The organism is Brevundimonas diminuta (genome assembly GCF_022654015.1).
Lineage (GTDB): Bacteria > Pseudomonadota > Alphaproteobacteria > Caulobacterales > Caulobacteraceae > Brevundimonas > Brevundimonas diminuta_C.
The window spans coordinates 2,013,410-2,069,923 of record NZ_CP073063.1 but is presented as its reverse complement, the minus strand read 5'-3'; the positions used below and the strand labels follow the sequence as shown (position 1 = coordinate 2,069,923).

Below are 56,514 nucleotides of genomic sequence, written 5' to 3'. Positions count from 1 at the left end.
TGGCCCACCTCTGGAACGAGGCCGGGGATAGTCAGGCGCGCGGCTTGGCGCGCCTTATCCAGAACGGATGTGCGAGCGACAGACAGCGCGCTGAAACGCGCTGCTGCGGTCTTCATGCGTTATTGTTTTGCTTTCAATGAGAGGGCTTTTCCGGCCAGCCCAAGCGTGCCGGGGAGGCGGCTCAACGACTGTCCAAGCTGGACATCGCGAGAGGTGGTCGATGCTCCGCCTGCGGGCGGATTGACCGGCGCGAGGGGATCGGTCGGGGTGACGTTCGCAGTCCCGGCGCCGCGACGGATCGTCAGCGATTTCACGCCGCCCTGACGGGCGCGGATGATCGGGTCGAGGCCATCAAGCCACGGGTTGCGAAGGATCGCTGGGTCTTTGTCGGTCGCAGCGGTTGGCTGAACGACCTTGGGTTTACTGACGATACAGATAGCGCGTCTCCTCAGATGGAGTCGGGGCGCTGGACTGACCGTTCAAACTCTCGACGCAGTTGATGCACGAGGTCGCGGCGTCCGGCCTCGAACATGATTTTTTCGATGGGTTGGTCGGGGCGAACTGACGGCTCAGGACACAGTGTGTCGAGGTGCTTCAGAAGGTCCGGGACGTTGGTGGGAAAGCGGTCCCTCGCGCCGTGCGCGACTGGCTGATGGCGGCTCATGCGCGCCTCAACTCATTCACGGCGTAATCGCGGATCGCCTGCACATGGACTGTGTGGGGGGCCTCAGCGTCAGCCATCATTCGTTTCGAACGGGAGACTTCCTCATAGGGGTCTAGGCCTACGGCTTCAGCCATAACGGTGGCAGCGAGAAAGACCGCGCTGATCTGGTCAGCGGGGTCCACGTCTTGAAGACGTGCGAGTTGAGCGAAAGCCGGTTCGCGAAGGACGCTGACCCGACTGCGCTGGCGGACGGAGCCGCGAATGAGAGAGATAGGAAACATATTCAATAGGTGCGTAACGGGAATATTGGGCTTGATGCAGCGATCTAGGCGAAGAGATATTGGGAGGAGAGGACGCGGTTGATGTCGAAGCTTCCCAGCGCGGGGACCGGGGGCAGGGTCACGGCGATCTCCGGGGGAAGTTGTTCGGCGATCTCGTCACGAAGCACCTCAAGCCAGTTCGTCTGATAGAGATCGACGAAGGTCTCCCGCAGGATTGTGCCGAGTTCGAAGGCACGGGCGGCATGGACCGCGAAACTGTCATGGACGACGGCGAGCGCCCTGATGCCGTTATCGTGGCAGCGGTTCGCCACACTCATGAGGTGGCTGGCGTCCATCGCGTGGATGAAGTTTGGGCTGATGCCGTTGGCCTGACGGCGGCTGTCGAGGCGTTTAGTCTCGTTCTTCACCTGAAGTCTGAAGACCTTGCCCTTGTGGGTGACATTCACCGACCCGGATTTGCGGCTGTAGTAGCTCTGAAGGACGGGCAGGCCGGTGGGTGTGGTCCAACGCAGAGGAAGGCCAGCGGAGGTGACGATCCGCGACACGCTGCGGAGCCAGTCCATTGCGCTCGACGCGGCTACTACGGTGTTTTGCAGGCCTTCCCACATCGCGCCGCTGAGAAAGAGTGAGGCGGCGTAGTTGTCGCCGTCGAGATAAGGGCCTTCAGCGTCCAGTTCGCGAAGCGTCTGGAAGATCATGTCGTGGAAGCCGTAGCGCGTCGCGCTGTAGACGTAGGTCATGACCGGACGTTTGGCCGTCTTGCGGTTGACCTTGCCGCGCCAGATGGCCGCGATTGGATCAGAGGACTGGTCAACCTGCGCCTGCACAAGGGCGGCGACATCCGCGTAGATATCTCTGGGCCGGTCGGAAGGTTCGAGGTTTACGGCTGCGGCGCCGATGGGGTCGCGGAGCAGGGCGCTGAAATGCTGAAGGCCGGAGTTCGATCCATCCAGTGCGACCGGCAGATGGCTGATGAAGTCGGCGCCTTCACGGACGTATCCCGCCCATTCCATGCACGCGGCAAGCGCCATGAACGGGCTGTCGGCCGTGGCCCAGAAACGCTGACCGTCGAGCGGATCGGCGGCGCTATCTAGGATCGCCGCCTCATTGGCGAACACCCAATCGACGCGCTCTTCGAAGCTGATCTTGTCGTGGCCGAACAGACCGGCGAGGTGGACGGCCAGCCAGTGGGCGCCCGCGTCGGTGATCGGATGGCCCTCTGCGAATGTCAGAAGAGCTTTGGCGACATCATCGCCCTGCGGATGCGGCCCGCCTGTTGCGAGGGGATAGACGCGGCCCCGGAAGTCGAGGCTGTGAGGGAAGTAGATCGCCTCTTCTGATGCGAACTTCGCTCCAACCCATAACCTTTGGCTCATCGCCAGACGGGCGCTCACCAGCTTTGAGTTTCGGTCGTGAACATCAGCGGCGTCACGCTTCCAGCGCTTTTTCGCTTCCTCGTTGATATCGTAATCGTCAGGACGACCGGGCAGGGTCTCCGGTTCACGAGCGGGAAGACCGCCCAGCACCCCTCCGCCATCCCAGATTTCGCGGATGATGTTCAGGATTGGGGTGTTGATCCGCCACGCCGTCTCTTGGATCGAGTTCACCGCGTCATAGACGGCGTTCATCATCTGGTGACGGAGGTCTTCGTGGTATGCGGCGTTGGACTGTTTCACGAGCCTAGTGCCGGGCGTGCGCGTCACGTATCCGCCTTTGAACGGACTGGTCCAACGGCGCGGCGGCATGATCATCGGAAGGTTGATCGGTTCGAGCAGTTCGCACCGGGCGTGCTGCTGCTCTAGCCATTGGTGGACCGCCTCAGTCGGGCGGACATATTTGGTTTGAAGGCCCCGGCTCTCGATGACGAACAGGCCGGTGGCGTCACAGAAGAGTTCGATGGCTTTGACGCCGGTGCGAATGCGGGTGGCGAGCGGGAAGGTCCGATCCACGCCCAATCTTTCGAAGATGTGCTGGATCGCGCGGCGCTTCTTGCTGCTGCGAACGCCGGTCTGCTGATTGCGCAGCACACCTTTTGCGGCATGACGGTTCACCTTCGTGAGCCGCGCCATCTGAATATGTTCGATGAGCGCGTCCGCTACTGCGATGGCGGTAGCGGTGAGCTTCTTCTGTTCGACGGTCGCACTGAGGACCACACGGCCGATCAGGTAGGCGGCTTCTTCAGCGCCCAGTTCGTTGAGGATGTGGGAGGACTCCGGAGTTCGGGCGCCGCCGCCATGATTCACGCGGTCGGTGAATTCTCGGATCGCGTCCGCCGTTGGTTTGAGAGCGAGGCGTAGAAGCTGACGGCCGGGCGGCAGATCGGCCTCCTCATCGGCGGCGCTGGGATCATTGCGCCACGGCATAGGGCGGCTGCTGCGGTAGCGTTCGGCGCCGAGGGCGCGGCTTTCCTGTTCCAACGCGATCTGACGTTGGAGGCGGTCTCTGAATGTCTCACTCTTCATCCATTATTTAGCAGGATGAGGAGGGGACGACTGGCTTGTCACGCGCCGACGCTAAATAGCTCTATGCCTTATGATCCCAAGAAAGACCCCTACGCGGGGCAGTTCGCCAAGCTCAACACGCCCGCTGGACGCGCCATCAACATCACCCCGGCCAACGCCGATCTGCCCGAGTATGTTAAGGCGGTGCGCTGCAATGGCGCGGGCAACCTCGTCTTTCTTCCTGCGAAGAATGAAGACGGTCAGACCATCACCCTCGCGGTGCTGGCCGGGGAGACTGTCCCAGTCCTGACACGCCGTGTTCTACCCGCATCGACCGCCAGCGGGATCGTCGGTTTTCTAGACTGATGTTGGAGATCGAGTTCGGCTTTGGGTTCGGCTGGGGCGTGAAGCCACGTGCTGATTTTGCGGAACAACCGCACCCGCCTGCTGGCAAGCAATGGGTGACTACGAACGGCGGAGCCGACTACGTCACCTACATGGGTGAGATGGTCTACGTGACGGCTTAAACACCGTTGGTTGATGGGCTTTCCCGTGCCATGAGACGGCGGGGAGTTCAGCCATGCCAGACGTTACCACCATCACCAATGTGCCGCCGACGCCGGACATGCCCGACCCGTCGCTACTGACCGAGGTAACTGCGCTGATCGTCGCGATCACCGCTTTGCTGGCCGTGATCGTTTGGCCGGTGTTGATTGGTTATGGCCTGAAGAAATTTCACGCGCCGATCAGCGACCTTTTGAAACGTGTCCGTGCGGCTGAAGGCATGGGCGTGAAGGTCAACATGGATGACCTCGAAAAGAAGGCTATCGCCGCAGGCATAGAGGGCGATGGCGTCCCCCAACTTGATCCGCAGGATGTGCCACCCACTGACAACGCATCTTCGGATAATGCGCAAAGCGAACCCGCTGAGCCTAACGTCGTCGAGAGGTCGATCCCAGTCGACCGAGATTCCAGCGCTAGGGAAGCGAGGAGGCGCCAGCGGGAGATATCGAGGCTCAATCAGGACTTTGGCATAGGGCACGACGAACTGGAAACGCTGGCGAAAATCCATCCACCATCCGCAGTGCTTTGGGCGTGGACCGACCTCGAAAAGAGCCTCAGCCTGCTTGCTGAATCGTGCGCGGTATCATCGCCGATAGTGCTCGTCTCCGTTACCCAGCTTTACAAGTTAGGCGTGATCCCACCGATCTTGAAAAGCCTGCTGTACGATCTCTGGAACGTTCGTCAGCAAATGGCGGCGGGCAGCAACTTCAGCTTCGATGATGCGCTCAAGTTTGGACGCAGTGCACAGCAAGCGAAGCGCGAGTTAGACGACCTTCGCTTTATGCAGGTAATGGGGATAGCCGATCCACCGGATAGGTCTGACCGGCATTGAGTGGCCGGGAACTGCTTGCGCACCCCATCAAAACCGCTACAAGGTCACTACAAACTTCGTCTCTCAACTTCGGTTCGGGCGTTGTTTTTAAAGGTGTTTCGGGCAAAATCTGGAAATCCTAGTTCCCCAGCCATCCGCCGACAAAGGTCGGCGCCGTCGAACCACTTCACAGCTTCAGCATTATCATCTGCGCCAGGGCTTCCGTCCGGATGCCCGACTACCTAGCTTGACCGCAGACTGCTGCTGAGGAGAACGATGATGGTTACCGCCAAAGAAAAGCGCCTGGCGCCCCTGAAGACGCCGACGAGCCTGTCGGAGGAGGCGACCCAGAGCATTTCCGCCGCTCTGACCGGCCTGCTGGCCGATACGTTCGCTCTCTACATCAAGACAAAGAATTTCCACTGGCACGTCTCGGGTCCGCACTTCCGGGACTACCATCTGATGCTGGACGAGCAGTCGGCGGAAATCCTGGCCATGACCGATCCGATGGCCGAGCGGGCGCGCAAGATCGGCGGGACCACCCTGCGCTCCATCGGTCAGATCGCCAAGGAATCACGCATCGCCGATAACGACGCCGACTATGTCGATCCTCTCGATATGCTGGCGGAGCTTCGCGACGACAACGGTGAACTGATCGGCCGGATGCGCGAGGTGCATGACCTTTGCGACGAGCATAACGACGTCGCGACCGCCAGCCTGCTCGAGAACTGGATCGACGAGAGCGAGAAACGCGTCTGGTTCCTGTTCGAATCGGGTCGTCGCGGTAACGGCTGAGGAACCGCAGCACTTGCGCCGTCTTATGTATCGTCGATAGTCGATGACGGATGGCGCAGGAGGGGCGCGTGAAGCAGGTTTCGGTGATCTGCGTTTTGGCGATCGTGGGGGTGCTGGTGGCCTCGCCCGCCTCAGCTGATATGTCCAAGGCGTTCGGCAACACGATCGTGTCCCATTATCCGAATGGACAGTGGGTCCGGCATTATTTCGAGCCGGATGGACGCTACACCTCGCAGTTTTCCGACGGGCGACGTGTGGCGGCGCGCTGGTCGGCCGAGGGTGACAAGATCTGTCTGTCCGGCTTCATTCCGCGCCAGATCCTGCCGCGCTTCTGCAGCCGCATGGTCGAGGCCGATGTCGGCGACAGTTGGCGCGCCCGCGATCCCTTGGGACGCTCCATCCGCAACGAACTGGTCGCTGGGCGTCGCTGAGGCCTTGCCCTGAGCGGCGTCACCCTCTAGACGCGACCGCCTACCCGATGCGGATGTGGCGGAACTGGTAGACGCACTGGATTTAGGTTCCAGCGCCGAGAGGCGTGGAGGTTCGAGTCCTCTCATCCGCACCAAGACAAAAAAGGCCCCGGATTGCTCCGGGGCCTTTCTTTATTCCTGGCCTATCGCCCGTGCGGGCTATTTGAGGCCGATCGATGGGCCTGCCGCGATTGGTGCGACAGGCCCGGTTTGGTCTTAGCTGATCGGCGGCACGGGCGGCGGCGGAACGTCACCATCCGTTTCGTGAACCTCGACCACGCCGCGACCCAGGTGGCTCTTGCGGTAGCCGTAGGCGAAGTAGATCACCAGGCCAATGCCGCCCCAGATCGGCAGCACCATCTTGGCGTCATGCGGCAGGTTCCAGAACAGGAAGGCGCAGCCGAACGCCGACAGGGGCGCGAACACCCAGATCAGCGGCGTACGGAACGGACGGCGGCGGTTCGGATCCTTGACTCGCAGCACCAGCACCGCGATCGACACCATGAAGAAGGCGAACAGAGTGCCCGAGTTCGAAATGTCGGCCAGCTGACCGACCGGGAACAGGGCGCCGGCGATGGCGACCGCGATGCCGGTGGCGGCGGTCACGATGTAGGGCGTCTTCCACTTGGGGTGGATTTTGGTCAGGCCTTCCGGCAGCAGACCGTCGCGCGCCATCACGAAGAAGATGCGGGTCTGACCAAAGATCATCATCAGGATGACCGAGGGCAGGGCCAGGAGGGCGGCGGTGCCCAGGGCGTTGCCGATCTGGGGGTGCCCGACGACACGCAGAACGTGGGCCAGGGCCTCGTTGGAGCAGACCAGCATTTCGGCGTTGGCGGGCAGGGCGCAGGCGGCGACGAAGGCGGGCGAGCCCGGCTGGACCGCTTCACCGGCGGCGCCCAGAACCGGCTGAGCGCCGATGGCGCCGGCGGCGCCGAGCGCGACCAGCAGATAGAAGATCGTACAGATGGCCAGCGAGCCGATCAGGCCGATGGGCACGTTGCGCTGCGGATTCTTGGTTTCCTCGGCCGCCGTCGAAACGGCGTCAAACCCGACATAGGCGAAGAAGATCGAGGCTGCTGCGCCGACGATGCCCATCCCCGAATATTGGCCGAACAGGCCGTTGGGGGCGAACGGCGACAGGTTGGCCGATTGGACGACAGGCAGGGTGATGACGATGAAGACCGTCAGGGCGACGACCTTGATCGCGACCAGGATCGCATTGACCCGGGCCGATTCCGTGGTGCCGACCATCAGCAGGGCGGTCACAAGCAGGGCCACGACGATGGCGGGGATGTTGACGATCCCGGCCGAGAAGTCAGGCGTGGGGATGAAGCCGTTCATCGACCAGGTCGGCCCGGCGGATAGGAGGTCGGGGAAATCGAATCCGAGCCCCTGTTCTATTAGCCCGAGCACGTAGCCCGACCAACCGACCGACACGGCCGAGGCCGCCACGGCGTATTCCAGGATCAGCGCCCAGCCGACCGTCCAGGCCAGCAGTTCGCCCATCACGGCGTAGGTGTAGGTGTAGGCCGAGCCAGACACCGGGGCCATCGACGCCAGTTCGGAGTAGCAGAGCGCCGCGACCGCGCAGACCGCGCCGGCGATGACGAAGCTGATCATCATGCCCGGTCCGGCCTTTTGGGCGGCCGAGGCGGTCAGGACGAAGATTCCGGTGCCGATGATGGCCCCGATCCCCAGAAGCGTCAGTTGAATAGGACCAAGCGACCGGTGAAGCGACTTCTTCTCGGCCGTGGCAAGGATCGCGTCGAGCGACTTAACGCGCCACATAAAATACCCCCACGTTTTGATGCAGCCCCTCGGCTGCTTGGGGCGGACGCTAGCGACGGATGAGGCGGCGCGCAACGCGCATGACGGGGTGGTTAAGGCGCGACGACGCTTTCGTGATCGCCTGTCGGCAGGCTAGAGGCGACACATGCTGCCCATCCACGCCGTTCTTGAACCGCTGAAAGCCGCGCTGAGCGCGGGCAATACGGCCGTGCTGGCGGCGCCGCCGGGGGCGGGCAAGACGACGGTCGTGCCACTGGCCCTGCTGGATCAGCCGTGGCTGGAGGGCAAGGTGCTGGTGCTGGAGCCGCGACGCCTGGCCGCACGGGCGGCCGCCGACCGGATGGCTGCGAGCCTGGGCGAACAGCCGGGCGGGACGGTGGGCTATCGCACCCGGCTGCAGAGCAGGATCGGGCCGAACACGCGGATCGAGGTGATCACCGAGGGCGTCTTCACGCGCATGATTCTGGACGATCCGGGACTGGAGGACGTGGGCGCGGTTTTGTTCGACGAGTTTCACGAGCGCAGCCTGGACGCCGATCTTGGACTCGCGTTGGCGAGAGACACGCAAAAGCTGCTGCGTGAGGACCTGCGGCTGCTGGTCATGTCGGCGACGCTGGATGTGGTCGGGGTCTCGCGCCTGCTCGACGGCGCGCCAGTGATCGAGGCCGAGGGACGGGCCTGGCCGGTCGAGACCCGGTATCTGGGCCGCAACCCATCCGAACGGTTCGAAGAGGCTGTGGCGCGGGCCTGTCTGACCGCCTTGGGCGAGGAGACGGGATCGGTGCTGGTCTTCCTGCCAGGGCAGGGCGAAATCCATCGGGTGGCCAGGCTGGTGAATGAGCGACTGCGGCTGCCGAACGTCGATGTCGTGCCCCTCTATGGCGGGCTGGATCGCGGCGAGCAGGACCGAGCCATCGCACCGGCGGCGCCGGGGCGGCGCAAGCTGGTGCTGGCGACCTCGGTTGCCGAAACCAGTCTGACCATCGAAGGCGTGCAGGTGGTGATCGACGGCGGCCTGTCGCGCGTGCCGCGGTTCGAATCCTCCAGCGGCCTGACCCGGTTGGCGACGGTCAAGGTCAGCCGATCTTCCGCAGAACAGAGACGCGGCCGGGCCGGGCGCACCGAGCCGGGCGTCTGCTACCGCTTGTGGGACGAGGAACAGACGCGCGGGCTGGTCCCGCATCAGCGGCCGGAAATCCAGGAGGCGGACCTGACCGGACTGGCCCTGGACCTGGCGCGTTGGGGCGCCCGCTCGGTCGAGGGACTGGCCCTGCTCGACCCGCCGCCGGCCGGCGCCTTGGCCGAGGCGCGCAAGGTGCTGACACGCTTGGGGGCGCTGGATGCCGATGGCGGACTGTCGAATCACGGGCTGAGGCTGACGAAGATCCCGCTGTCGCCTCGGCTGGCGCATATGGTCGCCGTGGCGTCCGACGCCGGCGACGCGATGACGGGCGCACGGATCGCGGCGGTGTTGAGCGAGCCGGGTCTGGGCGGATCGAGCGTCGATCTGGCGGATCGCCTGATCGGGCTGGAGCGCGATCGGACGCAGAGAGCGCGCGATTCGATCAAACTGGCGGAGCGCTGGGCGCGCGCGGCGGGTGGTGGATCGGGTCGGACGATCGATCCGGGACTGCTGCTGGCCGAGGCCTTTCCCGAGCGGATCGCAAAGGCGCGGGGCAAGGCGGGTGAATACCTTTTGGCTAGTGGGCGAGGGGTCGTGCTGGACGCGACCGACCATCTGGCGCGTGAGCCTTGGGTGGCGATCGCCGAACTCGGCGGCGGCGACACGCGCGACCGGGTGCGACTGGCGGCGGCGCTGGAGGCGGACCGGATCGAAAGCGATCTGGCGCGCCTGATCTCGACGGAGGACCGGCTGGTGCGCGAACCGGCGGGGCGGTCGGTGATCCGGCGCTCGCGGCGCATCGGGGCCATCGCGCTGGACGAAAAGGTCGTCGGCGCGCCGGATGCGAAGACCCTGACCGCCGCCCTTCGGGCCGAGATCGAGGCGGATGGTATAGGCGCACTGAGATGGGGCGAGCAGGCATCGGAACTGCGCGCGCGTCTGGCGTTCCTGCATGCGCGAGACCCAGCCTGGCCCGATGTGTCGGACAACGCCCTGCTGGCGGCGCGTCAGGACTGGCTGTGGCCTCTGCTGGAAGGGGCGAAGTCGCTGGAGGGGATAGCTGACGGTAATCTGGCCGAGGCTTTGCGTGGACTGATCCCTTGGGACCTACAGCGCCGTCTGGACGAGCTGGCGCCCCCGCGCCTGATCACGCCGTTGGGCTCGGCGGCCATCGACTATGCCGCTGACGGCGGGCCGCGCGTGGATATTCGGGTGCAGGAGTTGTTCGGCGTGACGACGCATCCGACCGTCGGCGGCGTGCCGTTGACCCTGGCGCTGTTATCGCCGGCGCGACGGCCGGTGCAGGTCACCAAGGACTTGCCGCGTTTCTGGACCGGCTCATGGGCGGCGGTGCGCGCGGAGATGCGCGGCCGCTATCCCCGTCATCCGTGGCCGGAAAACCCGGCCGAGGCGCAGGCGACGAACCGGGTCAAACCGCGCGGGACTTGATCGCCTTGACGCGACGGGCGGGAAACGGGCATCGCTGGGACAACCGGGAGAAGAAGATGTCCGACGTCCTGCCGAAGAACTCCACCGGCCGCGTGCTGTTCGCCAGCCTGATCGGCACGACGATCGAGTTCTTCGACTTCTATATCTACGCCACGGCGGCCGTCCTGGTGTTCCCGACGCTGTTCTTCCCCGGAGAGGATCCGGGGACGGCGCTGCTGTCCTCGTTCGCGACCTTTTCCATCGCCTTCTTCGCGCGGCCCGTCGGCGCCCTGGCTTTCGGGCATTTTGGGGATCGGGTGGGGCGCAAGGCGACGCTGGTCGCGGCGCTGATGACCATGGGCCTGTCGACCGTGGCCATCGGCCTGTTGCCGACGCACCAGCAGGTCGGCCTGCTGGCGCCCCTGCTGTTGGCCCTTTGCCGGTTCGGTCAGGGGCTGGGCCTGGGCGGCGAATGGGGCGGGGCGGTGTTGCTGGCGACCGAGAATGCGCCGGCTGGAAAGAAGGCCTGGTTCGGCATGTTCCCTCAGCTGGGCGCGCCCATCGGCTTCATCCTGTCCACCACATCCTTCATCGTCCTGACCTCGACGATGAGCGAGACCGCGTTCGAGGGCTGGGGCTGGCGCATTCCGTTTCTGGCCAGCGCCGTGCTGGTGTTCGTCGGCCTGTGGGTGCGACTGAAGATCACCGAGACGCCCGAGTTTCAGAAGGCGGTCGACCGCGACGAGCGGGTCAAGGCGCCGGCCGTCACCTTGTTCGCCCACCACAAGGCGGCGCTAGTTCTGGGCACCTTCTGCGGCGTGACGACCTTCACCCTGTTCTATTTGATGACCGTCTTCGCCCTGGGCTGGGCGACGACGGGCATGGGGCTGGCGCGGGCCGATGTGCTGCCCATCCAGTTGATCGGCGTGCTGTTCTTCGCCGCCTTCATACCGGTGACAGCCTTGCTGGCGGATCGATACGGGCAGGTCAGGGTGCTGATCGCCTCTTCGGTCGGGATCGGCCTGTTCGGCTTTCTGTTCGCACCGCTGTTCGGGGGCGGTCTCAGCGGCCTGCTGATCTTCTTTGCGCTGGGGTTCGCCCTGATGGGCTGCACCTATGGCCCCATCGGCGCGGCCATGGCGCGGCCGTTCCCGACAGCGGTGCGCTACACCGGCGCGTCGATGGCCTTCAATCTGGCGGGCATCCTGGGCGCATCGCTTGCGCCCTACATCGCGCTGAAGCTGGCAGATCGGTTCGGGCCGGGGGCCGTCGGCGGCTATCTGGCGATTTCGGCTCTGGTCACCATCGCCGCCCTGTGGGGCATGGGGCGGGTTGCGCCGGAGGAGCAGCGCTAGGCTTCGTCCGTCGCGGCATAGACCATGATGCCGGTGGCGATGGCCAGGTTCAGGCTGTCGGCGCGGCCGCGCATCGGGATCTTGACGTTGACGTCGCAGGCGGCGGCCAGGGCGTCGGTCAGGCCAGCCTGTTCATTGCCCATCAGGATCAGCGACGGCTGTTGCATGACGGCCGAGCGGTGACTGACCTTGGCGTCCAGGCGGGTGCCGACGACGCTGCCGGGCCAGGTCTTGCGCCAGGCAAGGAAAGCCTCGGGCGTCGTCTTGGAGATCGAGACGGCGAAGACCGAGCCCATGGTCGCGCGCACGGCCTCGACCGAATAGGGATCGACGCAGTCGCCGATCAGGATCACCCCGCCGCAACCGGCCGCGTCCGCCGTGCGAATGATGGTGCCCAGATTACCGGGATCGCGCACCTGCTCCAGCGCCACCCAGCAGGGGGCCGAGGCGGGGTTCAGGCTGTCGAGAGGCGCATATGCCTGTTCGAACACGCCGAGCACGGTCTGCGGATTGTCGCGGCGGCTGATTTTTTCGAGGATGGCGTGGGTGACGACGATGATGTCGCCGCCAGCCTTGAGCGTGGCGGCCTTGGCGCGATCCAGCAGAGGGTGAGGACGGGCGTCCTCGCCGACCAGCAACATCCGGGGCGCACGGCCCTGGTCCAGCGCCTCGCCAATGAACTTCAGCCCCTCGGCCAGGAAGGTCCCGGTCAGGTCGCGTTCCTTGCGCATATGCAGGGCCCGGACGCCCTTGACCGTGTCGTTGGTCAGGGAGGTGATGACGCGTTCGCTCATCGGCTCCACCGCGCGAAGAAGGACAGGCCGATGGCGCGGGCGTCCGGGCCGTCTTCGGACAGGGCCAGTTCGCCCCAGTCGATCCGGCCGCCGCGATCCTGGGTCGCCTCGACCATCAGGTGCGCCAGGGACAGGCCGGACACACGGGCCGCATAGGCGTTCAGCAACAGGAAGTCGGCATCGTCCGCCAGCAAAGCGGCGCAGTCCTTGAGCAGACCCGGCATGTCCTCGAACAGGCGCCAGACTTCGCCCGTCGGGCCGCGTCCGTATTTGGGCGGGTCCAGAATGACGCCATCGTATTTCGAGCCGCGCCGAACTTCGCGCGCGACGTATTTGCGGGCGTCCTCGACAATCCACCGGATCGGATGCTGGGCGAGGCCCGACTGTTTGGCGTTCTCGCGCGCGTAGGCGACCGACTTCTTGGACGCGTCGACGTGAGTAACCTCTGCACCCGCGGCTGCTGCAGCCAAGCTAGCGACGCCGGTATAGCCGAACAGGTTCAGGATCTTCGGCGCACGGCCGGCCGAGCGTGTGAAGTCCCGCACGCGCCCGTCCAGCCATTCCCAGTTGGCCGCCTGTTCAGGGAAGAAGGCGAGGTGGCGAAAGGGGGTGAAACGACCGGTGAACCTCACGTCGCGCCACTTCAGCGGGAAGGCGTCGATGGGGCCGTGCTTGTCGAACCGCCAGCGACCGCTGTCTTCCTCCTCCTGCTGCGGATCGAACGTCGCTGTCGCGTTTTCGAAGGCTTTTGGATCGCGGGGCGACCAGAAACACTGCGGCTCGGGTCGGACGACGGTGTAGCGGCCATAGCGTTCCAGCTTCTTGCCGTCGCCGCTGTCCAGCAGGGCATAGTCGGACCAGCCGGAGGTCACGAGGGTTTCGGGAGTTTTGGAAAGGACGGGCGCCATCGTCGGGCTGATAGGCGCTCAGGCCGCCTCGCGTCCAGCGTCCGGTGCCACGACGGTCAATTCTGGCATCTGATCGTCGCGATCGTGCGGGGTCTTGTCCCAGACGTGCGGTTCGACCGCCAGCCGCCAGGCCGCATGGACGAAGGCCAGGCTGAGGAGCGCCCAATAGGCCGGCGCAGCCAGCACATCGCCCAGCCGGTAATCGAGCCCGGCGCGTCGCGCCCCGGCCGCACAGCTCATCCAGGCGGCGATGACTCCCAGCGCCAGCACGCCAAGCGAGCCACCTGGCAGGGGCGGCAAGACGCCGGAAAGCGCCCAGACGGCGACGGCTAGAACCAGCCAGGCCAGCGTCGGGGCATGGGCGGCCGCCGACAGGATCGCCGCGCCCAAGGTCATGATCAGCGCCAAGCTTCCGCGTCGGCCCAAGGCGTTGGGCCGCCGCGTATGCACGCCCCAGGTCTGCATATAGCCCTTCAGCCAGCGGGTGCGCTGCGGCAGCCATCTGTCCATCGCGCCCGGCGGCGTCTCCCACGTCGGACTGTCGATGACGCCGAGCTTCCAGCCCATCGACCACAGGCGGAAGCCCAGGTCCGCGTCCTCGGTGACATTGTGCGCATCCCAACCGCCGGCGCCACGCAGCGCCGTCATGCGGATGTGATTGCTGGTGCCGCCAAGCGGAAAAGGCAGGCCCAATCGCGCCATGCCCGGCAGGGTCACTTCGAACAGGGCCGCATATTCGAAGGCGAACTGCCGATCCAGAAACCAAGAGCCAGCCTTGCCGGACGGTCGGATGCGCAGCGGAGCCTGAAGACAACCCAGCCGCGGCTGGGCGACGAAACGCGCCGCCGCCTGGCGGAGCTGTTGCGGATGCGGTCGGTCCTCTGCGTCATAGATGGTGACCAGATCGCCCCGCGCTTGACCCAGGGCGTAATTCAAAGCGCGCGGCTTGGTCTGGGGACTGCCCGGCGGCGCGATCAGGATTTTCAGCCAAGGCGGTTTCGGCGTCGCCTGGGCTGCGGCCAGGGTGGCCTCGTCATGCGCCTCCAGCACGATAAAGGCCTCCAGCCTGTGCGCCGGATAGTCGATCCGGCTGAGGTTGGCGATCAGTTGCGGCGCCACGGCCGCCTCATCATAAAGCGCCGCCAGAATGGTGTAGCGCGGCCATTCGATCGGACGCGGAACAGGCGCGGGGCGGCGCAGGCTGGCGATGCCGATGAAGGCCTTCCACAACGCGCACACCACGAAGGCGGCTTGGAACAGCACCAAGCCGACGTCGATCGCGGCGGCGGGCCAGCGGATCAGCGCCACGACGGATGTCAGGGTGAGCAGGATCAAGGTCGTGACTTGGAAACCGCTCGGCGAGCGTCGTGAGGCGCCGTTTCGGCGGGGCCTGATCCCCGGATGCGCCCAATCCTTCACCGCACCCGCCCCCAAAGCGCCACAACCCGTAATGGCTATTTGAAACAACTGCGTTCGGCAAGTCGGTTGGCGTCCGGGACGGATTGTCGCTATTCAGTGCGCCTCACCCGGAGCAGCGGCTTGTCTGAATTTTCGAACGCCTCGCGCACGACCCGAAAGCCCAAGGGCGAAGGCCATTCGCGGCGGGGCGAAATCCTGGCGGCGGCCGAGCGGATCTTCGTCGAGCACGGCTATGAGGGCGCGACGATTCGCAAGATCGCGGACGAGGTCGGGCTGTCGTCGACGGCGCTCTACATGCATTTCCCGGACAAGGGCGCGATCCTGCAGGAAATCTGCCGTGACGCCTTTGCGCGGCTTATCGCGTCGAACGCCGCCGTCGCCGATGAGGAAGCGCCGCCCGAACAGCGCCTGCGGCGGATGATCGAGGGCTATATCGACTTCGGTTTCGCCCATCCCAACGCCTATCGCCTGATCTATCTGACACGGCCGGTCGAAGCGCGAGATGGCGCCCAGGACGCGGCGCGAGAACTGGGCGCCAGCCTGTTCACGACACTGGAGGCCACGGTCGGCGATGCCGTGACGGCCGGACGCATGAAAGGCGATCCCGCCACGATCGCCCAGGCGATCTGGGCTGCGGCGCATGGGATCGTGTCTCTCATGATCACCAAGCCCTATTTCCCGTGGTCCGATCGACAGGCGCTGGTTCGCACCACCCTGGACGCCCTGTTCGCCGGTCTGATCGAAAGATGAAGCATATCTGTGTCGCCTTGGCGGCTCTGGCGTTCAGCAGCAGCGCGGCTCAGGCCAGGCCCTTGCGGATCATGGCGCTGGATCAGTGCGCGGATCAATATGTATTGGCCTTGGCGCCGGATGCGGACATCGCGTTGTCGCCGCGCGCCGACGATCCGGACGCCCGGCTGCGTCAGCAGGCGATTGGTCACAGGCGTTTGCGTCCGACGCTCGAAGCCGCCGTAGGTTTTCAGCCTGACGTCGTAGTGCGTTACTGGGGCGGCGAGCCACGCCTGCTGACGGCGCTGGCGCAGCGCGGGGTCAAGGTGGCCACGATCGAGGACGCGGTGAACCTGAATGGGGTGCGCCGGAATATCCAAACCGTGGCGCGCGATCTGGATCAAATGCAGCGCGGGCAGGCGTTAGAGCAACGGATGGACAGGCAGTTGGCCAAAGCGGCGCCGGTGAAGCGCACGGCTGAGGCGCCGGGGGCCGTGTATCTGACATCGGGGGGCTTCACCGCGGGGCCAGGCACGCTGATCGATGCGATGATGCGGGCGGCCGGATTTCGCAATCTGACGGCCACTCCCGGTTTTCGCGCACTCAGCGTCGAGCGAATCGCGATGAATCCTCCGGTGCGATTTGTGCTCGGCTTCTTCGATCAGCTGCGCGCCGACCTGCGCGGACCGGGGCGGCATCCGGTTGTCGCGCGAGCGGCCGAGGGTCGAACGGCGGCGCGCCTGCCCGCCGCGACCTTGACCTGCCCAGCCTGGTTCGCCGCCGACGCGGTGGAGATGATGGCCAAGGGGCGGCCGTGAACAGAACGGTTCGGCTGGGCTTGGTTCTGATCGGCTTGATCGTCGCGGCGCTGGCTCTGGCGGTGCTGGCCGGCGAGACGGCGTTCAGCGTCGATCAGTATGCGGCTGCATTCAGTGATCCGACATCCGGTCCGGCCGAGGTGCTGTGGCAGGTGCGGGCGCCGCGCGCGGTCTGCGCCCTGGTCGTCGGCGCGGCCCTGGGTTTGGCGGGCGCGGTAATGCAGGGGCTGTTGCGCAATCCGCTTGCCGATCCCGGCGTGCTGGGCGTGTCGGCGACGGCGGCCTTGGGCGCGGCGCTGGCCATCGTGCTTGGCGCTGCGGCCGTGCCGGGACTGGTCGAGGTGTCGGCCCTGGCGGGCGCGGCCTTGGCGGGCGGACTGTTGATCGTGGCGTCCAGAGCAATGCGGGCACCCGAGGCCCTGATCCTGTTCGGGGTGGCGCTGTCCAGTTTCGCTGGCGCGGCGACGGCCTTGATCTTCAACCTGTCGCCATCGCCGATCGCCTCGGCCGAGGTCATGTCCTGGCTGCTGGGATCGGTGCAGAACCGAAGCTGGGTCGATGTGGCCTGGGTGACCCCGGCCGTCATCGTCTCGGGCGTCTTCGCTGCCTTGTCGGGCGCTGGTCTTCGGATGCTGACTCTGGGCGAAGAGGGGGCGGCGACGTCCGGACTGAATATGGGACGGTTAAGGGCCTTCGCCCTGATCGCGGCGGCCTTGGCTACGGGGGCCGCGGTGGCGGTGGCGGGCGTTATTGGATTTGTGGGCCTGGCGGCGCCGCATCTGGTGCGAGCGGCGGTACGCAGTGATGCAAAACGAATCCTGGCGCCCTCGGCGCTGGCTGGCGGGCTGATGCTGATCGTGGCGGATTTGTTGGCGCGACTGACGCCGACGGATCAGGAACTGAAGCTGGGTGTGTTTACCGCCCTGATCGGCGCGCCTCTCTTCGCCCTGATCGCGTGGCGAGCGGCGCGGGAGTGGCGGCTGTGAGCTTGTTGTCGCTGGAGACGGTTCAGGCGCGGCTCGGCAAGGCCGTAGTGCTGGACGGGGTTAGCCTGTCGGTCGCGGCGGGCCAGGTCGTCGCTCTGTGCGGACCGAACGGCGCGGGCAAGAGCAGCGCCATCCGCGCCGCCGTGGGACTGCTGGAGACGACTGGCGGCCAAATCAGACTGGGCGACGCAAACATCGTCGATCTGTCCCATCGTCAGCGTGCGCAGCGCGTCGCCTATCTGCCGCAGGAACGTCGCATCGCCTGGAATCTGCCGGCGGTAGAGCTGGCGGCGCTTGGCGCGCCGTTTCTGTCAGGCGCGGATGCGCTGGCGCGCGCGCGAGCCGCTTTGGACGAGGTCGGCGTTGGCCATCTGGCGGACCGCGGCGTCGCCGAGATGTCAGGCGGAGAGCGCGCGCGGGTGCTGTTGGCGCGAGCCCTTGTCGTCGATGCGCCGCTGCTGTTGGCCGACGAGCCGATCGCGGGGCTGGACCCGGATGCGCAGCGTCTGGTGCTGGAGCGCCTGAGAGCGCGCGCTGACCGTGGGGCAGGGGTGATGGTCAGCCTTCACGACCTGACCCTGGCTGCGACCGTGGCGGATCACATCGTCGTGCTGGACCGGGGGCGAGTCGTCGCCGACGCCCCACCGATCCAGGCCCTGTCGCCCGCCGTCCTGCGCGAAGTCTTCGGGTTGGACGGTGAGTGGATCGAGGGGCCGAACGGGCCGCTTTTGGCGGCCCGCCGGGCTCAATAGGCGATATAGGGCCGCGCGCCCGCCGCCGATCCGCGCGAGATGTCGGCCGACGGCGTCAGCGGGGCCGTGCCGCCGTTCAGGCGGGCCTTGTAGACCGCCATGTTCTCCATCACCCGCATCATATAGTTGCGCGTCTCGGTGAAGGGCGCGCACTCGATGAAGTCGATGGTCTTGATCGCATCGCCGCGCGGGTCGCCGCAACGGGCGATCCACTGGCTTGGGCGCGCCGGCCCGGCGTTGTAACCGACGGTCGCCAGCAGCATGGAGCCGTTGTTCGCGGCCATCAGCTCGCCCAGGTGATAGCTGCCCAAGGTCATGTTGTAGTCAGGGTCCCACAACTGCTCGGCGGAATAGCTCATGCCCAGGCGGCGGGCGACGCCGGAGGCGGTGGACGGCAGGAACTGCATCATGCCGCGCGCATCGGCGCCGGAGCGGGCGCGGGGATCGAAGCTGGATTCCTGGCGTGTGATCGCCTGGGTGAATTCCAGCGGCGCGGCGCCGCCGACCTGGGGCGGGATGCGGACCGGATACATGCGCTCAGGCATGACGAAGCCTCTCTGGCTGGCGGCGCGCCCCACCATCATGGCGGTGAAACCCTCGCCATAGCTGCGCGACAGGTCCATCAGCAAAGCCAGGTCGTTGATCGTCGGCAGGTCGTTGTCGAGCTGATAGGCGAAGACGCGCAGCAGGCTCATTTCGCCCGTCTCGCCCAGGATGCGTGTGGCGCGGACGATCTCATTGCCTTCGAAGCGGGTTATGTCTGCTTGGGACGGCACAGGCTCGCCCGGCAGCTGAAGCGTGGTCATCCCCGCCTTCTCGGCCGCCAGCTGACCGTAGAAGGTCTGCCAGTGCTGGGCGCCGTTGCGATAGTAGGCTAGGGCGGCGTCGCGTTCGCCGCGCGCCTCGGCGGCGCGACCCAGCCAATAGTAGGCGCGGCCCTGAGTGATCGGCGTGGACGAGGCGGTGCGCAGAGCCTCGAAATGGCGGGCGGCGACCTCGGGCTGGTTCAGCTTGGTCAGGGCGACCCAACCGGCGAAGAATTCGGCGTCCACCATCCGATCGCCCGAGGTGAAGCCGTGGCCGTTCATGGCGTCATAGGCCGCGCGCCAGTTGCCCTGTTGAAGGGCGTCGAGGAAGTAGTTGCGGCGCTCGCTCCACAGGGTGTTGTCGCCGGTCGTGTGGCCCGGCGCCGGCGGAAGATTGGCCAGCAGAGCAAAGCCTTCGGACTGGCGATTTTGCGATCGCAGCAGGCGAACACGCTCCAGCACGACCGCCGGATCGGCCGCTTGGGCCGGCGTCAGATTGGCGATGACGGCGTCGGGGCTGTAAGCCGAGCGAAGGGTCATCACCGTGTTGGCGATGGCGGCGCGATCGGGCGAAACCAGATTGATCATGCTGCGCGTCGCCGGTCCGTGCGGACCGAGCAGCAGCATGTTCAGCCGCGCCTCATGATCGGCGGGTGTCAACCAGGAGCCCCATTGACTGAGGATACGCGATTGCGGCGCATCGTCGAACGAGCGGGTGCGCCACCAGTCGCGGACCAGGGCGCGCGCCTCATCCTGGCGGCCGCGCTGCTGCAGCGCGGAGGCGTAGGCGATGGCTCCCTCTACCGTCGTCGGCTTGCCGTCGGACATCAGGGACAGGGCGGCGTCCGCGCCCATGCCGGAGCGGTCCAGCACCTTTTCGGCGGCGGCGCGTCTTGATTCGCCGCGCGGCCATCCCGCCAGATCCGACTGACCTCGCGCGAGGTCCGAGTAGGACAGTTGCTCGCCCGAAGTGTCGATCAGCGCCCATTCGACCAGTTTGCGAGCCGAGGCGTCCCTGATCTGCGACATGGCGGACTGGGCGCCGAACACGTCGCGCGCACGGGCCGCCGCCAGCCCCTGGCGAAACAGCGCCGTGTCCTGATCGTTCAGCACGCGGCCCTGATAGGTCGCCGGATAGCCGGGCACGGACGAAGACGCCGAGGCATAGGGCACAGGCTGGGTGGGCAGGGCGTCCTGCGGGTTCGGCGCAATGACGGCGAGGGCCGCCGCCAGACTGGTCGCGATCATGATCTGTCCTGTTCCCATTCAATCCCGGTTGCGGCGGAGCCGCTGGCGACCTAACGTCCCGCGCTCATTGCAAAGGCGATGAACATCCGTCCATCGTCACTCCCCACGCAGGCCAGCTTAGTCTCATGAACGCCCCCTTGTTCAAGGGCGTGATCACCGCCCTGATCACACCACTTCGTGACGGAAACGTGGACGAAGCCGCATTCGCCAAACTGCTCGAGCGTCAGATCGCCGCAGGGGTTCACGGCGTCGTCCCGATGGGCACGACGGGCGAGGGCGCCAGCATGGACCTGGATGAGCACAAACACGTCATCGAGCTGTGCGTGCGCCTGACGGCCGGGCGCGTCGCCGTCATCGCCGGCACCGGATCGCCCTATACCAAGGAAGCCATCGACCTGACCCGCCACGCCAAGACGGTGGGCGCGGACGGGGCGCTGATCGTGACGCCCTATTATATTCGCCCGTCGCAGGCGGGCATGGCGGCGCATTTCGAGGCGGTGGCCGACGCCGTGCAGTTGCCGATCCTGCTTTACAACGTGCCCGGCCGGACGGGGGCCGATCTGTCCAATGAGACGGTCGCGCGTCTGGCGGCCCACCCCAATATCGTCGGCATCAAGGACGCCACGGGCGACATGAGCCGCGTCAGCTGGATGCGCGCGAACATCGATGGTCAGTTCGACCTGATCTCGGGCGACGACCCCAGCTATCTCGGCTACCACGCCCATGGCGGCGTCGGCCTGATCTCGGTGGCGTCCAATGTCGCGCCCGAGGCCATGGTCGCCTTGCACAATGCGATGACCGCCGGAGATTATGCGACAGCACGCGACTGGCAGGACCGACTGATCAGTCTTTGCAAGGCGCTGTTCCTGGACAACTCGCCCGCGCCGACGAAATACGCCCTGGCCAAGCTTGGCTTGTGCAACGAGGAGGCGCGTCTGCCGCTGTCGCCGACCTCCGATGCGGTCAAACCCTTTATCGACCGCGCCATGGCGGCGGCGGGCGTCATCTGATGGCCCCCAAGCCGCAATCGAAGTCCAAGGTCATCGCCGAAAACCGCCGCGCGCGGTTCGACTATTTCCTGGAAGACAATATCGAGGCCGGTATCCAGCTGCTGGGCACCGAGATCAAAGCGCTGCGCGACGGCCGGGCCAATATCGCCGAAAGCTATGCGTCCGTCGAAGGGCGCGAGATCGTGCTGATCAACGCCGATATCCCGCCGTACAAACAGGCGAACCGCTTCAATCACGAGCCGCGCCGACCGCGTAAACTGCTGCTGCACAGAAAGCAGATCGACAAACTGATGGGCGCGGTCCAACGCGACGGTCAGACCATCATCCCGCTGAAGCTCTATCTGAACGATGCGGGCAAGGCGAAGCTGGAGATCGCGCTGGCCAAGGGCAAGAAGCTGCATGACAAGCGCGAGGCCTCGGCCGAGCGCGACTGGCAGCGCGACAAGGCCCGGCTGATGCGGGACAAGGGCTGAGGCTCAGGCCTCGATCAGCGTCCGGGCGCGCGCGAAGATGTCCTCGAACATCTGCGGCGTCAGGCGACCCGTGCTCGTGTTCAGGCGGGAGCAGTGATAGCTGTTGAGAATGACGTAGCCGCCGGCTTCGCCCTGCGCGCCGTGACCCGCCGGCATCGCTGACGCGGGCCGTCCGAACGCTCTCAGGATGTTGCGGCGGGAGACGTCGCCCAGCGTCACGATCACCTTCAGATTCGGCAGCAGCTTGAGCCGGTCGATTAGGAAGGGGCGGCAGGTCGTCTCCTCGATCGGCAGAGGCTTGTTGCCGGGCGGGGCGCACCGGACAGCATTGGTGATCATGCAGTCCGTCAGCGTCAGGTCATCGTCGCCGTTCGGATCGTAATGGCCTTGGGCAAAGCCGGCCTTCTTCAGGGTGTCGTACAGCAGCCAGCCGGCGTGATCGCCGGTGAAGGGACGTCCCGTGCGGTTGGCGCCGGTCCGGCCGGGCGCGAGGCCGGCGATCAGCAGACGCGCGTTCGGATCGCCGAACGAGGCGGCCGGCCCGTTCCACCAGTCTGGATTCTGGCGCGCATTCTCCTTACGATAGGCGACCAGGCGGGGGCACAATGGGCAGTCGCGGGGCGGTTCGGGCGTCAGGGTCATTGGGCGGCCTTCGGGCGGCCGAAGTCGGCCATCAGATCGTTCAAGTCCAGGAAGGCGTCGGCCTGACGACGTAGTTCGTCGGCGATATGCGGCGGCTGGGTCTTCTGGGTCGAGATGACAGTGACCCGCACGCCCTTGGCCTGGACTGCCTGAACCACCCGCCGGAAGTCGCCGTCGCCGGAGAACAGCACCGCATGGTCGATGTGCGGCGCCAACTCCAGCATGTCCACCGCGATCTCGATGTCCATATTGCCTTTGATCCGGCTATGGCCGCTAGTGTCCGTGAACCGCTTCACCGGCTTGGTGACGACCGAAAAGCCGTTGTAGTCGAGCCAATCCACCAGCGGTTTGACCGGCGAGAATTCTTCGCCCTCGACCACGGCCGTATAGTAGTATGCGCGGGTCAGGATGGACCTCTCGCGGAACCAGTCCAGCATCCGCCGAAAGTCCATGTCGTGCTGCAAGGCGCGGGCGGCGGAGTAGAGGTTCGAGCCGTCGATGAAGATCGCCAGCCGGTCGGTGGGATGAAACATGGTCGAAGCCGTCGAGAGAGATGAAAAATCGGATCGCGCGGTCGCCGTCGGAATCGATGACGGGTTCGACCTGAATGATGCAGTCATCGTGGCCCTGGGCTGCAATGACAAGGGGGCTTGGTCGTCCTGCACCGAAGCGCTGGAGGCGGCGATCGCGCGTTTTCGGAGCGAAGGGATTGATGTAATCGCCCGCTCGTCGTGGTGGTCTTCTCAAGCCTGGCCCGATCCGCACGATCCCGCCTTTCTGAACGGCGTGGTCATCATCCGCACAGAACACGATCCGCATGCCCTGATGGCGGCGCTCGGCCGGATCGAGGACGCGTTCGGCCGCGAGCGGTCGGTTCGCAATGCGCCGCGGACGTTGGATCTGGACCTGATCGCCTACGGACGATTGAGCGGTGATCTGGAAGGATTGATCCTGCCCCATCCCCGCGCGGCCGAGCGGCGGTTTGTCATGGGCCCCATCTCCGAGATCGCGCCGGATTGGGTGCATCCCACGACGCATCGAAGTGCTGCGGCGCTCGTCGTGTCTGCCAAGGTGGGGACGGACGCCCATGCGGTCTAGCCGGCGGCGGATTGAGCTAGCGCTAATTCAGATGCGATTGGCCGCGCCGTTAGGATTGGCGATCGCAGTCGCCGCAGTAGCAGTTCTGATCTGCATTTTCGTAGTGCTGATAAAGCCCAATCCTGCTCGCTTCGATCCATGGAGCAGCATCCATACTGATGACCCCGGTGTTTATTGCAGAACGTATGGCGAGGGCGGGACGGTCTGCTCCCAGGTTCCTGAAGGCGTCCGAAACTTCAGAGAACGGCAAGCCACGGTCCCGCGAAGTGCGCCTTGACGCCCAACTTCCGCCCCTGTGGCGTTGCAAAAAGCCGTCCTCATCTGTATTTGACGCGGTTCTCCCCCGCGTTCGAGGAATTTCATGGCCCGCGTCACCGTCGAAGACTGCATCGAGAAGGTTCCGAACCGCTTTGGTCTGGTGCTGATGGCTGGCCACCGCGCCCGCAGCATCGCCAACGGCGCCGCCCTGACGATCGACCGCGACAACGACAAGAACCCTGTCGTCGCTTTGCGCGAAATCGCCGACGACACCGTCGTGCCGGACGAACTGCGCGAGACCATCATCACCACGCTGCAACGTGTCGATGAGCGGACGGAAGCCGAGGACGAAGCCGAAACGGTCGCCCTGCTGGCTTCGCCGCAGCACATGAACATGGCCGAAGCCGAACTGATCCGCGCGCTGCAAAGCGACCGCGACGGCGGTCAGGAGGAGCGGTACTGACGCCCGAGGGAGCCCCTGGCGTCACTATCCTGCCGGCGCGGACCGAGACGGTTCCGCCGGCGCCCCAAGCTGCAAACAAAAACGAGCCTCAGACGGCGCTCGTCGATCCCGCGCCGCAGCCCAAGCGCGCGCCGATCCTTCGCCAGTTCGAGCTGATCGAGGCCGTCAGGGCCTATGACCCTACCGCCGACGAAGCGCTTCTGAACCGCGCCTACGTCTATGCGATGAAGATGCACGGTTCGCAATTGCGAGCCTCGGGCGATCCCTATTTCGCCCACCCGATCCAGGTCGCGGGCATACTGACCGACTACAAGCTCGACACCGCCACCATCGTCACCGCCCTGTTGCATGACGTGGTCGAGGACACGACCGCGACGCGCGATGACATCGCCGGCATGTTCGGTGAAGAGGTCGCGGTCCTGGTCGAGGGCGTGACCAAGCTGTCGCGGCTGGAGCTTCAGGCCGAGCACACGCGCCAGGCCGAGAACCTCCGCAAGTTCATCCTGGCCATCAGCCGGGACGTGCGGGTGCTGCTGGTCAAGCTGGCCGACCGTCTTCACAATATGCGCACGCTCCAGTTCGTGAAGCCGGAGAAGCGCGAGCGGATCAGCCGCGAGACGCTGGAAGTCTATGCGCCCCTGGGTCGGTCGATCGGCATCCACTCGATCGCGTCCGAGCTGGAAGAACTGGCCTTCACCCATCTGAACCCGACGGCCAAGACCGCCATCGAGCGGCGGCTGGAAGCGTTGAAGCTGGAGCATGGTCGCGCCATCGACGGCGTTGCGAGCGAGGTCGAGCGGGTCCTGTCGGAAGCGGGCCTGAAGGCCAATGTCTATGGCCGGCAGAAGACGCCCTATTCGATCTGGCGCAAATTACAGCGCAAGTCGGTCGGCTTTTCGTCCCTGTCCGACATCTACGGCTTCCGCGTCATCGTCGAGGCGGAGGACGACTGCTATCGCGCGCTGGGTGTGATCCACCGCGAATGGCCGATGGTGCCCGAGCGGTTCAAGGATTTCATCTCGACACCCAAGTCGAACAACTATCGCTCGCTGCACACGACCGTCGTCGGCCCCCGGGGTCTGCGCATCGAGATGCAGATCCGCACCGAGGACATGGACCGGATCGCCGAGGACGGCGTCGCCGCCCACTGGCGCTACAAGAACCATTCCTACGGCTTCGACCGTGAGGCGATGGAGCAGGGGGGCGGGCGTGATCCGCTTCAGAACCTGCGCCATCTGGTTCAGGTGATCGAGCACGGCGAGGGCGGCGAAGACTGGGTCGAGCACGCCAAGCTCGAAATGTATCTGGACCAGGTTTTCGTCTTCACGCCGAAGGGGCAACTGGTCACCTTGCCGCGTGGGGGAATGCCTCTGGACTTCGCCTATGCCGTCCACACCGAGGTCGGGGATACGGCCGTCGGGGTCAAGGTCAACGGCGAGCTGAAGCCCATGCGTACGCCGCTCCAGAACGGCGACGTGGTCGAGATCATCCGTGGCTCCAAGCGTGAAGTGCCTGCCGACTGGCGCAGCCTGACAGTTACGGGCCGCGCGCGCTCCGCCATTCGCCGCCATATCCGCACCTCCGAGCGCGAAGAGTTCATCAAGCTGGGCCGCGTCGCGCTGGATCAAACCCTGGGCCGGGTCGATAAGACCCTGACCGACGTGTCGCTGAAGCCGGTGCTGGAGTTGCTGGCGGTCGCGAGCGACGACGACCTGTTCGAAGGCCTGGGACGCGGGCGGTTGTCGCCGACGACGGCGGCCGAAATCCTGTTCCCCGCGCTGAAGGGACGGCTGAAGGCTGGGCCCGAGAAGCAGCGCATCGAGGGCGAGAAGGCGCGGCTGTTCGTGCGCGGCGGCGGGCTGACTCCCGGCGTGTCGGTACACTTCGGTCAATGCTGCACGCCCGTTCCGGGCGACCGGATCGTGGGCATTCTGGAGCCCGAATCTGGCCTGACCGTCCACACCATCGATTGCCAGACCCTGGCCGCCTTCGCCGATGACGATTCGGTCTGGCACGATCTGCAATGGACCCCTCAGGCCGAGACGGACGCGGTCGCCGCCGCCCGGATTCGCGCGACGATACGCAATGCGCCGGGGGTGCTGGGTCAGGTCACGACCCTGATCGGCGAGGCCGGCGGCAATATCATCAACCTGTCGATGGCGCATCGTCAGCAGGACTTCTTCGACGTGGACGTGGATGTCGAGGTCGAAGACGCCAAGCATGCGACAATGATCATGGCGGCGCTGAGGGCCAATCCGTCGGTCGATTCTGTCGAGCGCGCGCGCGGCGAATGAGCGATTCGATAAAGCCGAACGCGGCGCAGATGGCCTCGCCGTCCTATCGCATGGCGGCGATGGATCAGGACTTCCTGCTGGGCGATTCGATGCGCGGCGTGCGGTTCCTGATGGAATACGCCAAGCCCGAGGAGGCGTTGAGGGCGTGGGGCGTGCGCTCGACCCTCGTCGTCTTCGGCAGCGCGCGCATCCGCGAAGGGCACCGTTGGTATGACGAGGCCCGCGCTTTTGGTCGACTGGCGTCCGAGCGCGGCGGAGCCTTGCGAGGTCGCGTCGGCGAACCCCCTGACGATGTCATCGCCACCGGCGGCGGCCCGGGGATCATGGAGGCGGCCAACCGCGGGGCCGTGGACGCGGGCGCGCCGTCCGTCGGTTTCAACATCACCCTGCCGCATGAGCAGGAGCCGAACGCCTATTCGACCCCGGAGTTGACGTTCCGCTTCCACTATTTCGCGATGCGGAAGATGCATCTGGCGATGCGCGCCAATGCGCTGGTGGTGTTTCCTGGCGGCTTCGGCACCTTCGACGAGATGTTCGAGATGCTGACCTTGCGCCAGACCAGGAAGGCGCCGCCGCTTCCGGTCGTTCTGGTGGACAAGGCCTACTGGACCTCGGTGATCGGTTTCGACGCCCTGGTCGAGCATGGAATGATCGCCGCGAGCGACCTGGACTTGATCGGTTTCGCCGAGGACGCGGAGGGCGTCTGGGCCGAACTGCTCGCGCGCGGGCTGCGGCCGAACGAAAACATCGAATGAAGCGTCGCCGCAGGGTTCATCCGCGCGCGATCCGGGTCTAGAACCCTGTCATGAACACTGAAGACGTCCTCAACGAGTTTCGCGATGCCGGCGCCCTGCGCGAAGGCCATTTCGTCCTGTCGTCCGGTCTGCACAGCCCGGTCTTCCTACAGAAGAATCTCGTCTTCATGGACGGAACTCGCTGCGAGCGGCTGTGCAAGGCGCTGGCGGACAAGATCACGGCCACGGTCGGCCCGGTCGATGTCGCCATCTCACCGGCCGTGGGCGGCATCATCCCGGGTTACGAGACGGCCAAACATCTGAAGGTCCGTTCGATGTATGTCGAGCGCGAGGGGGGATCGTTCAAACTACGCCGAGGTTTCTCGGTCGAGCCGGGCGAAAAAGTCGTCATGGTCGAGGACATCGTCACGACCGGCCTGTCATCGCGCGAATGCATCGCCGCCATCCAGGCCGCCGGGGGCGAGGTGATCGCCGCCGCCTGTATCGTCGATCGCTCGGGCGGCAAGGCGGATGTGGGCGTGCCGCTGATCGCCCTGGCGTCGCTGGACGTGCCCGCTTACCCAGCCGATGCGCTTCCGCGGGAATTAGCCGCGCTTCCGGTGGAAGATCCCGGCAGCCGCAGATTGTCGAAGTAGAGCCATGCGCGAACGGGTCAGGCTGGGCGTCAACATCGACCACGTCGCCACGGTGCGAAATGCGCGGGGAGGGACGCATCCCGATCCGGCGCGCGCGGCCGAGGCGGCGCTGGCGGCTGGGGCCGACGGAATCACCGCCCACCTGCGCGAAGACCGCCGCCACATCACCGACGCCGACATCGATGTGTTGAGCGCCCTGTGCGCCCGAGCCGGCAAGCCGCTGAATCTGGAAATGGCGGTGACGGACGAGATGCTGGCCATCGCTCTGCGCCACCGGCCGCATGCCGCCTGTCTGGTGCCCGAGCGGCGCGAAGAGGTCACGACCGAAGGCGGTCTGGCGGTCGCCGGTCACGAAGCTAGGATTGCGCCCGTAGTGAAGGCGCTGACCGACGCGGGCATCCGTATCTCGCTGTTCATCGAACCGTCCGAAGCGCAAGTCGAGGCCGCCGCCGCCGTCGGCGCACAAGTGGTCGAATTCCACACCGGCCGCTACTGCCATCTGACCGATCCGGCAGAGCGGGAGGTCGAGTTCGAACGCCTCGCCGCCGCCGCCGCCCAGGCCGACATCCTGGGATTGGAAGTCCATGCCGGCCACGGGCTGGATTACGACACGGCCCCGCGCATGCTGGCGATTCCGGAAATCCGCGAGTTGAACATCGGTCATTTCCTGATCGGCGACTCGATCTTCATCGGCCTGGACGGGGCGATCCGCCGGATGCGAGCGGCGATGGATGAGGCCAGATGATCATCGGCGTCGGCGCAGATTTGTCTGACATCCGGCGCATTCAAGCGTCGCTGGATCGGTTTGGGGATCGCTTCAAGACCCGCTGCTTCACCGAACTGGAACGCACCCGCTCGGATCGGAAGCCGGACCCGGCCTGGAGCTACGCCAAACGATTCGCCGCCAAGGAGGCCTGCGCCAAGGCCTTGGGAACAGGCATGCGGGCCGATGTCTATTGGCGCGACATGGGGGTGGTGAACCTGCGTTCCGGTCAGCCGACGATGGCGCTGACCGGCCATGCGGCCGAGCATCTGGTGCGTCTGACGCCACCCGGACACGAGGCGAAAATCCACCTGACGCTGAGCGACGAACATCCGTATGCGCTCGCCTTCGTGGTGATCGAAGCCTTGCCGCAGTCGTAATCAGGTTATAGGCGTGCGCGATGACCGCGCGGACGCGGCGAGGATGCCTGATCGCATGAGCGAAGACCAAAAGCCCGACGACGCCAATCGCGACGCCACTCCCGAAGAACGATTTGCGGCCTCGGAGGCGGACGCTCCGAGCAAGTCGGTTCAGGAGCCGACGACGGCGAACCAGAAGGTCTATGCCAAAACGCCCAAGGGCGGTGCCAAGGCGACCTCGGCGGCCAGTGAAACCGGCGAAATCTTCAAGACCATCGTCTTCGCCCTGCTGATCGCGATGGTGCTGCGCATCTTCCTGTTCCAGCCCTTCACCATTCCTTCGGCCTCCATGGAGCCGAACCTCTACGAAGGCGACTATATCGTCGTCTCCAAGTGGTCGTATGGCTTCTCCAAGCACTCGATCCCGTTCAGCCCGCCGCTGTTCGACGGGCGGATCATGGGCTCGGCGCCCAAGCGTGGCGACATCGTCGTGTTCAAACTGCCGCGTGACAACAAAACCGACTTCATCAAGAGGGTGATCGGCCTGCCCGGCGACCGCATCCAGATGATCGCCAACAAACTGTATATCAACGACAAGCCTGTGCAGGACGTCGTGGTCAGCGAGCAGGAGATCAACGACATCTTCGGACCGCGTCCTGTAACCGAGGTCCGCGAGACCCTGCCGGAAGGCAAGAGCTTCATGACCCAGGACTTCGGTCCCGGAAACGATCTGGACGACACCCCGGTCTATGAAGTCCCGGCCGGTCACTACTTCATGATGGGCGACAACCGCGACAACTCCATCGATAGCCGCGTCGAACAGTCCAGCGGCGTGGGCATGGTCCCGGCCGAGAATCTGGTCGGCAAGGCGCAGATCATCCTGTTCTCGTGGAAGCCCGGTTCGTCGCTGTGGAACCCCGTCAGCTGGTTCAACGTGCGGCTCGACCGGTTCTTCAACGTCCTGCACTGATGGCCAATCTGAGAGCCGAAGCGGTCGCGGCGCTGGAAACGCGCCTGGGACACAGGTTCAAGGACAAGGCCTTGCTGGAGCGCGCCCTGACCCACGCCAGCGTGGGCGAGGGCGCGCCGGTCGGCATCCACGGTCCACGCGACAACGAGCGGCTGGAATTCCTGGGCGACAGGGTGCTGGGCCTGCTGGTCGCCGAGCGACTGTCGGCCCAGTTTCCGACGGCGGACGAGGGCCAGCTGTCGTCCAGCCTGCACGCCCTGGTCGACAAGGGGGCCTGCGCCCGCGTGGGCGAAGCCCTGGGCGTTGGGGCTGCGCTACGGCTCTCGCCCGGCGAAACCAAGACCGGCGGACGCCGCAAGGCCGGCGTCATCGCCGATGCGGTCGAGGCTATACTGGCGGCCGTCTATCTGGACGGCGGACTGGATGCCGCTAAGGCCGTGTTCGAACGGGCCTGGTCCGACGAACTGGCGGCACCGCCGTCCCGCACCGTGACCAATCCGAAATCGGCGCTTCAGGAATGGGCGCAAGGGTTGGGGCGGCCGCTGCCGACCTATCGCGTCGCCGATCGGACGGGATCGGATCATGCGCCCACATTCACCGTCGAAGTGGCCGTGCAGGACGTGCAGCCCTTGACCGCGCAAGGACGTTCGCGTCAGGAGGCGGAGAAGGCGGCCGCAACGGCTCTCCTCAAACGTGAAGGCGTCATTTGACCGATATCGAAAACCAGCGCGCAGGCTTTGCCGCCATCATCGGCGCACCCAACGCCGGCAAATCCACGCTGGTGAACCGGCTGACCGGGTCCAAGGTCTCGATCGTCACGCAAAAGGTGCAGACGACGCGCTTCCCCGTGCGCGGCATCGCCATGGAAGGCGACGCCCAGATCGTGCTGGTGGACACGCCCGGCATCTTCACGCCACGTCGTCGCCTGGACCGGGCCATGGTCGCCTCGGCCTGGGGCGGGGCGGAAGATGCGGACATCGTCGTTCACCTGATCGACGCCCAGTCGCACATCAACGCCGATGGCCGCGAGGGCACGGCAGCCGATCGTCGCTCGGCCGAGGACACCGAGACCATCATCGCCAACCTGCAGGCCACCGGGACCAAGGTTGTTCTGGCGCTGAACAAGATCGACGGCATGCGCCGCGACACCCTGCTGGCCCTGTCGCAGAAGCTGTTCGAAAGCGGCGTCTATTCCGAGGTCTATATGATCTCGGCGGCCAACGGCGACGGCGTCGAGGACCTGAAACAGCGTCTGGCTCTGTCCATGCCCAAGGGGCCGTGGCTGTATCCCGAGGATCAGGCCGCCGACGTGCCGGTGCGGGTTCTCGCGGCGGAGATCACGCGCGAGAAGGTCTATCTGCGCGTCCATGAGGAGCTGCCCTATTCGGCGGCGGTGGAGACCACCAGTTTCGAGGACCGCGCCGACGGCTCGGCCCGGATCGAACAGACCATCTATGTCGAGCGCGAGAGCCAGCGGCCCATCGTCCTCGGCAAGGGCGGCCAGACCCTGAAATGGATCGGCCAGAAGGCGCGCGAGGAGCTGAATGAAATCCTCGGCCGTCAGGTGCACCTGTTCCTGACCGTCAAGGTCGATCCGAAGTGGCAGGACAGCCGCGCCCTCTATGCCCAGTTCGGTCTGGATTTCGACGTCTGAGTTCCTGTGTTTGATGTGCCGCGTACCGCCGGGGGGCATCCCCGGCTCGTTCTGGGCGTCCTCGGGGCGCTGATCCTTGGCGGCGCGGTCTGGGGCGGCATCGCCACGGCCGTGGCCCCCAAGACCGATGTGGAACTGGCGACCGAGCGCGCCGATGCGCCGCCACGACCACCCGTGGTCGTGGTTCAGGACCTGCCGCAACTGGCGGCGCGCCTGGATCGCGAAGCCGCTTCAAGACGCTTCATGGGCGCAGTTCTGGTGGCCAAGGGCGACAAGGTCCTGTTCCGCCAGGTCTATGGCAAGGCCAACTACGAGCAGGACCAGCCGCTGGCGCTGGGCTCGCGTTTCCGCTTGGCCTCGATCTCCAAACAGTTCACGGCGACGGCGATCCTGAAGCTTCAGGACGAGGGCAAGCTCAACGTCTCCGATCCGGTCTGCAAATGGATCCAGCCCTGTCCGCAGGCCTGGGCGCCGATCCGCATCAGCCATCTGTTGTCGCATACGTCGGGCATTCCCGATCTGATGGCGCGGCCCGGTTGGGGCATGCGCCGCACGACGCCGGCGGCGCTGGACGAACTGACCGAAGATTCAAAGCGGTTCGGTCTCCAGTTCGAGCCCGGCGCCAAGGTTCAGTACGACAATGCCGGGTTCAATCTGGCGGCCGCTATCGTCGAAAAGGCCAGCGGCAAGCCCTTCCAGACCTACATGCGCGAGGCCTTCTTCAAGCCTCTCGGTATGAAGGATAGCGGGCTTGATCTCGATGGCGGCGATCACGGCGTCATCATGGGTTACGCCAACTTTCCCGGCGGTCTGGCGGCCCAGCCGAACGCCAATACCTCGATCGTGGCGGGCGCCGGCGCGGTCTATTCGACGCTGGACGATCTCCTGGTCTGGCAGAGGGCGTTGCATCGCGGCGAACTGCTGACGCCAGCTAGCTATCAGCAGATGCTGGCCGACCACGCGCCGGCCGACACCAAGCCGAACGAGCGCAGCCATCCGCGTCGGGACTGGGGTTTCGGCATCTTCGCCAACCGTCTGGGCGATCAGGTGCGACCCAGCTTCCAGGACCGCCAGATTTATCACACCGGCAGCTGGGGCGGCTTCCGCAACCTGATGCTCTATCAGCCGGACGCCGACGTGACGGTGATCGTGCTGTCCAACAACTATCACCTGCGTGACCAGGTCTTCCTGATCAGTCAGCAGGCGATGGCCGAAGCCTTGGGTCACGAGTTTCCGACGACGCTGGCGCGCTGAGGCGCCCGACTATTTCCCGGCAAGGAGAACAGGAGTAGAACAGCGCCATGATCGCTCTTCTTGCCACTCTCGTCCTTTCCGTTTCGTCGACGCAGGCCGCGAGCGATCCCGTCGTCGAGGCCGGCGCCGTTCTCGACCGCATGCAATCGGCGGCCTCGCGTGCGGACGGCGACGCCTATTTCGATCTGTTCACGCCTGACGCCCGGTTCATCGGCACGGATGCGACCGAGCGCTGGTCGTTGGCTGAGTTTCGCGCCTATGCCACGCCCTATTTCTCGCAAGGGAAAGGCTGGACCTATCGCCCGCATGACCGGGTGGCGATCCTGGCGCCGGGCGATTGCCGCTGCATCGTCTGGTTCGATGAGTTGCTGGACAACGACGCCTACGGCCTGACGCGAGGCTCAGGCGTGCTGCGCCTGACCGACGACGGCTGGAAGATCGAGCAATATGTGCTCAGTTTCACCGTGCCGAACGACAAGGCCAAGAGTGTGGTTGGGTTGATCGCCGAAGGTCCGGCGGACTGATGGACTTCCACGAAGAGGCGTTCGTCCTGTCGGCGCGCAGCCACGGCGACACAGGCGCCGTGGTCGATCTGCTGACCGAGAACCACGGCAGGCGTTCGGCCTATGTGGCGGGCGGAGCGTCACGCAAGATGAAGCCATTCCTGCAGGCGGGCGCGCGGGTCGTGGCCGATTACCGCGCCCGCACCTCGGATCACCTCGGCGCGGTGCGACTGGAGCCGGTAGGCGAGGGGCCCAGCGCTCTGTTCGACGACGCCCTGGCGCTGACCGGGTTGGCGGCGGCGGCGGTCGTGACCCAAGGCGCGTTGCCGGAGCGTGAGCCGCATCCCGGCGTCTTTCTGGCATTCGAGGCGCTGATGGCGGCGTTCGAAATGCCTGCGGTCTGGCCTGCGATCTTCGTGCGGTTTGAGGCGGGCCTCTTGGAAGATCTGGGCTTTGGCCTGGACCTGTCGAAATGCGCTGCGACCGGCACCGCCGATGACTTGATCTACGTCAGCCCGCGCACCGGCCGGGCGGTCAGTCGCGACGCCGGCGCCCCCTATTCCGACAAGATGCTGACCCTGCCGCCCTTCATGCTGGGCGCCCAATCCGGTCTGATCGAGGGCGACGTCCGGGCCGGGTTCGACCTGACGGGGCATTTCCTGGAGCAGTTCGTCTTCCACCCGCAGAACAAGCCCCTGCCGCCCGCGCGCGTATGGATGCTGGACAAGCTGGGCGACGCCGGCCGCCTCTAGCCGAAGGTGAAGGCGAAGACCTGAACGCCGGGATCCAGGAACTCGATCTCGAACGTCCGTTCGCGCACCGCGCCCGTCTGCCGGACCAGTTGGTACAGTCGCTCGCCGTCCACCCGGCCAAGACCTTGGGCGTCGATGTCGCTGCCGGCGTTCGCGCCCGGCGCCGCGCCATCGATCCGGACACGGAAGCGGACGGGTGCGCCCGGCTTGCTGGGCCCCATGACCAGATGGAGATCGCGCGCCTTGAAGCGGAAGGCGATACGGCCGCCGGCAGCCTGCAGGTCGGCATGCTCACGCGTCACGCGCCAGCGGCCCGAAAGGCTCCAATCGTTCAGTTTCAGCGGCGCGGCGACATAGTCCTTGATCACGTCGTTGGCCAGGCCGCCGGGAGAGCGGAATTTCTCGGCGCGGCCATAGCCGACGTAGGTCTCTGGCGATTCGACCTGGGCCATGTCGGCGGCGGCCTCTGCGCCCTCAGCCTCAACTGTGACGACGTTGCTGGCGACGTTCGCTGCGCCCGCTTCCTTTAGAAGTTGCTGAATCACGCGTTCGGAGCCCGCATAGTCGCCTTCGCCGAAGTGGTGGTGACGGATCTGTCCTTTTGCGTCGACGAAGTAGTGGGCGGGCCAGTACTGGTTCTTAAAGGCCCGCCAGATGGCGAACTCATTGTCCATGGCGACCGGATAGGTGATGCCCAGCCGCTGGATGTTCTGGCGGACGTTGGTCTCCGATTTCTCAAAGGCGAACTCGGGCGTGTGCACGCCGATCACCACCAGACCTTGATCCTTATACTTCTCAGCCCAGGCGCGGACGTACGGGATGGAGCGGATGCAGTTGATGCAGGAGTAGGTCCAGAAATCGACGACGACTACCTTGCCCTTGAGTTGCTCGGTCGTGAGCGGCGGGGTGTTGATCCAGGTCGTCGCGCCCGTCAGCGGCGGCATCACCCCTTCGACCGGCAGATTGGCCAGATCGGCCGGGGCCTGGTTCGTCGGCATGCCGCGGCCGATCCCGCCCAGCAGCGCCTGTTCGATCCGACCCGTGCTGGCGGCCGAGATGCGGGTCAGCAAGCCGGTGTCCGCGCCCAGGCCAATGATGACCACGCCGATCAGCACCAACACGCCCAGACCGCGCCGCACCCATTCGCCGACGCCCAACGCGCCCTTCATGGCCTTGAACACGCGACCGCCGACCAACAGGGCCAGACCGAGCGATGTCGCCGCGCCCGCCGCATAGGCGAGCAGCAGAACCGTCGTTCCGACGCCTGCGCCCTGAAGCGCCGCGCCCGTCAGGATCACGCCCAGAATGGGTCCGGCGCACGGCGCCCAGAGCAGTCCCGTCGCGACGCCGAGCAGCAGGGACGAGCGCACGTCACCCTGATCTCCCCCCAGATTGCTGGCTTGGCGCTCGGCGCGATCCGTCAGCCAGGACCCCGCCGCCACGAACGGCCGCATCAGCCGATCGCCCACGGCCGGAAACAGCAGGCTGACGCCCAGCACCGCCATGACTGCCAGGGCGATCCAGCGCCCGACCTCATTGGCCCGCACCGCCCAGCCGCCGCCCAGGGCCGCCAGCGTCGCCACCCCCGCAAAGGTCACGGCCATCCCGACCAACAACGGCAGACCGTTGCGGATGAACGGCCGATCCGCTCGCGCGAAGACGAAGGGCAGAACCGGCAGGATGCAGGGACTGACGATGGTCAGAACGCCGGCGAGATAGGACAGCAGGAACAGGATCATGGCGCGGCCTGACGAGGGTGTGTGTCTCACATACGCACGGCGGAGCGGTTTGGTGACTCCCCAGCGCGCTTATCCCCCAATCTGGCGCCTTACGGGCTAGACTTCCCGCTTCCGATCCCCGATTCGCAGAGCCATGACGATCCACGCCCCGCCGCCGGAAGGCGGCCGCATCATCGACGAGCCGATGGAGACGGCGCTCAGCCGCCGCTATCTGGCCTACGCCCTGTCGACCATTACGAACCGCGCGCTGCCTGACGTCCGTGACGGGTTCAAGCCCGTGCACCGGCGCATCCTCTACGCCATGCATCAAATGCGGCTGAACCCGCAGGCGGCGGCGCGCAAATGCGCCAAGGTCGTCGGCGAGGTTATGGGCGGATATCACCCCCACGGCGACGCCTCGATCTACGAGGCTCTGGTACGGCTGGCTCAGGATTTCGCCCAGCGTTACCCGTTGGTCGACGGTCAGGGGAACTTCGGCAATATCGACGGCGATAGCGCCGCGGCCATGCGCTACACCGAGTGCAAACTGACGCCGGCCGCAGTCCTGCTGTTGGACGGCATCGATCAGGACGCCGTCGATTTCCGGCCAACCTATGACGATCAGGACGAAGAGCCGATCGTCCTGCCCGCGGGCTTCCCGAATCTTCTGGCCAATGGCTCGTCGGGTATCGCGGTCGGCATGGCCACCTCGATCCCGCCGCACAATGTCGGCGAACTGATCGACGCCTGCCAACTGCTGCTGGAGCGTCCCGACGCGACGACCGAGGACTTGGTTCAGCATGTGCCAGGCCCCGACTTCCCGACCGGGGGCGTTGCGGTTGAAGGTCATGCCTCCATCCTGGACGCCTATGAGACGGGCAGGGGCGGGGTGCGCCTGCGCGCGCGCTGGGAGACCGAAGATCTGGGGCGCGGCGTGTGGCGGATCATCGTCACCGAAATGCCCTATCAGGTGCAGAAGTCGCGACTGATCGAGGCGCTGGCGGACCTGATCGAGCACAAGAAGGCACCGCTGCTCGGCGATGTACGCGACGAGTCGGCTGAGGACATCCGCCTGATCTTGGAGCCCAAGAACCGGACCATCGAGCCTGAAATGCTGATGGAAAGCCTGTTCAAACTGTCTGATCTGGAGGTCCGCTTCCCGATCAATATGAACGTGCTGGACGCCAGCGGCACGCCGCGCGTCATGGGTCTGAAAGACTGCCTGCGCGCCTTCCTGGATCACCGCCGCGAGGTGCTGAACCGCCGTTCCCAATGGCGGATCGAGCGGGTCGAAAAGCGTCTGCATCTGCTGGAAGGCCTGCGCATCGTCTTCCTCAACCTGGACGAGGTGATCCGCATCGTCCGTGAGGAGGAGCAGCCCAAGGCCGTCCTGATCGCGCGCTTCGGCCTCACGGAGGTTCAGGCTGACTTCATCCTCGACACGCGGCTGCGTCAGTTGGCGCGTCTGGAAGAGATGACGATCGAAAAGGAATTCAATGCGCTGTCGGAGGAACTTGCCAATCTGAAGGCGCTGACGTCGTCGGAAGGCAAGCAGTGGAAGGCGATCTCCAAGGAGCTGGAGGCCGTGCGCAAGGCGCTGATCTCGCCGCGCCGGACGACGATCGCCGAGGCGGTGGACACGTCCGCCTTCGTCGCGCCCGAGGCCTTCATTCCGCGCGAGGCGATCACCGTCATCCTGTCGGAACGTGGCTGGATCCGCGCCGCCAAGGGCAAGGTCGAGGATCCGTCGGAGCTGAAGTTCAAGGAAGGCGACCAACTCGCCTACCTCGTCCCGGCCTATACGACCGACAAGCTGCTGGTGGCGGCGTCGGACGGGCGCATCTTCACCATAGGCGCGGACAAGCTGGCGTCCGGACGCGGCCATGGCGAGCCGCTGCGCCTGATGATCGATCTGGACGAAAAGGCCGAGATCATCAACGTCCTGGCCCACCAGCCGGGCGGCAAGCTGCTGATCGCATCAAAGGCCGGATACGGCTTCATTGCGCCAGAAGACGACACCCTGGCCCAGAAGCGCGGCGGCAAACAGGTGCTGAACGGCGAAATGCTGGCGGTGCTGCGAGTGACCGGTGATCACGTCGCGACGATCGGCGAGAACATCAAGACGCTGATCTTCCCTCTCGCCGAACTGCCCGAGATGGGGCGCGGCAAGGGCGTGAAGCTGCAAAGCTTCAAACAGGGCGGCCTCGCCGACATCACCGTCTTCAACGCCGAGAGCGGGCCTGAATGGGCGGACGGCGGCGGACGTCGTCGCAACTGGCCCGACTGGAAAGACTGGCTGGGCAAACGCGCCGGCGCCGGTCGCCAGGGACCAAGAGGCCTGCGCAAGTTCAGATAGGTGGACCGCCCGTCGGTTCTAGAACAGGACCGACGGGTTCATGATCCTCTTGGGATCGATGGCGCGGCGGATGGCGGCCATGGTTTCGATCTCGAGAGGGGACTTGTAGCGCTTGACCTCTTCGGTCTTCAGCCGGCCCAAGCCGTGTTCGGCGGAGATCGAGCCGTAATAGGTTCCGACAACGTCGTGAACCACTTGCGAGCCTTCCTTCCAGCGGCCGATGAAGGCGGGGATGTCCTGACCGACACCTGGCAGGATGTCGTAGTGCAGATTGCCGTCACCGACGTGACCAAAGACCGAGATACGGGCGCCGGGATGGAAGCGTTCGACGGCGGCCGAGGCTTCGTCGATGAACTCGGCGATGCGGCTGATGGGCACGGAGACGTCGTGTTTCCAACCGCCGCCCTCGGGCTTCAGGGCCGCCGAATGTTCCTCGCGCAAACGCCAGAAGGCGGCGCGCTGAGCGTCGTTCTGGGCGATGGCGGCGTCGGTGATCAGGCCTTGTTCGAAGGCGACCTCCAGGAGGGCCTCCATCTGCGCCTCGGCGCCGCCGGGCGTGCCAGAAGCGATCTCGATCAGGACGTACCAGTCGGGCGTCGTCTCCAGCGGCTCGCGGGTGTCGGGGATGTTCTTGAGCACCAGTTCCATGCCGAGACGCTTCATCAGTTCGAAAGCCTCAACCCCGCCGCCGGTCTCGGCCTTGGCGCGGGCGAGCAACTCGACCGAGGCGGCGGCGGTTTCCAGCCCGACGACGGCGACGGCGCGCGAGCGCATGATCGGGAAGAGTTTCAGGGTGGCGGCGGTCACGACGCCCAATGTGCCCTCGGCGCCGATCAGCAGCTGTTTCAGGTCGTATCCGGTGTTGTCCTTGCGCAGGCGTTTGAGGCCCCGGAAGATCTCGCCATTCGGCAGGACGGCCTCAAGGCCCAAAACCAGGTCGCGCATCATGCCGTAGCGCAGGACCTGAGTGCCGCCGGCGTTGGTGGAGATGACGCCGCCGATGGTGGCCGAGCCTTCAGCCGCCAGGCTGAGCGGGAAATAGCGGCCGGCCGCCGTCGCCGTCTGTTGCGCCTCGAGCAAGGTCAGACCGGCCTCGACCGTCATGGCGTCATCTAAGGGCGTGACGTCGCGGACGGCGCGCATCTTGCGGGTCGATAGCAACACCTCGCCAAAGGGCACCTGGCCGCCGACCAGTCCCGTGCCGCCGCCTTGGGGCGTAATCGCGACGCCTTCGCGCGCGCAGATCGTCACGGTGCGCGCGACCTCTTCCGTCGAGCGTGGGGTCAGCAGGATCGGCGTGTCGCCCGTCCAGCGATTGCGCCATTCGGTCAGATGCGGCGCGATGACATCCGGGTCCTGGGTCCAGCCGCCCGGACCGAGCGCGGCCTTCAGTTCGTCAAGCACGGCGGTGGAGGGAACGGGCGTCTGCATGCCCCCTTTTGTCAGGCGTCGCCGTGCGTTGGAAGGGCCGCGAGGCCGTTAGACGTCGAGTTCTTCTTTCACGAACTGGGCGTTTTCCTGAATGAACTGGAAGCGCGCGTCGGCGCGCTTGCCCATCAGGCGTTCGACCAGGTCTTCGATGCTGGCCTCGGCGTCGGGCACCGTGATCCGCGCGAGGGTGCGTTTCTTTGGATCCATGGTTGTTTCCTTCAGCTGGGAGGCCATCATTTCGCCCAGCCCCTTGAACCGGCCGATCTCGGTTTTCTTGCCCTTGAACACGGTCGCCAGCAGCTCGTCGCGGTGGCCGTCGTCGCGGGCGTATTCGCTCAAGGGACCGGCGCTGATGCGGTAGAGCGGCGGAAGGGCCATGAAGACCCGGCCCTGACGGATCGTCTCCGGCATGACGCGGTAGAAGAAGGTGATCAGCAGGGCCGCGATGTGGGCGCCGTCTACGTCGGCGTCGGTCATGATGACGATCCGCTCGTAGCGCAGGTCGTCGATGTTGAACCGGTTGCCGGGCTGGACGCCCAAGGCCAGCGCCAAGTCGGACAGTTCGACGTTGGCGCGTAGCTTGTCGGCGGTGGCGGACGCGACGTTCAAAATCTTGCCGCGCAGGGGTAGGATGGCCTGGGTCGTGCGGTCGCGCGCCTGTTTGGCCGAGCCGCCGGCCGAATCGCCTTCGACGATGAAGAGTTCGGTCCCTTGAGCCGACTGGCGGCTGCAGTCCGATAGCTTGCCGGGCAGGCGCAGCTTGCGGGTGGCGGCGGCGCGCTGAACCTCCTTGTCCTTACGGCGTCGCAGCCGGTCCTCGGCGCGATCGACGACGAAGCCCAGCAGGGCGTTAGCCTGTTTGGGGCTTTCGGTCAGCCAGTGATCCAGCGGGTCGCGGAGCAACTGCTCGACAATGCGCGCGCCCTCGGGCGAGGACAGACGGTCCTTGGTCTGACCCTGGAATTCGGGATTGCGGATGAAGACGCTGATCAGGGCGCCGGCATTGGCGATGACGTCCTCGGCCGTGATGATCGCTGCGCGTTTCTCGTTGGTCAGTTCGCCGTAAGATTTCAGCCCCTTGACCAAGGCGGCGCGGAAGCCGGCCTCGTGCGTGCCGCCATCGGGCGTGGAGACGGTGTTGCAGTACGATTGGATGAAGCCGTCCGACTCGCCAAAGCCGATCGGCGACCAGGTGACGGCCCATTCGAACGCGCCCGCCTCGCCTTGACGCTCGGCGCGGCCGGCGAAGGTGGGGGTGACGGTTTCCAGCTGACCGATGCGGTCGATCAGGGCGTCGGCCAGGCCGCCGGGGAAGTGCAGACTGGCCTGGGCGGGCGTAGAGTCAGTGATCCGCTCCGGCGCGCAGGTCCAGCGAATCTCAACGCCGCGGAACAGATAGGCTTTAGACCGTGCCATGCGGAATAGGCGCGCCGGCTTGAAGGCCGCGCCCATGCCGAAGATTTCGTCGTCGGGCTTGAAGCGGATCAGGGTGCCGCGCTTCTTGGACGGGCCGATCTGCTGGATCGGAGCTAGGACGTGGCCGCGGCTGAAGGCCTGCTTCCATTCGAAACCGTCGCGCCAGACGGTGACCTCGACGCTTTCGCTCAGGGCGTTGACGACCGAGACGCCGACGCCGTGCAACCCGCCAGAGGTTTCATAGGCTTTGCCCGAGAACTTGCCGCCTGAGTGCAGGACGGTCATGACGACTTCCAGCGCGGACTTGCCGGGGTGTTTGGGGTGCGGATCGACCGGGATGCCGCGTCCGTCATCGCGCACCGACAGATATCCGTCCGCGTCCAGATCGACGGTGATCAGCTTGGCGTGCTTCGCCACCGCCTCGTCCATGGCGTTGTCCAGGACTTCGGCGAAGAGGTGGTGCAGGGCGCGCTCGTCGGTGCCGCCGATATACATGCCGGGGCGCTTGCGAACGGGTTCAAGCCCTTCCAGCACTTCGATGGAGGAGGCGGAATAGCCGGTGGCGGCCGCCGTCGTGGCCGTGGCCTGAACAGCAGGCGGCGCGGGCGTGGGGACGATAGAGGGCGCAGCTGCAGGCGGGGTCGCCGCAACTGGCTTGGGCGGCTCGGGTTTGCGAGCTTCGGGTTCGTCGTCAAAAGCGAAGAGGTCGGCGGCCATTCACATAGTCTGAGGCGATTCGGGACCGGGTCTGGTAGGCCCGTGACGCCTGTCGAGCAAGCGGCGCACGAACAGGGGCCGGAACAAAGGTCACGGCGCGGGCCATAATCGCCAGCATCAGGATCCACGGCAGATTGGCGTGGGTCAGCAGGACGCTCTCGGACAGGCTTAGAGCCGTGAAGACCGCCAGATAAGCGACGCTCCAATAGCCTTCGCGCGCGCCGAGCCCGTTCGTGCGCGCGACGACGAAGATCGCAGAGATCGCCATGACCGCGCCCACCGCCACCGCACCGGGCCAACCCAGTTGCACGAGAAGGTCGATCCAGCCGTTGTGAGCGGAAGGCACGGGCCATTGGGTCTCGATGCGGATCTCGCGCGCGGGGATCGAGTCCACGCCCCAGAAGGCGCTGAAGCCGTATCCGGTCCAAGGGCGCTCTGCGACCTTCCGCATCAAGGCTTCCCAGATCAGGGTGCGGCCTGTCAGCGACGGATCCTTGCCCAGCGCCTCCAGGATCGCAGCGGAATCGGAGTTCCACAGCCAAGTCGCGCCCGCCGCAATGATGACGGCAAGCCAGATGCCGATAACGGTGATGACGGCGCCGCCCTGTTTCAACGCCCACCACCCGCCGATCATGCCCAGGCCCAGGCCCCAGCACAGAAGCGATGTCTTGGATTGGGTGGCGAGCACCAGGAGCGTGGTCAGGCACAATGTCACTAGGCAGATCCAAAGCCGGTGGCTGCGTCCGGCGATATGATCGGCCGCCAGTGTCGCCGCGGCCGAGACGGCGCCCACCACCATGACCAGCCCCATCTGGTTCTTCTCGTACCAGAGGCCGCGCCACAGGCCGGCGTTGTCGAACTGGTGCACCCCGACCTTCGGATAGCCGAAAACCATGATCAGGCTGCCGACCGCCATCACCAGACAGGTGTACATCAGGACGCGCGGCAGGGCGTCGTCACGGAAGCGGGCGCCCAGAAAGATGGCGAAGGCGCTGTTGATCGCCATGGCGATGACGCGGCGCTCCGTGACCTCGGGGTCGATGGACCAGTATTTCGACACGAAACAGAGGGCGACGAGGGCGAACATCATCAGCCATGCCGGCCAGGCGCGGATGACCTTGTCGAAGCGAAAGACGATCAGGCCGGCGATGACGGCATAGACCGGCAGCCAGATGAACCGCAGGATCGGCGTCTCGACCTGGGTCGGTGCGATGACGGGCGCGATCAGGGCGCCGGTCAGCATGAAGACGACGAAGCCGGCCGCCCACTGTTCCCACAGCGGCGGAGAATCATCCGGGCTCTGAACGGGTGGTTCGCGCACGGGCGCACAGTCCTTTACGGCGCTTAAGGAACCGTGAGTGAGGCGGTGAAGGCGGCGAGACCTCCTTCCAGATCGGCGATCAGGTCGGAGGGGTCTTCAAGACCGACATGAAGACGGATCAGTTCGCCCTCAAGCACGGGCGGATGGTTGCGGTAGGCCATCTGATGGGTTTCGTGAGTGATCAGGCTTTCGAACCCGCCCCAGGAATAGCCCAGCCCGAACAGGGTCAGAGCGTTCAGAAAGGCCTCGCCCGCCGCCTTGTCGCTGCCCTTCATGACCACGCCCATCAGGGACGCGGCGCCGGTAAAATCTCGCCGCCACAGGTCATGATCGATCGAGCCGGGCAGGGGCGGGTAGAGGACGCGCGACACCTCGGGTCGGGCTTGCAGCCATTCCGCCACGATCAAGCCTGATCGCGCCTGTTCGGCATAACGCATCGGCAAGGTCCGCAGGCCACGCAGCGCCAGCCAGGCGTCGTCGGGCGACACATGCCAGCCGAGATCCTCGATCGTGTCGCCGATGGCGCGCAGACAGGCGGAATTGTCCGAAGCGATACTGCCCATCAGCACGTCCGAATGACCGCCGACATATTTGGTCACGGCCTGAACACTGACATCCACGCCATAGGCCAGCGGACGATAAGCCAGGCCGGCCGCCCAGGTATTGTCTACCACCGTCAGCACGCCTCGCTTACGACAGGCCTGGGCCACGGCGGCGACATCGACCATCTCGAATGTGAGAGAGGCCGGCGACTCCATCAGCACCAGCCGCGTGCGTTCGCCAATGGCGGCCAGAACAGTCTGCGCATCTGCGTCTGCGGGCAAAAAGCGGGTCATGATGCCGCGGGCCAATTGATACCGGCTCAGGAAGCGGCGCGTCGGACCATAGACGGCGTCCGTCGCGATGACCTCGTCGCCCGGTCTCAAAAGCGCCAGAAGCGGAACCGTGACGGCCGCAAGACCCGACGGAACCAGAAAGGCTTCCTCTGCCCCCTCCAGATTGGCCAGGGCGCGACGAAGATCGCGGGCGGCGCTGGTCCCGCTGAGGCCATAGGTCGGGCCGTCGGTCTCGTCGCGCATGACGGCCGCGCTGTCGCTCAACATCGTCGAGGCGCGTTCGATCGGGGGATTGACGCCGCGCCGACCCTGACCGCGTCGCGTGGCGGCGGCGATCAGGCGGGTGCGGTCCGAAAGCGGCGACATGACCCCTCCGATGGGTTGCGGATCGGTCCCTAAAGGCCTCTAAAGCCAGCGGGGCGCAAGCGGCGAGGGATAGGAACGCGATGCGGTGCTGGACGATCGGAGCGATGGCCGCTGTGCTGATGACGACGGCTTGCGGGCGCAAGGACGCCAGCCCTGCGCCGGAAGCCAGCCCTGCCACGCCCGCGCAAGCGTCTTCGACGGCGGTCGCGAAAAGCCCGACGCTGGCCGCCATCAAACGCCGCGGTCGCCTGAACTGCGGCGTGCATCAGGGGTTGGTCGGCTTCGCCTACACCGACAATCGCGGCCAGTGGCGCGGCTTCGACGTGGACTTCTGTCGCGCGACGGCGGCGGCGGTGCTGGGCGATGCCGATGCGGTGCGGTTCGTGCCTCTGTCGGCGTCAGATCGCTTCACGGCGCTGAACGACGGACGGATCGATGTGCTTTGGCGCAACTCGTCCTGGACCATGAGCCGCGACGCGGGCGAAGGTTTCGTGTTCGCCGGGATCAATTACTACGACGGGCAGGGCTTCCTGGTCCGGCGTTCGCTGAACCTGAACAGCGCGACTGAACTGACCGGCGCGCGGGTTTGCGTTCAGTCGGGCTCGACGTCCCAGGCGAACGCCGCCGACTATTTCCGGTCTCGCGGCATCGAATATCGGCCCGTCGTGTTTGAGACTGAGGAAGCGGCGCGCGACGCCTATGGTCGCGAGGATTGCGACGCATTCAGCGCCGACATTTCTGCGCTAGCTGCCGCGCGGACCGTGCTGACCAACCCCAACGAACATGTGATCCTGTCCGATGTCGCGTCTAAGGAGCCGCTGGGGCCGGTGGTCAAGTCGGGCGACGAGCGCTGGGCCTCGACCGTCCGTTGGACCCTGAATGCCCTGATGCTGGCCGAAGAGCTCGACGTCACCAAGGCCAATGCCGAAGATCAGTTTAAGACCGCGACCGACCCGCGTGTCCGGCGTTTGCTGGGCGTCGAGGGCGAGTTCGGTCTTATGCTGGGTCTATCCGAAGACTGGGCTAAGGACGCGGTCGAAGCCGTCGGAAATTATGGCGAGATTTTCGATCGAAATCTGGGATCGCAATCGGCGCTCGACCTGGCGCGTGGTTTGAACGCACAATGGAACGCGCGCCCGGCCGGCTTGATCTATGGCCTGCCGATCCGATAAGCGCCGACGCTTGCATCGCTTCCTGGGGGACAGATGACCGAGACGAAACGCGGCGGCCTTGCGCTGCACTGGCTGATGTTGATCGGTTTCGCGGTCGGTCTGATCGGGGGATTGCTGGTCAATCTGGCGGTCGGTGCCGATGCTGCCTGGGTGGTCTGGCTGACGGACAACGTGACCGGGCCGATCGGTCAGATCTTCCTGCGCCTGCTGTTCATGATGGTGATCCCGCTGCTGTTCTCGGCCCTGGTCGTCGGGGTGGCGGAGATGGGCGATCTCAGCTCGCTGGGACGGGCGGGGATCAAGACGCTGCTTCTGACGGTTGTGGTGTCCAGCATTGCGGTGGTCATCGGTTTGGTGATGGTCAACGTCTTCCAGCCCGGGCGAGGTGTCGATCCGGCGGTGGCTCAGCAGCTGTTGGAGCAGGGCAAGGACGGCGCCGCCAGCATCGTTCAGACCGGGCGCGACAGCTCGATCCAGTTGGGCGATTTCTTCCTGGATCTGGTGCCGTCGAACGCGGTCACCGCAGCGGCGGAGAACGCGATCCTTCCGCTGATGATCTTCGCCCTGTTCTTCGGCATCGGTCTGGTCATGGCCAAGAGCCCGGCAACGGACCGTCTGCAGGAAGTGATCCAGGGGATCTTCGAGGTCTCCATGACCCTGATCAACCTGTTCATCAAACTGGCACCGCTGGCCATCGCCTGTCTGATGTTCAACCTGGCGGCCCTGTTCGGTTGGGACCTGTTGGTGCGCCTGGCGGCCTTCGTCGGCGTCGCGGTCGGCGCGATGGCGATCCATATGTTCGTGGTCTATCCGCTCGTAATCTGGCTGGCGGCCGGCCGCTCGCCCATCGCCTTCTTCAAGGGTGTGCGCGAGCCGATGGTGGTGGCCTTCTCGACCGCCTCGTCCAACGCGTCTCTGCCGGTGTCGCTCAAAGCGGCTGAGGAGCAGTTGCACCTGCCGCGCAAGATCGCGCGTTTCGTCCTGACGGTCGGCGCCACCGCCAACCAGAACGGCACGGCGCTGTTTGAAGGTGTCACAGTGCTGTTCCTCGCCCAGTTCTTCGGCATCGACCTGACGATCACGCAGCAAGTCGTGGTCATGCTGGTCTGCATTTTGGGCGGCATTGGCACGGCAGGCGTCCCGGCCGGTTCGCTGCCGGTCGTGGCGATGATCCTGGTGATGGTGAAAGTGCCACCCGAAGGCATCGGCCTGATTCTTGGCGTCGACCGTTTCCTGGACATGTGCCGCACGACTTTGAACGTTACGGGCGACCTGGTTTTGGCCACCGTTGTTTCGCGTGGCGAGGAAGACGAACCGGCCGACGCCGACGACGTCGTCCCCGCGGCGCCGCCGGCCTGATCTTAGTCGGTTTCGACGGGGGTGTCCGTTCGGGCGCCCCATTCGGCCCAGGAGCCGTCATAGAGCCGCGATGGGTGGCCGAGTTCGGCCAGGCCCAGCGTCAGTATAGCGGCGGTCACTCCGGATCCGCAGGTGGTGATGACAGGTCGGTTGATATCCACGCCGGCGTCTGCAAAGGCCTGTTGCAAGGCCGCGCCACGCTTCATCGTGCCGTCATTGTTTAGCAATCGGCCGTAGGGGAGATTGCGCGCGCCGGGCATATGGCCGCTGCGAACACCGGGGCGAGGTTCGGGCGCTGCGCCTTCGAATCGGGGTGCGCCGCGCGCGTCGACGACCTGAGCATCCTGGGCCAAGGCCGCGCGCACATCATCCAACGAGGCGACAGCCTCGGGCGCCATCTCGGCATTGAAATCCTTTGCCTCGGCCGCCGAAGGCCCGGAGACGGTCGATAGACCGTCCTCACGCCAGCGCGGCAGGCCGCCGTCGAGCACCTGAACCCTCGTCGCGCCCATCGTCTTCAGCATCCACCAGACGCGTGCCGCCGAGAACAATCCGGTCGTGTCATAGACGACGATCTGGTCATCGACGGAGAGACCCAGCGCCCCGACCGAAGCCCCGAAGGCCTCTGGTGTCGGCATCATGTGGGGCAACGAGCTGCCGTGATCCGATATGGCGTCCAGATCGAAAAAGACGGCGCCAGGGATATGGTTCTGTTCAAAGTCGGCGCGCGCGTCGCGGCCGTCCAGATGCCAACTGCCATCAACGATCCGCAAATCCGGCGCGCCCAATCGCGCGGCGAGGTCCGTTGTCGAAATCAGCGGGCTCATGGGCGAGACAGGCTCAGTTGAATGACGTCGGTGCGGCGAGAGCGGAAACCGGCCTCGCAATAGGCCAGATAAAAGTGCCAGAGCCGGCGGAATCTTTCGTCAAAGCCGGAAAGCTTGCTGATCTCGCCCCAGGATGCCTGGAAACGCTCATCCCAAAGCTTGAGCGTGGCAGCGTAGTCGAGGCCGAACCGTTCCACCGACTGCCATGACAGTCCGGCTTTCGACACGACCGGCGCCAGCCGTTCTTCGGAGGGCAGCATGCCGCCGGGGAAGACGTACTTTTGGATAAAATCCGTCCGGGCATTGTATTCGTCGAACAGATCGTCCTGGATCGTGATGATCTGCAGTCCGGCCTTGCCGCCAGGTCGAAGGACGTCGTGGACCTTACCGAAGTAAGCGGGCCAGTACTCCATACCCACAGCCTCGAACATCTCGATAGACGCCACGCGATCAAATCGACCCTGCACATCGCGGTAGTCGATGAGCTCAATATCGGCGCGGTCGCTCAGCCCCGCATTGAACATGCGCTGGCGAGCAAAATCGTGCTGCTCTTTGGAGATCGTAATACCAGTGACGTTGGCGCCGATCTCCCGCGCTGCGAACTCGGCGAAGCCGCCCCAACCGCAGCCGATTTCCAACACCGACATGTCCGGCTGAAGATCCATCATTCGGGCCAAGGTGGCGTATTTCTCACGCTGCGCCGTCTCCAGCGCCTCCCCATCGCGGCTGAAGCGAGCCGATGAATAGGTCATCGTCCCGTCCAGCCACTGGCAATAGAAGGCGTTGCCCAGATCGTAGTGGGCATGGATGTTCTTCTTCGACCCCGTCTTGCTGTTGCGATTGGTGCGGTGGCTCAGCCAGTTGACCACCCACATGATCAGATTGCCGTCGAACAGGCGCCGGATGTGATCGTAGTTGTCCACCAGGGTTTCGAGCAGGCCGGCCAGGTGCGGACTGTCCCACTCGCCCGCGATATAGCCTTCGGCGAATCCGATATCGCCGGCCGCCAGGACGCGGCGTGCGAACCGGTAGTCGCGCACCGTCATCATGCCGCTGGGACCCGGCTGCTTGCCTTGAAGCACATGGGTCTCGCCATTGGGCAACTGCACCGTCAAGCGGCCGAAGGTCCAGTTGGCGGCCAGAAGCCGCAGCAACATGGCGAACACGCGCGGTGTTCGGCTGGCGACGGCTTCGATATCGGCGTGTGCGACGCTCATCTTTTGACTTTCAACGCGGAATACAAAGGGGGTCAATCACGGTCGCTGTGGTCGTCGCCGCGACCGGAAACGGTCTTCAGGGCAGCAAGCGCCCGAGCGCGGCCCTTCTCGTGTTCTACGATCGGCTTGGGGTAATCGCGCCCTAGAACGATTCCGGCGTCACGCAGCACTTCGGTGGGTGCGGTCCAGGGCGACTGCAGCCAGCGGTCGGGCAGGCGGCGAAGTTCCGGCACCCACCGACGGACATAGCCGCCGTCGGGATCGAACTTTTCACCCTGCGTGATGGGATTGAAAATGCGGAAGAAAGGGGAGGCGTCTGCACCCGACCCTGCCACCCACTGCCAGTTCTGCACATTGCTGGCGCGGTCGGCATCCACCAGCGTGTCCCAGAACCAGGCTTCGCCTTCGCGCCAGTCGATCAGCAGATGCTTGATTAGGAAGGAGGCCACGACCATCCGAACCCGATTATGCATCCACCCTGTCGTCCAGAGCTGGCGCATGCCGGCGTCCACCAACGGGTATCCGGTCCGTCCCTGTCGCCACGCCTTGAGGCTCGCGTCGTCTTGACGCCAGGGCATGGCGTCATACTCGGGACGGAAGGCGCGCTCGGTGATGAAGGGAAAATGGTGCAGCAGATGCGCCGAGAACTCGCGCCAGCCGATCTCAGCAATGAATTTGTCGGCTTCCGCCGATGACACCTTGCCGTCTTTGGCCGCCTGTCGGGCGCGGTCGATCGCCCGCCAGGGGCTGATCTCGCCCCAGTGCAGATGCGGCGACAGGCGGCTGTTGGCGCCCTGCCGGTCGGGAAAGTCGCGATCCTTCGCATAGGTCATCAGGCCGGATGGTATGAACCTGGACAAGGCCTGCGAGGCCCCGTCTTCCCCTGGCGTCCAGTCGAATCCTTTGGACCAGTCCGGACGATGGGGGTGCAGCTTCCAGCCGTCGAGGTCGTCGGGTTGAACAGTTTCGGGCGTCTGGATTTGGCGCGGTCCCGTTGTGTGAACCGGCGCCTCGGCCGTGGCCAACAGGGCTCTCAAGAACGGGGTGAAAACCTTGTACGGCTGGCCTGAACCATTCAGCACAGCGCCGGGGCGGCAGAGCAGGGCGCCGTTGAAGCCGAGGCATTCGATACCGTCCGCCTTGAGCGCGTGGGCGATTTCGGCGTCATGCTCAAACGCCTCGGGTTCGAACAGGCGGTTCATGAAGACGGTGTCGGCATCGGTTTCGCCGACTAGCGCCTGAAGCTGGTTCAGCGCATTGCCCTTGCGCAGAATCAGGCGCGAACCGCGATCTTCAAGCGCCGCATCCAGCGCCCTTAACGACTTGTCGAGCCACCAGCGCGACGCGGCGCCCATCGGCCGTTCGAAATGCTCGTCCAGAATATAGACGGGCAGGATTGGTCGCCCCGTCTCCGCCGCGTGGTTCAGGGCAGGATTGTCATGCAGTCGCAGATCGCGGCGAAACCACAGGATGACAGGTTTGGTGGCCACGCGGGCGAACTCCGTGATAACTTGCGCTCATCCCTTCAGAGCGCCACCTGATGGACCAATAGCTGCGGCAAAAGCCGCATCCACAACACCGAACGTCGAAAGAGCCGCCTCGTGAGCCGACCCAACGCTGTCATTACGTTGTCCGAAGGTCTTCGGACGCCTGTCGTCATCGGCGGCGGCGCAAGAATCGCTTTCATCGCCGGTCCTTGCCAGATGGAGAGCCGCCAGCACGCGCTGGAGACGGCCCATGCCCTCAAGGAAATCGGCGAGCGGCTGAACGTCGGCATCATCTACAAGACCAGTTTCGACAAGGCGAACCGGACCAGCGCCAGCGCCGCGCGTGGCATCGGTCTGAAAGACGCCATGCCGATCTTCGCCGAGATTCGCGAGGTCACAGGCCTGCCGACCCTGACCGATGTTCACTCCGAGGTTCAGTGTGGACCGGTCGGCGAGGTCGTCGACGTGCTGCAGATTCCGGCCTTCCTCAGCCGTCAGACCGACCTGCTGCTGGCGGCCGCCGCCACCGGCAAGGCGATCAATATCAAGAAGGGTCAGTTCCTGGCCCCCTGGGACATGAAGAACGTCATCGCCAAGGTGGTCGGCGCCGGCAATCCCAATGTCATGGCCTGTGAACGCGGCGCCAGCTTCGGCTACAACACTCTGGTCAGCGATATGCGGGCGCTTCCGGTGCTGCGCGAGATCGGCTGCCCCGTCGTGTTTGATGCGACCCACAGCGTTCAGCAACCAGGCGGGCAAGGCGCCTCGTCGGGCGGCCAGCGCGAATTTGTGCCGGTGCTGGGACGCGCGGCAGTGGCCGTGGGCGTCGATGCGGTCTTCATGGAAACGCACCAGGATCCGGATAATGCGCCGTCGGACGGCCCAAACATGGTGCCGCTGAGCCAGTTCGAAGCCTTGGCCGCCGAACTGATCGCCTTCGACGACCTGGCCATCAAGATCGGGGCCAAGGCGCCGGTGGCGCAGGCCGCCTGAATCCTCTAGGTCGGACCCATGTCTGACACCCTGGACCTGGGCGCCCTGCAAAGCCTGTTGGAGCGCGTGCGCGGCCTGAAGATCGCCTGCGTCGGCGACCTGATGCTGGATCGCTACGTCTATGGCGAGGTCAGCCGCATCTCGCCCGAGGCGCCGATTCCCGTGCTCCGCACCAGCCGCACCGTCGCCATGCCGGGCGGCGTCGGCAACGTCGCGCGCAATATCGCGGCCTTGGGTGGGGTGGCGCGGCTGGGCGCCGTGATCGGCGACGACGCGGCCGGGGCGGAACTGACCGCTTTGATCGCCGCGGAGCCGCACATCGAGGACGTCGTGGCGAGGCCGGCAGGCGCGTCCACCATCGTGAAGACGCGCTTCGTTTCGGGCGGCCAACAGCTGCTGCGACTAGATGACGAGGCTGCGCCGACGCTGATCCAAGATTCGAACGCGTTTGCAGAGGCTTCAGTCTATTTGCTCTCAGATTACGCCAAGGGCGTCGTCAGCGATGCGCTTCTGGCTTCGGCGCTGAACGCGGCGCAGACATCCGGTGCGCCGATCGTCGTCGATCCAAAGGGAAGGGATTTCGCTCGGTACGGCGCGGTCGATGTGATCAAGCCCAATGCTTCGGAACTCGCCGGCGCCACCGGCCTGCCGGTCGGGACGGACGCCGAGGTCGAGACGGCGCTGGACGCCTTGCTGGCCGGCACGACCGCCAAGGCGATCATCGTCACCCGAGCGGGTAAGGGTATGAGCCTGGCGCAACGCGGCGAACCGGTGAAGCACTTCCCCGGTCGGGCGCGCGAGGTCTTCGACGTGTCTGGCGCGGGCGATACAGGCCTGGCCGCCATCGGGTTGGCGCTGGGCGCGGGCGCGTCGCTGGAGACGGCGGTCGAGTTCGCCATCCTGGCCTCGGGCGTGGTCGTCGGAAAGGCCGGCACGGCTGTCGTTACACCCGCCGAGTTGATCGCAGCCGAACTGAGCCAGCACGCCGCCGCTGCGGTATCCAAGGTGACGCCGCTCGAAGAGTTGGCGGTCGAGGTCGAGGGGTGGCGACGTCAGGGCCTGAAGGTCGGTTTCACCAACGGCTGTTTCGACATCCTGCACCGCGGCCATGTGGCCTATCTGGCTCAGGCGCGCAGCTGGTGCGATCGTCTGGTCGTGGCGCTGAACACCGACGCATCGGTCAAGCGACTGAAGGGTGAGGGGCGACCGGTAAACGATTTGGACAGTCGCGCCGTTGTCATTGGCGGGCTGGCCAGCGTCGACCGCGTCACAAGTTTCGATGATCCGACGCCGATCACCCTGATCGAACGGTTGCGTCCGGATGTTCTGATCAAGGGCTCGGACTATACGCGAGAGGGCGTCGTGGGCGGCGATCTGGTCGAAAGCTGGGGCGGCGAGGTCAAGCTGGCCGATTTCAAGGACGGCTATTCGACCACGCGAACGATCGAGAAGATGATAGGGAGCGCGCAGTGACGCCGAGAATGATCGTCGTGACCGGCGGCGCCGGTTTCATCGGTTCAAACATCGTCGCGCGGCTGACGGCGGAGACCGCCTATGATGTGGTAGTCTGCGATCGGCTGGAGACGGCCGACCTGGCCAAGTGGAAGAACCTGGCCAAGCACGCAATCGCCGACTTCTGGTCGCCGGAAGAACTGTTCGAGCAGCTGGAGCGCCACGCCGAGCGGATTGAGGCCGTGGTGCATATGGGGGCGATCTCTTCAACGACCGAGCCGGACGCCGACCTGATTCTGCGGACCAACTTCATCCTATCCCGCGACCTGTGGGACTGGTGCTCAATCCGGGGCTCGCGGATGATTTACGCGTCTTCCGCTGCGACCTATGGCGACGGAGAGACGGGCTTCAACGACGATGACGATGCAGACTCATTGTCGCAGCTTCGCCCTCTAAATGCCTATGGCTATTCGAAGATGCTGTTTGACCAGTATGCTGTTCGGCAGGCGGATCGGGGGCAGGCGCCGCCCCAGTGGGCAGGGCTGAAATTCTTCAACGTCTATGGCCCGAACGAAGGTCACAAGGGCGGAATGAAATCGGTCGTAGCTCAAATCTGGCCCAAGGTCGCCGCAGGCGAGACCGTGACTTTGTTTCGGTCGCACAATCCGAACTATGCGGACGGCGGCCAGATGCGCGACTTTGTCTATGTCGACGATGTGGTCGATATCATCGAGTTTTTGCTCCAGTCGCCGCAGGTCTCGGGCATCTTCAACGCCGGCTCGGGGCAGGCGCGGTCGTTCGCCGATCTTGCGCGCGCAACGTTTGACGCCGCCGGCAAGACGCCCTCCATCGACTATGTCGATACGCCCCTGTCGATCCGCGACCGCTACCAATACTTCACCGAAGCCCGCATGGATCGCATCCGCGCCGCAGGCTTCGAGGGTCAATCCACGCCGCTGGAAGAGGGCGTGCGGCGCTACGTGCAGGACTTCCTCGCCACGGCTGATCCGTACCGCTGATGCGTCGGCTGACCTTCAGGCAATGGGTCGGATATGCAGGCTTCGCCGCCGTCTTCGTGCTGACGGCGGCCGTCGCGGTTTGGAGCGGCGACATCCTGAGGGCAGGTCTGGACCCGCAGGTGCCGTTTCAAACCTACAAGCCGCCGCCCGCGCCCGACTATCGAAAAACATCCTCCTGGGCGCTGATCGATCAGGGCGCGCTTAATCAGGCGGCGGTCTTCTTCGTCATGCCGACCACTTTCGATGGCGGGGCCGAGTGGAATGGGCCGATCGACGACGCGCGGGCCAACGCCTATATGCGACGCGTCGTGCTGCCCAACTATGCGTCGCCTTTCGCTCGGGAAGGCAGGGTCAGCGCGCCGCTGTATCGTCAAGCCAGCCTCTACACCCGCCTGACCTTGCGTGATGATGCGCGCGAAGCACGCGCCTTCGCCTATGCGGACGTGAAGGCCGCTTTCGAGCTGTGGCTGCAACAGCATCCCTCTGGCCCCATCGTGATCGCCGGTGTCGAACAGGGCGGAGAACTGACGGCGCGTCTGGTTCGCGACCAGCTCCGCGCCAATCCGGCGCTGAAGGACAGGCTTGTCGCCGGCTATCTGATCGAGACCCTGGTCGGGCGCGAGATGTTCCGGCAGGCGATATCGCCCTGCGACGCCGCCGATCAAACGGGATGTATCGTGGCTTGGGCGTCGGTGCAGGACGGCGACGAACCAGGCGCGCGGCGCAAGCTGAGACGCGCTCTGGAATGGGACGATCGCGGCGATCTGGTAAGCCTGTCTACTGACCCCGTCTGCGTAAATCCGGTCACGGGTGCTGCGAGCCAGCCGCGTGCCGCGGCGCGTCAGCACAGCGGCGCGACCAATGCGACCGGCCTGGAATGGGGCGCCCGACCGGCTCTCACTGGTCGGCTGATCTCCACAGAATGTCGTGGCGGCCTGTTGTGGCATAGCGCGCCAGACGCCGATTTTTTGACGGCAGGCGGCAGTTGGGCGGACCGACGCAAGATCGTGCCCTACAACCTGTTCTACGGCGACATCGAACGTGACGTCAGCGTGCGTTTGGCGGCCTGGCGAGCCAAGCGCGGCCTTTAAGGCGGCTGTCCTCCCGGTTTGTCTGGCGTCGCTCGCGCGCAGCGGGTAGGCTTGCCGCGTCAGGGAGGGATCTGAATGGACGTGACCACCATCTTCGCCGGCGTCGTGCTGCTGCTGGCAATCGTGCTGTTGATCAGCGTGATCAAGATCGTGCCGCAAGGCCGTGAGTTCACAGTCGAACGCTTCGGAAAATACACGAAGACGCTGAGTCCGGGCATCGGCTTCCTGACCCCGTTCGTGGAACGCGTCGGCCGCCGCATGAACATGATGGAACAGGTGCTGGACGTGCCGACCCAGGAGGTCATCACCAAGGACAACGCCATGGTGAAGGTGGACGGCATCGTCTTCATTCAGGTGATGGACTCCGCCCGCGCCGCCTATCGCGTCGACGATCTGCCCTATGCGATTTCGCAGCTGTGCATGACCAATCTGCGAACCGTGGTCGGTTCGATGGAACTGGATGAGGTGCTGAGCCAGCGCGACAGCATCAACACGCGCCTGCTGCACGTCATCGACGCCGCGACCGAGCCGTGGGGCGTCAAGGTCAATCGGATTGAGATCAAGGATCTGACCCCGCCGACCGACATCACCAACGCCATGGCCCGTCAGATGAAGGCCGAACGTGAACGTCGCGCCGTCATCACCGAGGCCGACGGCGAGAAATCCGCAGCCATCGCACGCGCCGAGGGCGCAAAACAGGCCGCCATCCTTCAGGCCGAGGGTCGCAAGGAAGCCGCCTTTCGTGACGCCGAGGCGCGCGAGCGCGAGGCCGAGGCTGAGGCCCGCGCCACGGCCATGGTGTCGGAAGCCATCGCCCGCGGGGACGTCAACGCCATCAACTATTTTGTGGCTCAGAAATACGTCGAAGCCTTCGCCGAACTGGCGCGCAGCCCGCAGCAACGCACCGTCATCGTGCCCGCCGAAATGGGCGCTCTGGTCGGCACGATCGCCGGCATCGGCGAGATGGTCAGCTTGGCCAAGGATCAGAACTCGGCCGCGACGCCGCCCGTGCGGCCCGCGCCGCCCCGCCGCCCCGCCGGGGGCTCGGTTCCACCCTCGGCCTGATCCAAGGAGGCTGATCGATGATGTCGCTTGCTGATCTCTATGTCGCCCAGCCGTTCTGGATCTGGCTGGCGATCGGGGTTCTGCTGCTGGCGGTCGAGGCGATGTTCTCGACCGAATGGCTGCTGTGGCCCGCTGTTTCGGCCGGCGTCGTCGCGGTCATGACGGCGGCGGGCGTGCGGTTGGGGCTGCCGGGCGAGGTCGCCGTCTTCGCGGTTCTGACCGTCATCGCCACCCTGCTGTCCCGCCGTCTGATCTCCAAAGCCAATCCCGACGGTCCCGACATCAACGATCGCGATAGCCGTCTCGTCGGTCAGCGGGCGCGGGTGGTCGAGACGTTCGTCTCGGGCCGCGGTCGTGTCTTCATCTCCGGCGCCGAGTGGCCGGCCGAGATCGTTGGCGAGGCGCCGATCGAAGGACAGGATGTTGTCGTGATGCGCGTGAACGGCTCCTTGCTGACGGTGCAATCGCCCGTCTGAACGCAACGGTCGCATCGGCGTTCATCAGTCATGAGAGCCATGCAGAACGCCCTCGCGGACGGTTTGCCGACACCCAGGCGCTATTGGGCCATTGTGTCCATCGGCCTGGGCATCACGCTTGCTGTTCTG

54 protein-coding genes and 1 tRNA gene (2 of these 55 only partly in view) are annotated in these 56,514 nt (G+C 65.4%); 37 read left to right on the top strand and 18 right to left on the bottom strand.

The window, feature by feature from the left end:
• The 3 genes from KAK88_RS10275 to KAK88_RS10265 form a co-directional block, all read right to left on the bottom strand.
• Window positions 1-116, bottom strand: partial view of a portal protein gene (locus KAK88_RS10275; protein ID WP_242076572.1) — the 5' portion only. 1,393 nt of this gene lie to the left of the window's left edge; 116 of the gene's 1,509 nt are visible here — the first part of the coding sequence; the start codon lies at window positions 114-116; its stop codon lies beyond the left edge, outside the window.
• A gap of 332 nt (window positions 117-448) precedes the next feature.
• The gene (locus KAK88_RS10270) at window positions 449-664 is read right to left on the bottom strand and encodes a hypothetical protein (RefSeq protein ID WP_242076571.1); all 216 of its coding nucleotides are present in this window, start codon (window positions 662-664) and stop codon (window positions 449-451) included.
• Window positions 665-989: 325 nt separating this feature from the next.
• On the bottom strand, window positions 990-3,407 hold the full coding sequence (locus tag KAK88_RS10265; protein WP_242076570.1) for a DNA-directed RNA polymerase: 2,418 nt from the start codon (window positions 3,405-3,407) through the stop codon (window positions 990-992).
• A 63-nt stretch (window positions 3,408-3,470) separates the two neighbouring features.
• Between KAK88_RS10265 and KAK88_RS10260 the strand changes: the two genes are divergently transcribed.
• The 6 genes from KAK88_RS10260 (at window position 3,471) to KAK88_RS10235 (ending at window position 6,121) form a co-directional block, all read left to right on the top strand.
• Window positions 3,471-3,752 carry a spike base protein, RCAP_Rcc01079 family gene (locus KAK88_RS10260; protein ID WP_161639193.1) on the top strand — a complete coding sequence of 94 codons (282 nt, stop codon included), beginning with the start codon at window positions 3,471-3,473 and terminating at the stop codon, window positions 3,750-3,752.
• The gene (locus KAK88_RS10255) at window positions 3,752-3,913 is read left to right on the top strand and encodes a hypothetical protein (RefSeq protein WP_161639192.1); all 162 of its coding nucleotides are present in this window, start codon (window positions 3,752-3,754) and stop codon (window positions 3,911-3,913) included. Before KAK88_RS10260 ends, KAK88_RS10255 begins: the two co-directional genes overlap by 1 nt.
• A 53-nt stretch (window positions 3,914-3,966) precedes the next feature.
• The gene (locus tag KAK88_RS10250; protein WP_161639191.1) at window positions 3,967-4,782 is read left to right on the top strand and encodes a hypothetical protein; all 816 of its coding nucleotides are present in this window, start codon (window positions 3,967-3,969) and stop codon (window positions 4,780-4,782) included.
• Window positions 4,783-5,040: 258 nt separating this feature from the next.
• Window positions 5,041-5,556, top strand: coding sequence for a Dps family protein (locus tag KAK88_RS10245; RefSeq protein ID WP_045810805.1), 516 nt, complete (start codon window positions 5,041-5,043; stop codon window positions 5,554-5,556).
• Window positions 5,557-5,624: 68 nt separating this feature from the next.
• Window positions 5,625-5,987 carry a hypothetical protein gene (locus KAK88_RS10240; RefSeq protein ID WP_242076569.1) on the top strand — a complete coding sequence of 121 codons (363 nt, stop codon included), beginning with the start codon at window positions 5,625-5,627 and terminating at the stop codon, window positions 5,985-5,987.
• A 49-nt stretch (window positions 5,988-6,036) separates the two neighbouring features.
• A tRNA-Leu gene (locus tag KAK88_RS10235) sits at window positions 6,037-6,121 on the top strand.
• A 121-nt stretch (window positions 6,122-6,242) separates the two neighbouring features.
• Here the strand turns inward: KAK88_RS10235 and KAK88_RS10230 are convergent.
• On the bottom strand, window positions 6,243-7,817 hold the full coding sequence (locus KAK88_RS10230) for an amino acid permease (RefSeq protein ID WP_242076568.1): 1,575 nt from the start codon (window positions 7,815-7,817) through the stop codon (window positions 6,243-6,245).
• Window positions 7,818-7,962: 145 nt separating this feature from the next.
• Between KAK88_RS10230 and hrpB the strand changes: the two genes are divergently transcribed.
• Together hrpB and KAK88_RS10220 are read left to right on the top strand one after the other, a co-directional pair.
• Window positions 7,963-10,389 (top strand): ATP-dependent helicase HrpB, encoded by a 2,427-nt coding sequence (gene hrpB, locus KAK88_RS10225; protein WP_242076567.1) that lies wholly within the window; start codon window positions 7,963-7,965, stop codon window positions 10,387-10,389.
• Window positions 10,390-10,445: 56 nt separating this feature from the next.
• Complete coding sequence (locus KAK88_RS10220) at window positions 10,446-11,723, top strand: MFS transporter (RefSeq protein WP_242076566.1); 1,278 nt, start codon at window positions 10,446-10,448, stop codon at window positions 11,721-11,723.
• On the opposite strand, the gene KAK88_RS10215 is transcribed toward KAK88_RS10220, so the two are convergent.
• The 3 genes from KAK88_RS10215 to KAK88_RS10205 are packed head-to-tail and all read right to left on the bottom strand — an operon-like array spanning window position 11,720 to window position 14,760.
• On the bottom strand, window positions 11,720-12,517 hold the full coding sequence (locus tag KAK88_RS10215) for a TrmH family RNA methyltransferase (RefSeq protein WP_242076565.1): 798 nt from the start codon (window positions 12,515-12,517) through the stop codon (window positions 11,720-11,722). The two genes, KAK88_RS10220 and KAK88_RS10215, sit on opposite strands and share 4 nt — an antisense overlap.
• Entirely contained in the window at window positions 12,514-13,425 is a 912-nt protein-coding gene (locus KAK88_RS10210) for a class I SAM-dependent methyltransferase (RefSeq protein ID WP_242076564.1), read from the bottom strand. Before KAK88_RS10210 ends, KAK88_RS10215 begins: the two co-directional genes overlap by 4 nt.
• 18 nt (window positions 13,426-13,443) lie before the next feature.
• Window positions 13,444-14,760, bottom strand: a complete 1,317-nt coding sequence (locus tag KAK88_RS10205) for a glycosyltransferase family 2 protein (RefSeq protein ID WP_242076563.1) — start codon at window positions 14,758-14,760, stop codon at window positions 13,444-13,446.
• 204 nt (window positions 14,761-14,964) lie between these two features.
• Between KAK88_RS10205 and KAK88_RS10200 the strand changes: the two genes are divergently transcribed.
• From KAK88_RS10200 to KAK88_RS10185, 4 genes are read left to right on the top strand one after another with little or no spacing between them, the layout of a single operon-like run.
• Window positions 14,965-15,594, top strand: coding sequence for a TetR/AcrR family transcriptional regulator (locus KAK88_RS10200; protein ID WP_242076562.1), 630 nt, complete (start codon window positions 14,965-14,967; stop codon window positions 15,592-15,594).
• Window positions 15,595-15,611: 17 nt separating this feature from the next.
• Complete coding sequence (locus KAK88_RS10195; protein ID WP_347264798.1) at window positions 15,612-16,391, top strand: ABC transporter substrate-binding protein; 780 nt, start codon at window positions 15,612-15,614, stop codon at window positions 16,389-16,391.
• Window positions 16,388-17,377 (top strand): FecCD family ABC transporter permease, encoded by a 990-nt coding sequence (locus tag KAK88_RS10190; protein ID WP_242076560.1) that lies wholly within the window; start codon window positions 16,388-16,390, stop codon window positions 17,375-17,377. The genes KAK88_RS10195 and KAK88_RS10190 overlap by 4 nt, the downstream gene beginning before the upstream one ends.
• Window positions 17,374-18,129 carry an ABC transporter ATP-binding protein gene (locus KAK88_RS10185; RefSeq protein WP_242076559.1) on the top strand — a complete coding sequence of 252 codons (756 nt, stop codon included), beginning with the start codon at window positions 17,374-17,376 and terminating at the stop codon, window positions 18,127-18,129. The genes KAK88_RS10190 and KAK88_RS10185 overlap by 4 nt, the downstream gene beginning before the upstream one ends.
• Here KAK88_RS10185 and KAK88_RS10180 read toward each other — a convergent pair.
• Window positions 18,123-20,183, bottom strand: coding sequence for a lytic transglycosylase domain-containing protein (locus tag KAK88_RS10180; protein WP_242076558.1), 2,061 nt, complete (start codon window positions 20,181-20,183; stop codon window positions 18,123-18,125). The genes KAK88_RS10185 and KAK88_RS10180 overlap by 7 nt on opposite strands.
• Window positions 20,184-20,308: 125 nt before the next feature.
• Here KAK88_RS10180 and dapA point away from each other — a divergent pair, with 125 nt between their 5' ends.
• On the top strand, window positions 20,309-21,193 hold the full coding sequence (gene dapA, locus KAK88_RS10175; RefSeq protein WP_066628287.1) for a 4-hydroxy-tetrahydrodipicolinate synthase: 885 nt from the start codon (window positions 20,309-20,311) through the stop codon (window positions 21,191-21,193).
• Window positions 21,193-21,666, top strand: a complete 474-nt coding sequence (gene smpB, locus KAK88_RS10170) for an SsrA-binding protein SmpB (protein ID WP_045810817.1) — start codon at window positions 21,193-21,195, stop codon at window positions 21,664-21,666. The genes dapA and smpB overlap by 1 nt, the downstream gene beginning before the upstream one ends.
• 3 nt (window positions 21,667-21,669) lie before the next feature.
• Here the strand turns inward: smpB and KAK88_RS10165 are convergent, their stop codons facing one another.
• Together KAK88_RS10165 and KAK88_RS10160 are read right to left on the bottom strand one after the other, a co-directional pair.
• Entirely contained in the window at window positions 21,670-22,308 is a 639-nt protein-coding gene (locus tag KAK88_RS10165; protein ID WP_242076557.1) for a uracil-DNA glycosylase, read from the bottom strand.
• Complete coding sequence (locus KAK88_RS10160) at window positions 22,305-22,841, bottom strand: NYN domain-containing protein (protein WP_161639160.1); 537 nt, start codon at window positions 22,839-22,841, stop codon at window positions 22,305-22,307. The genes KAK88_RS10165 and KAK88_RS10160 overlap by 4 nt, the downstream gene beginning before the upstream one ends.
• On the opposite strand from KAK88_RS10160, the gene folK reads away from it, so the two are divergent.
• The 13 genes from folK to recO all read left to right on the top strand — a co-directional run bounded on the left by folK (window position 22,840) and on the right by recO (window position 34,066).
• Window positions 22,840-23,406 (top strand): 2-amino-4-hydroxy-6-hydroxymethyldihydropteridine diphosphokinase, encoded by a 567-nt coding sequence (gene folK, locus KAK88_RS10155; RefSeq protein WP_039245074.1) that lies wholly within the window; start codon window positions 22,840-22,842, stop codon window positions 23,404-23,406. The genes KAK88_RS10160 and folK overlap by 2 nt on opposite strands.
• A gap of 361 nt (window positions 23,407-23,767) precedes the next feature.
• A complete protein-coding gene (gene rpoZ, locus KAK88_RS10150) occupies window positions 23,768-24,127 on the top strand; it encodes a DNA-directed RNA polymerase subunit omega (protein ID WP_017504892.1) in 360 nt (119 codons plus the stop codon).
• A 224-nt stretch (window positions 24,128-24,351) separates the two neighbouring features.
• Entirely contained in the window at window positions 24,352-26,421 is a 2,070-nt protein-coding gene (locus KAK88_RS10145; protein WP_370458445.1) for a RelA/SpoT family protein, read from the top strand.
• Window positions 26,418-27,176 carry a TIGR00730 family Rossman fold protein gene (locus tag KAK88_RS10140; protein WP_242076556.1) on the top strand — a complete coding sequence of 253 codons (759 nt, stop codon included), beginning with the start codon at window positions 26,418-26,420 and terminating at the stop codon, window positions 27,174-27,176. Before KAK88_RS10145 ends, KAK88_RS10140 begins: the two co-directional genes overlap by 4 nt.
• Before the next feature lie 50 nt (window positions 27,177-27,226).
• Window positions 27,227-27,811, top strand: coding sequence for an orotate phosphoribosyltransferase (gene pyrE / locus KAK88_RS10135; RefSeq protein ID WP_242076555.1), 585 nt, complete (start codon window positions 27,227-27,229; stop codon window positions 27,809-27,811).
• A gap of 4 nt (window positions 27,812-27,815) precedes the next feature.
• Window positions 27,816-28,556: a pyridoxine 5'-phosphate synthase gene (locus KAK88_RS10130; protein WP_242076554.1), complete on the top strand. Its 741-nt coding sequence runs from the start codon at window positions 27,816-27,818 to the stop codon at window positions 28,554-28,556.
• Complete coding sequence (gene acpS / locus KAK88_RS10125; RefSeq protein ID WP_185224095.1) at window positions 28,553-28,954, top strand: holo-ACP synthase; 402 nt, start codon at window positions 28,553-28,555, stop codon at window positions 28,952-28,954. The genes KAK88_RS10130 and acpS overlap by 4 nt, the downstream gene beginning before the upstream one ends.
• Before the next feature lie 55 nt (window positions 28,955-29,009).
• Window positions 29,010-29,903 (top strand): signal peptidase I, encoded by an 894-nt coding sequence (gene lepB, locus KAK88_RS10120; RefSeq protein WP_242076553.1) that lies wholly within the window; start codon window positions 29,010-29,012, stop codon window positions 29,901-29,903.
• Complete coding sequence (gene rnc, locus KAK88_RS10115; protein WP_242076552.1) at window positions 29,903-30,613, top strand: ribonuclease III; 711 nt, start codon at window positions 29,903-29,905, stop codon at window positions 30,611-30,613. The genes lepB and rnc overlap by 1 nt, the downstream gene beginning before the upstream one ends.
• Window positions 30,610-31,557 (top strand): GTPase Era, encoded by a 948-nt coding sequence (era, locus tag KAK88_RS10110; protein WP_242076551.1) that lies wholly within the window; start codon window positions 30,610-30,612, stop codon window positions 31,555-31,557. Before rnc ends, era begins: the two co-directional genes overlap by 4 nt.
• A 15-nt stretch (window positions 31,558-31,572) precedes the next feature.
• Window positions 31,573-32,811, top strand: coding sequence for a serine hydrolase domain-containing protein (locus tag KAK88_RS10105; RefSeq protein WP_242076550.1), 1,239 nt, complete (start codon window positions 31,573-31,575; stop codon window positions 32,809-32,811).
• Between the two features lie 47 nt (window positions 32,812-32,858).
• Entirely contained in the window at window positions 32,859-33,335 is a 477-nt protein-coding gene (locus tag KAK88_RS10100) for a nuclear transport factor 2 family protein (RefSeq protein WP_242076549.1), read from the top strand.
• Complete coding sequence (gene recO, locus KAK88_RS10095; RefSeq protein ID WP_242076548.1) at window positions 33,335-34,066, top strand: DNA repair protein RecO; 732 nt, start codon at window positions 33,335-33,337, stop codon at window positions 34,064-34,066. The genes KAK88_RS10100 and recO overlap by 1 nt, the downstream gene beginning before the upstream one ends.
• On the opposite strand, the gene KAK88_RS10090 is transcribed toward recO, so the two are convergent.
• Entirely contained in the window at window positions 34,063-35,805 is a 1,743-nt protein-coding gene (locus KAK88_RS10090; RefSeq protein ID WP_242076547.1) for a cytochrome c biogenesis protein DipZ, read from the bottom strand. The genes recO and KAK88_RS10090 overlap by 4 nt on opposite strands.
• A 133-nt stretch (window positions 35,806-35,938) precedes the next feature.
• Between KAK88_RS10090 and parC the strand changes: the two genes are divergently transcribed.
• Window positions 35,939-38,140: a DNA topoisomerase IV subunit A gene (gene parC / locus KAK88_RS10085; RefSeq protein ID WP_242076546.1), complete on the top strand. Its 2,202-nt coding sequence runs from the start codon at window positions 35,939-35,941 to the stop codon at window positions 38,138-38,140.
• 18 nt (window positions 38,141-38,158) lie between these two features.
• Here the strand turns inward: parC and KAK88_RS10080 are convergent, their stop codons facing one another.
• Genes KAK88_RS10080 through metC form a run of 4 tightly spaced genes read right to left on the bottom strand, consistent with a single transcriptional unit; the run spans window position 38,159 to window position 44,227 of the window.
• Window positions 38,159-39,571 carry an FAD-binding oxidoreductase gene (locus KAK88_RS10080; RefSeq protein ID WP_242076545.1) on the bottom strand — a complete coding sequence of 471 codons (1,413 nt, stop codon included), beginning with the start codon at window positions 39,569-39,571 and terminating at the stop codon, window positions 38,159-38,161.
• A 48-nt stretch (window positions 39,572-39,619) separates the two neighbouring features.
• On the bottom strand, window positions 39,620-41,704 hold the full coding sequence (locus KAK88_RS10075) for a DNA topoisomerase IV subunit B (protein ID WP_242076544.1): 2,085 nt from the start codon (window positions 41,702-41,704) through the stop codon (window positions 39,620-39,622).
• The gene (locus KAK88_RS10070; RefSeq protein WP_242076543.1) at window positions 41,679-43,025 is read right to left on the bottom strand and encodes an O-antigen ligase family protein; all 1,347 of its coding nucleotides are present in this window, start codon (window positions 43,023-43,025) and stop codon (window positions 41,679-41,681) included. The genes KAK88_RS10075 and KAK88_RS10070 overlap by 26 nt, the downstream gene beginning before the upstream one ends.
• Before the next feature lie 23 nt (window positions 43,026-43,048).
• A complete protein-coding gene (gene metC / locus KAK88_RS10065) occupies window positions 43,049-44,227 on the bottom strand; it encodes a cystathionine beta-lyase (protein ID WP_242076542.1) in 1,179 nt (392 codons plus the stop codon).
• A 104-nt stretch (window positions 44,228-44,331) separates the two neighbouring features.
• On the opposite strand from metC, the gene KAK88_RS10060 reads away from it, so the two are divergent.
• Window positions 44,332-45,399: an amino acid ABC transporter substrate-binding protein gene (locus KAK88_RS10060; RefSeq protein WP_242076541.1), complete on the top strand. Its 1,068-nt coding sequence runs from the start codon at window positions 44,332-44,334 to the stop codon at window positions 45,397-45,399.
• 33 nt (window positions 45,400-45,432) lie between these two features.
• On the top strand, window positions 45,433-46,758 hold the full coding sequence (locus KAK88_RS10055; RefSeq protein ID WP_199059880.1) for a dicarboxylate/amino acid:cation symporter: 1,326 nt from the start codon (window positions 45,433-45,435) through the stop codon (window positions 46,756-46,758).
• A 2-nt stretch (window positions 46,759-46,760) separates the two neighbouring features.
• Here the strand turns inward: KAK88_RS10055 and sseA are convergent, their stop codons facing one another.
• From sseA to KAK88_RS10040, 3 genes are read right to left on the bottom strand one after another with little or no spacing between them, the layout of a single operon-like run.
• Complete coding sequence (gene sseA, locus KAK88_RS10050) at window positions 46,761-47,585, bottom strand: 3-mercaptopyruvate sulfurtransferase (protein ID WP_199059881.1); 825 nt, start codon at window positions 47,583-47,585, stop codon at window positions 46,761-46,763.
• Window positions 47,582-48,802 (bottom strand): SAM-dependent methyltransferase, encoded by a 1,221-nt coding sequence (locus KAK88_RS10045; protein WP_242076540.1) that lies wholly within the window; start codon window positions 48,800-48,802, stop codon window positions 47,582-47,584. The genes sseA and KAK88_RS10045 overlap by 4 nt, the downstream gene beginning before the upstream one ends.
• A gap of 32 nt (window positions 48,803-48,834) precedes the next feature.
• Entirely contained in the window at window positions 48,835-50,292 is a 1,458-nt protein-coding gene (locus tag KAK88_RS10040) for a cryptochrome/photolyase family protein (RefSeq protein WP_242076539.1), read from the bottom strand.
• 111 nt (window positions 50,293-50,403) lie between these two features.
• Between KAK88_RS10040 and kdsA the strand changes: the two genes are divergently transcribed.
• From kdsA to KAK88_RS10005, 7 genes are all read left to right on the top strand, one after another.
• Window positions 50,404-51,282, top strand: coding sequence for a 3-deoxy-8-phosphooctulonate synthase (kdsA, locus tag KAK88_RS10035; RefSeq protein ID WP_026108227.1), 879 nt, complete (start codon window positions 50,404-50,406; stop codon window positions 51,280-51,282).
• Window positions 51,283-51,300: 18 nt separating this feature from the next.
• On the top strand, window positions 51,301-52,755 hold the full coding sequence (gene rfaE2, locus KAK88_RS10030) for a D-glycero-beta-D-manno-heptose 1-phosphate adenylyltransferase (protein WP_242076538.1): 1,455 nt from the start codon (window positions 51,301-51,303) through the stop codon (window positions 52,753-52,755).
• Between the two features lie 8 nt (window positions 52,756-52,763).
• Entirely contained in the window at window positions 52,764-53,753 is a 990-nt protein-coding gene (gene rfaD / locus KAK88_RS10025) for an ADP-glyceromanno-heptose 6-epimerase (protein ID WP_242078582.1), read from the top strand.
• Entirely contained in the window at window positions 53,753-54,844 is a 1,092-nt protein-coding gene (locus KAK88_RS10020; protein ID WP_242076537.1) for a DUF3089 domain-containing protein, read from the top strand. The genes rfaD and KAK88_RS10020 overlap by 1 nt, the downstream gene beginning before the upstream one ends.
• Window positions 54,845-54,919: 75 nt before the next feature.
• Complete coding sequence (locus KAK88_RS10015) at window positions 54,920-55,909, top strand: SPFH domain-containing protein (RefSeq protein WP_066551520.1); 990 nt, start codon at window positions 54,920-54,922, stop codon at window positions 55,907-55,909.
• Window positions 55,910-55,926: 17 nt separating this feature from the next.
• Window positions 55,927-56,385 carry an NfeD family protein gene (locus KAK88_RS10010; RefSeq protein ID WP_242076536.1) on the top strand — a complete coding sequence of 153 codons (459 nt, stop codon included), beginning with the start codon at window positions 55,927-55,929 and terminating at the stop codon, window positions 56,383-56,385.
• Between the two features lie 39 nt (window positions 56,386-56,424).
• Window positions 56,425-56,514, top strand: the start of a protein-coding gene (locus KAK88_RS10005) for an MFS transporter (protein WP_242076535.1). The gene runs 1,299 nt beyond the window's last position; the window shows 90 of its 1,389 coding nt (coding positions 1-90); it begins with the start codon at window positions 56,425-56,427; its stop codon lies beyond the right edge, outside the window.

Bases quoted from the DNA above. Each gene is read 5' to 3' on its own strand.
- KAK88_RS10270 (WP_242076571.1), bottom strand. From the start codon at position 664: ATGAGCCGCCATCAGCCAGTCGCGCACGGCGCGAGGGACCGCTTTCCC.
- KAK88_RS10265 (WP_242076570.1), bottom strand. From the start codon at position 3,407: ATGAAGAGTGAGACATTCAGAGACCGCCTCCAACGTCAGATCGCGTTG.
- KAK88_RS10260 (WP_161639193.1), top strand. From the start codon at position 3,471: ATGCCTTATGATCCCAAGAAAGACCCCTACGCGGGGCAGTTCGCCAAG.
- KAK88_RS10255 (WP_161639192.1), top strand. From the start codon at position 3,752: ATGTTGGAGATCGAGTTCGGCTTTGGGTTCGGCTGGGGCGTGAAGCCA.
- KAK88_RS10250 (WP_161639191.1), top strand. From the start codon at position 3,967: ATGCCAGACGTTACCACCATCACCAATGTGCCGCCGACGCCGGACATG.
- KAK88_RS10245 (WP_045810805.1), top strand. From the start codon at position 5,041: ATGGTTACCGCCAAAGAAAAGCGCCTGGCGCCCCTGAAGACGCCGACG.
- KAK88_RS10230 (WP_242076568.1), bottom strand. From the start codon at position 7,817: ATGTGGCGCGTTAAGTCGCTCGACGCGATCCTTGCCACGGCCGAGAAG.
- hrpB (WP_242076567.1), top strand. From the start codon at position 7,963: ATGCTGCCCATCCACGCCGTTCTTGAACCGCTGAAAGCCGCGCTGAGC.
- KAK88_RS10220 (WP_242076566.1), top strand. From the start codon at position 10,446: ATGTCCGACGTCCTGCCGAAGAACTCCACCGGCCGCGTGCTGTTCGCC.
- KAK88_RS10215 (WP_242076565.1), bottom strand. From the start codon at position 12,517: ATGAGCGAACGCGTCATCACCTCCCTGACCAACGACACGGTCAAGGGC.
- KAK88_RS10210 (WP_242076564.1), bottom strand. From the start codon at position 13,425: ATGGCGCCCGTCCTTTCCAAAACTCCCGAAACCCTCGTGACCTCCGGC.
- KAK88_RS10180 (WP_242076558.1), bottom strand. From the start codon at position 20,183: ATGATCGCGACCAGTCTGGCGGCGGCCCTCGCCGTCATTGCGCCGAAC.
- dapA (WP_066628287.1), top strand. From the start codon at position 20,309: ATGAACGCCCCCTTGTTCAAGGGCGTGATCACCGCCCTGATCACACCA.
- smpB (WP_045810817.1), top strand. From the start codon at position 21,193: ATGGCCCCCAAGCCGCAATCGAAGTCCAAGGTCATCGCCGAAAACCGC.
- KAK88_RS10165 (WP_242076557.1), bottom strand. From the start codon at position 22,308: ATGACCCTGACGCCCGAACCGCCCCGCGACTGCCCATTGTGCCCCCGC.
- folK (WP_039245074.1), top strand. From the start codon at position 22,840: ATGGTCGAAGCCGTCGAGAGAGATGAAAAATCGGATCGCGCGGTCGCC.
- KAK88_RS10160 (WP_161639160.1), bottom strand. From the start codon at position 22,841: ATGTTTCATCCCACCGACCGGCTGGCGATCTTCATCGACGGCTCGAAC.
- rpoZ (WP_017504892.1), top strand. From the start codon at position 23,768: ATGGCCCGCGTCACCGTCGAAGACTGCATCGAGAAGGTTCCGAACCGC.
- KAK88_RS10145 (WP_370458445.1), top strand. From the start codon at position 24,352: ATGAAGATGCACGGTTCGCAATTGCGAGCCTCGGGCGATCCCTATTTC.
- KAK88_RS10140 (WP_242076556.1), top strand. From the start codon at position 26,418: ATGAGCGATTCGATAAAGCCGAACGCGGCGCAGATGGCCTCGCCGTCC.
- pyrE (WP_242076555.1), top strand. From the start codon at position 27,227: ATGAACACTGAAGACGTCCTCAACGAGTTTCGCGATGCCGGCGCCCTG.
- KAK88_RS10130 (WP_242076554.1), top strand. From the start codon at position 27,816: ATGCGCGAACGGGTCAGGCTGGGCGTCAACATCGACCACGTCGCCACG.
- acpS (WP_185224095.1), top strand. From the start codon at position 28,553: ATGATCATCGGCGTCGGCGCAGATTTGTCTGACATCCGGCGCATTCAA.
- lepB (WP_242076553.1), top strand. From the start codon at position 29,010: ATGAGCGAAGACCAAAAGCCCGACGACGCCAATCGCGACGCCACTCCC.
- rnc (WP_242076552.1), top strand. From the start codon at position 29,903: ATGGCCAATCTGAGAGCCGAAGCGGTCGCGGCGCTGGAAACGCGCCTG.
- KAK88_RS10100 (WP_242076549.1), top strand. From the start codon at position 32,859: ATGATCGCTCTTCTTGCCACTCTCGTCCTTTCCGTTTCGTCGACGCAG.
- recO (WP_242076548.1), top strand. From the start codon at position 33,335: ATGGACTTCCACGAAGAGGCGTTCGTCCTGTCGGCGCGCAGCCACGGC.
- KAK88_RS10090 (WP_242076547.1), bottom strand. From the start codon at position 35,805: ATGATCCTGTTCCTGCTGTCCTATCTCGCCGGCGTTCTGACCATCGTC.
- parC (WP_242076546.1), top strand. From the start codon at position 35,939: ATGACGATCCACGCCCCGCCGCCGGAAGGCGGCCGCATCATCGACGAG.
- KAK88_RS10080 (WP_242076545.1), bottom strand. From the start codon at position 39,571: ATGCAGACGCCCGTTCCCTCCACCGCCGTGCTTGACGAACTGAAGGCC.
- KAK88_RS10075 (WP_242076544.1), bottom strand. From the start codon at position 41,704: ATGGCCGCCGACCTCTTCGCTTTTGACGACGAACCCGAAGCTCGCAAA.
- metC (WP_242076542.1), bottom strand. From the start codon at position 44,227: ATGTCGCCGCTTTCGGACCGCACCCGCCTGATCGCCGCCGCCACGCGA.
- KAK88_RS10060 (WP_242076541.1), top strand. From the start codon at position 44,332: ATGGCCGCTGTGCTGATGACGACGGCTTGCGGGCGCAAGGACGCCAGC.
- KAK88_RS10055 (WP_199059880.1), top strand. From the start codon at position 45,433: ATGACCGAGACGAAACGCGGCGGCCTTGCGCTGCACTGGCTGATGTTG.
- sseA (WP_199059881.1), bottom strand. From the start codon at position 47,585: ATGAGCCCGCTGATTTCGACAACGGACCTCGCCGCGCGATTGGGCGCG.
- KAK88_RS10045 (WP_242076540.1), bottom strand. From the start codon at position 48,802: ATGAGCGTCGCACACGCCGATATCGAAGCCGTCGCCAGCCGAACACCG.
- rfaE2 (WP_242076538.1), top strand. From the start codon at position 51,301: ATGTCTGACACCCTGGACCTGGGCGCCCTGCAAAGCCTGTTGGAGCGC.
- rfaD (WP_242078582.1), top strand. From the start codon at position 52,764: ATGATCGTCGTGACCGGCGGCGCCGGTTTCATCGGTTCAAACATCGTC.
- KAK88_RS10020 (WP_242076537.1), top strand. From the start codon at position 53,753: ATGCGTCGGCTGACCTTCAGGCAATGGGTCGGATATGCAGGCTTCGCC.
- KAK88_RS10015 (WP_066551520.1), top strand. From the start codon at position 54,920: ATGGACGTGACCACCATCTTCGCCGGCGTCGTGCTGCTGCTGGCAATC.
- KAK88_RS10010 (WP_242076536.1), top strand. From the start codon at position 55,927: ATGATGTCGCTTGCTGATCTCTATGTCGCCCAGCCGTTCTGGATCTGG.